Here is a 57,119-nt window from a genome sequence, read left to right on the forward strand (position 1 = left end):
CCGCCGGTGGCGGTTTCCCGGGCGAAGACGCGGCTCCTCGATGCGGTCGGTCTGATAGCGGCTGGCGTCCGGGCTCAGGGAAGCCAGGAAGTCCTGAGCCTCGTGGAAGGGTGGGGTGGACGGCCCGACGCGACGGTGCTGACCACCAGCCATCGCGTGCCGGCAATGAACGCCGCCTTCGCGAATGCTGTGCTCATGCGGTCGTACGACTTCGAGCCAGTGGGTGCTGATGGCGCCGACGGTAAGCAGATTCCCTCACACATCACGGGGACGACCGCCGCGGTTGCGCTCGCCGTGGCAGAAGCGTACGGAACGAGCGGCCGCGAGTTGCTTACGGCAATGGTGTACGGAGACGACCTGGCCGCGCGTCTGGGTCACGCCGCAGGTTTCGACGTTTATGGCGGTGGCGACAACACGGGCACCATCAACGTGCTCGGCGGCACGGCAACAGCCGGCATCCTCATGGGGCTCGACGGGCATGGGCTGCGCCGTGCGCTCGGCCTTGCCATCAATCAGCTCGGTGGCACCATCGACAACATCAACGACAAGACCCTCGCGTTCAAGCTGCCGATCGCCCTGTCGTCGAGAAACGCTGTCTTCTCCGCCGAGCTCGCGGCGACCGGATTCGGCGGACCGAGCGATCCGATCGGTGGGAGGTTCGGGTTCCTCTCTCAATGGGGTAACGGGCGCTCGGGCGATGGCATCACCGAAGGTCTCGGCTCGGCATTCTTCGCCGACGCCGTGATCAAGCCATGGCCGACGTGCCGGGCGAGTCAGGCATCCCTCGACGCGACAGTGCAACTCATCGAGCGACACGAAGTGCGGCCAGAGGATGTCGACCGTTGCGTCGTTCACGTGACGCCCAAGACCAAAGCGGGATTCGTCGGCCAGCCTTTCACGGTTGGTGAGAGCCCCGAGGTTTCCGGGGCCTTCAGTATCAGCTTCGCGGTCGCAACCGCCCTGCTTCACGGCACGGTGGAGCTGCAGCACATGGGAGAACCTCACATGAGCGACCCGCAGCTCGCGGCGATGCTCCAACGGGTCGAACTTGAGGCGTCTCTTCCTCCCGACGAGGTACGCACTGCAGAGGTCGAAGTATGGCTTCGTTCGGGAGCCCGCCACCGTGTGCGGGTCGAGCAGGTCCTCGGCGACATACATTTTGCACCGCTCAGTGACGAGCGCATCACACAGAAGTTCTACAGCAATATCGCCTGGAATGGTTTGATCGATGAGGCCGAAGCGCACCTGATTCGCGAGATGGTGCTCGGCATCGACGATGCTCACGACATCAGCGCACTGCCCGCTCGTCTCGCTGGCAGCGCTGTTGAGGCCGCTGGCGTCTGAAGCCGAAACCGCCACCCGCGTGGAGAACATCAAGCGAAAAGTGCGCTGTGTGGGGAGCCAGGATGGCTTCCCACACAGCGCTTTCCGCTAGTGGCGTTCTCCGAATCAGGCGTTCCGGAGATCCGCCGAGGTGTATCGTGCGAAGTCGCGGCGCGCAGTGGTCCGGAGGGTTTCGGTCACTTCTTCCGCCGCCGCCTGCAGAGCGCTGATCCACTCGTGAACCGTTGTGGCGTCAACGGCGCCGGGGATGTTGCCGAGGCGCAGGACCAGCCCGGAGTTCGCCTGCTCTGGAGCATTGGGGTCGAAGACGGGAACGACGACGCTCGCGAGGTCGATGGAACGCTCATCCACACCGATGGAGCCGCCGAAGCACGCCCGGCTGGCGGCTATCGTCTCTCGAACGGCCCGGTCGCGGGCAGGCGTCAGCTCGCCGAAAGCGTATTCCGCCAGGGCCTCGCTGAGCGCGGCGTAGGCCGACGGATCGGTGTCAAGACGCGAGATCGCATAGCCCTGTTCTCTGACCCGGGCGGCACCGTCGCGGTAGCCCGCGATGGCCTCCTCATCATTCCGAGGCAAGACCCGGGCGACCCACTGTTCGATTTGGTCTGCGCTCCAGGCGACGGCTGCTTCGCCGAGCGGGGGAATGAGCGGGATGCGCACGCCGATGCGCTCATCCACTTCGGTGTTCCGTCCGTAGGACGTCGCACCGATCGTCTGGTCGATTCCGCTCACCTGCACGAGCGCCGCAGCGGAACCTCCGAAGCGTGTTGCGAGTTTGTCGAGTTGTGGGCGAGCGGCCTCGGCTATGCGCACGGCTGAGATGAGCGACTCATCGACGTGTGCACTCATGCCCGTTGTGGAGAATCCGCCGTAACCGCCCTGGAAGTACAGGAGAGGCGTGATGGGTCTCGCGACGGCGAGTTCATCCACGGCCACCAGGGTGATGAAGTGGTCGCCCGCTTCAACTTCCTGAGTGATTCGTCCGTGGATGTGAGCGACCGCTCCGTCGATCTGTGGAACGCCGTACGGTGACAGGGTCCACGCGACCTTGTTGAACTTTTCCGGATCTTTCGATGCGAGTGTGCGGCAGGCCTGGATCTGATCGTGCGCAAAAACGCTGATGCAGATTGCGTCCGAGTTGCGCAGCTTCGCATAGGTAGCGGAGGACGTCATGGGCATGAACGACACAAGCGGGGGTTCGAGCGACACCGAACTGAATGTGCCGACGACCATGCCGACAGGTTGGTCGTCGATCATGGCGGCTACCATGACCACTCCGGTGGGGTAGTGGCCCATGACGTCACGGAAGGCGCGCGGGTCGATGGTGGGCAGGGCTGCTGCAGGGCTCTTGGTCATGGTTCCTCCTTGATTGGGCGACGTTGCCACCAGTAGGTGCCTGTTCCGCAATGATACTCCGACTTTGCACTTTTATGCGGAGAATATATTATTAGCTGCGCGCTGCCATCAATTTTCCTGACGAAGCACCACAGTTCTTTCGGGTGGCATGAAGGAACCCGGTGGCACACAATGGACAGTGCACCGCGCACGCGTCCCGGATCCCGGCCGCCGCCGCAACTGAAAGGCACCTGACATGGCAACGAAGCCCGCTCGCCGAATGGCATTGACCACGTTTGTTATTCCTGCTGGTCACCACAAAGATTCCTGGCGCCGGGAAGACAGTCGAATCGAGGAGGTGCCGGGTCTCGAATACGTCGCTGAGCTGACGCTGATGGCCGAGGCGGCCAAGATCGACGCCGTGTTCTTCGGCGACATCGCGAACGCCAACCCGACGTTGCGCGGCGATATCAAGACCAACGGCTACTTCGAGCCGATAACGACGCTCGCGGCGCTCGCGGCCCGCACGACGTCCATTGGGCTCATCGGCACAATGTCGACGTCGTTCGAGAGCCCGTACACCGTTGCCCGGCAGATAGCGGGACTCGACCACATGTCCGGGGGACGTGCGGGCTGGAACCTTGTGACGTCCTTCGACGGATTCCAGAATTACGGCTTTGAGTCCATTCCCGAGCCTGCGGAGCGATACCGACGAGCGACTGAGTTCGCCGAAGTGGTCATGCAACTCTGGGACTCGTGGGGCGATGATGCCGTCATCGCGGATCGCGACAGCGGAAACTTCATCGATCCATCGAAGGTTCGGAAGATCAACTATCGGGGTGAGTACTTCTCGGTCGAGGGCCCCATGCCCGGCCCGCGCTCGCCGCAGGGCCACCCTGTCATCGTGCAGGCGGGCTCGTCGGGCCCTGGACTGGAGCTCGGAAGTTCCGTGGCCGACGCCATCTACACTGCTCAGCCGGTCAAGGAACGGGCTGTCGAGTTCTATGCTCAACTCAAGCAGATGCTCGTCGCGAAGGGGCGGAATCCGGAGCACACGAAGGTGCTGCCGGGAATTCTGCCGATCATCGGTGAGACGATGAAGGAGGCTGAAGAGATCGCTGCTGAACTGGGATCGTATGTGAACCTCGAGCACGGGAGGCACCAGGTTTCGGCCGGCCTCGCTGGCGTCGATCTCTCGTCCCTGGATTACGACGAGATCATCCCGGTGAAATGGCTGAGTGAGGATCCGGGCCTGGGGAGCCGGTATCAGGTCTTCCGCCGCAAGGTTGTCGATCAGAAGATGACCTTGCGTGACCTGATCATCGATATGGCACGGTCGGCGGGGCACCAGTGGATCATCGGGACCCCGCAGATGATCGCGGACAACATGGTGGAATGGTTCGAAGCGGGTGCCTGCGACGGGTTCAACCTGAACTCGCCATACAACCCCGGGGGCATGAAGCAGATGTGCGAACTGCTCGTCCCTGAGTTGCAGAACAGGGGCTATGCGCGCACCGAATATGAGGGCACGACCCTGCGCGACCACCTGGGACTGCCGCGCCCCATTGCATAGCCGCGCTGAGCGATCCACGCTCACAAGCGTTCGCCGGTGGGCACCGGGGAGTCGGGTGTGGTAACCGGGCATCAGCGTTTGGCGTGGCGTCTCTCAGGGCGCATAATTCAGGCAGGCACCCCAAGCCTCCGGGTTGAGCCGCAAAATCATGCCTCCGCTGAGGCGGTTGTGCCTGTCTGAGACTCCACGCCATAAATGTTGCTTAATCTGTCGATTACACGTTATTGTTCATTTTATGCATTCTCGGGTTTCTGAGACTGCCCGTCCGTTCTCAACGAGGAGACAAAGTGACCATGAAGCACAACTCCCGCACATTCCGCATCACTGGCGTGATGAGCATCGCAACTATCGCGGCCATGAGCCTTGCAGCTTGCTCCAGTCCGGAAGCCCCACAGGCTGACGCGGCCGGTAACGAAACGGCTGAGCTCACTGTTCTGCACGCACCGATCAACTTCGAAGCGGTCTACATCGCCGAGCAGGAGGGCTTCTTCGACGCAGAGGGTCTCGACGTCACGATCGTGCCCGGTGGAACCGCCCAGGACAACCTGGGACAGCTGGCTGGTGGCTCCGCAGACATCAGCATCGTCTCGTGGGACGCTGCGGTGACCGCAACGGCCGAGAACCTGCCGATCAAGGTGATCTCCGGCAACGGCATCATCAGCACCGAAGTAGACACCTCTGGCGTTTTTGTACGCAAAGACAGCGGCATCGCCTCGGTGGCTGACCTGGCGGGCAAAACCATTGCTTTCAACTCCGTGGGCTCAGGCGGTAACGTGCCGGTGCTGCAGGCTTTGCGGAAAGCCGGCGTTGGTCCCGAACAGGTCACCCAGGTCGCGATTCCGTTTGCCAGCATGCAGACCGCGCTCGAAAACAGCCAGGTTGACGCGGTTTTCCCCTCCGACAGTTTCTACTCGCAGGTCAAAGCGGTCGATGGATTCGCCGAGATCTCGAACCCTTCACGCGAATACCGGGGCGGACTCGGCATCACACTCTGGGCAGTGACAGACCCGTGGCTTGCGGAGAACGCTGAGACCGCGCAGAAGTTCAACGACGCGATGAGCCAGGCCGTCGACTTCTACAATGATCCTGCCAACCTGAATGCCATCTACGAGGTGCGCGCCGAAGTAACCGGTCAGCCTGTGGACGACGTCAAGGGCCCGCTCGTGGAGTACTCGCTCGCGATCGACCCCAAGGTATCGCAAAAGACAACGGATGCACTCAAGGAGTTCGGATTCGTGGAGAACCCCAAGAGCGTCGACGAGATCCTGTGGACGGAGGCGCCGCGCACCTAAGCGCGGCGGTCAACATGACACTTGAAATGCAGGGCGCCATCCCAGCCGCTGTCAAGGTGAGACGCGGTGACAGCAATCCGAATTGGGGACTCACTCTCCAACGAGTCCTTGCTCTCATCATCATCCTCGCCCTGTGGCAGCTCGCGGTAGCCGTCGGAGTGCTGCCGTCGATCACACCTGGAGTCCTCGACGTCTTCCTCGCGATCGGAACAGCGCTGACGATGCCGGCGTTCTGGGCGGCACTCGGACAGACCCTCACCGCAGCCACGACGGGCTGGTTGATCTCGTGTGTTCTCGGTGTCGTGTTGGGGCTCCTCATCGGCACGTTCCGGCCGCTCGACCGCTCCACCTCAGTGGTTGTCGAGTTCGGCCGGGCGTTTCCGACCATCGCCCTCATGCCCGTCGTCATGCTGATGCTGGGCGCCACCATGACGATGGAGATCACCATGGTGGTCTTGGCGGCCGTGTGGCCCGTGCTCGTTCAATCCATTCTGGGTTCGCGTCGGCTGGACCCCTCGATCGTCGACACTGTGCAGATCTTCCGCATCCCGCGGAGCCTGTGGTTCCGGCGAGTACTGCTTCCCTCGGCGTTGCCGTTCATCGCCACCGGTGTTCGAATCTCCGCATCGATCTCGATCCTCGCTGCAGTGGGCGTTGAAGTGCTGACGCAGGTTCCGGGACTGGGGCGACTCATCACACTCGCGCAAGAGGCCCAGCGCTGGGATATGGCCTTCACCTATCTCTTCTTCGCTGGGCTTTTTGGGTGGGCTATAGCCACCCTCCTGGCCCGCGGCGAAAAATCGCTCCTCGCATGGAACAGGCAGAGCGATGACTGAGCGGCGCACGGCGAAATCTGCGACTCGCACTGGTGCCGAGCGGAACGGAGGGCTCGTCAACATGAAGACCGTGACCAATACTCTCTGGTGGCTCTGGCTGCCCGTGCTGCTCATCATCGTCTGGTGGTTCGCTTCGGCCAACAGCACCAACCTGTTCGTGCCGCCGCTTCAGAAGATCGTTCAGAGCATGATCCGTGACTTCGGCAACGGTCTCCTTCTGACGGCGATGATGACAAGCCTCGCGAACCTGGCCCTCGGCCTGCTGATTGCGATCGTTGTCGGGGTCGTGCACGGCCTCATTATCGGTGAGACAGCGCGACTTCGGCTCATTCTCGATCCCTTCATCCACTTCTTTCGCTCAGTGCCGCAGTCAGCACTTGTGCCACTCATCATCGGAGCATTCGGAATCGGGGCGGAACCCAAAATTTACGCCGTCGCTTTCGCGTGTGTCTGGCCGATCATGCTGAACACGATCGACGGCACACGGGGCGTCGAAGTGGGCGTCCGACAGGTCTCGCGGGTCTTCGGGATTCCACGGATGCTGTACTTCCGTCGAGTCGTGCTGCCGGGCGCAATGCCGCAGATCGTCGCCGGAGTACGTGTGGCGCTTCCCATCGGCATCGTGGTCATGGTGGTCAGCGAGCTGTTCGCCTCCAACATGGGCCTCGGGTTCTACATCCTGAACTCCTCAAGCACCTTCAAGATCCCGGAGACCTGGGGCGGGGCGCTCCTGGTCGGTGTCATCGGGTACTTCCTGGTGCTCGTGTTCGCGCTGTTCGAGAGGCGCCTGCTGTCTTGGTACTTCAAGTCGGCCGCCCGATAATCGCGAATTCGCACCGACTATTCCAACTGTAAGGAGTCAATCATGACGATCCCAGCAAGCATCCACACCGGTTCGCTCAAAATCTCCGGTGACGTACTCCTCAAGGTCAACAACATCGCGCTGGGGTACGGCGAGGGTACAGCCGAAAAGCGCATCGTCGATGCCCTGAGTTTCGACGTCGGCTACGGCGAGTTCGTCTCGATCGTAGGTCCATCCGGGGTAGGAAAGACGACGCTGCTGCGCGGCCTTTCCGGTCTTCTCAGGCCAAAGGCCGGCAACGTCGAGGTCGACGGGCACGCCGTCAACGGACCGCATCCCGACATCGCCGTGGTCTTCCAGGACTATTCGCGTTCGCTGATGCCGTGGATGAGCACCAAAGAAAACGTCGCATTCCCCCTGCAAGGTCGCGGAGCCGGAAAGGCCGAACGCAACAAGGCGGCGGAGGAAGCTCTCGAAGCTGTCGGGCTCGGCGGCCAGGGGGACAAATACCCCTGGGAGATGTCCGGCGGGATGCAGCAGCGCGTGGCGATCGCACGAGCGCTCGCCTACAACGCGAAAGTGCTGCTCATGGATGAGCCGTTCGCCTCGGTTGACGCGCAGACCAGGTTCGACCTTGAGGATCTCGTCATCGATCTGCGGGAAAAACTGGGTGTGACCATCATCCTCGTCACCCACGACGTTGATGAAGCGATCTACCTCGCCGACAAAGTCATCGTGATCGCCGAGTCGCCGGCCACCGTCGTCGATGTGATCGAGACGGGCTTCGGAACCCAGCGCGACCAGGTCGCGACCAAGGCAGACCCTCGCTTCCAGGACGCCCGTGGGCGCATCCTGACGCGGCTTCGCGACAAGCACTGACCCGTACGACAGAACGAGGCCACCCGGCGTGATCGGGTGGCCTCGTTCTGGTTGTGCTGCCGGGTGCTCAGTGGCCGCATTCAACAGCGAAGGAACCTGAGATCGGGTGTGAATCCGGACCCAGGCCCCCTGCCGTCGATTGTGGTGCTTATGTCGCGGCCACGGCCTCAGGCGCCGGGAACAGTCCGTGTGAGCGGAATTCGGTGAAGTCGTAGATCGACCACTTCGTCGCCCACGCGAGGTTGTCGCGCGGCCAGACGATCGGCGGACGCTCATCGTCATAGATGTGCTCGAGATCGGCATAGAGCTCGACGACAGCACCCGTGGGTTCGACGTAGTACGCGGCCATGTTGTGGCCGGCGCCGTGCCGGACCGGCCCCATGAGAAGCCGAAGGCCGCGCTCGTGGAGCCGATCGCCGACTTTGCCGAGCTCTGCGATCGACTGTACCTGCCACGCGTGGTGGTGCAACCAGCCTTTGCCCTTGATGAGCGCGATGCCATGGTGCTCCGCGTTGCAGCGGAGGAAGTATGCGAAGTCGTCGCCGATGACGTCGCTGATGCGGAAGTCGAGAGTGTCGACGAAGAAATTGAGCATCGCCTGAAGGTGCTGCGGGTGCAGGTTCACGTGTCCGAACCGATCGGGAGCGTGTCCGCTCGGCATGATGTTCGCGCTGTGCGGGCCGATGTAAATTTCGAAGATGAAGCCCTCTGGCCCGATGAAGGCAAAACCGTCTTCAACTCCAGCGTGGAGCGGCGAATCGGAGACGACGGGATAACCGGCATCTCGAATCCTTCGACGGGCCAGGTCGAGCCCCGATCTTCCCGCCGCGATGAGGCCGATTTGCCCGACGCCGTGCTGCGGGGCATCGATGTAGACCAGCTCATGGTGCTTCCTGGCGGCGGACGACATATATACCGCGTTGCCGCTCCGAGCCGTCTCGACGAGGCCGAGGATGTCTTTCGCGTGCGCCGTTGACGCCTCGATATCGCTGGTGTGGAGGGAGATGTAGCCGATCTCGCTGATTACGCCGAATGCCATGGTGCTCCTGTCGCCGGTGACGGTGAGGCGCATCACTGGACCTCAGATTGTGCAAAGTTTAGCAATAATGCACTAAAAGGGCCAGCGGTCGAGTTTGAGCTCCGAAGCCCGCTACTTCGACGAACCGTTGGTGGCTTCGGGGAGAAGGCCGGCTTTCATAATGAGCTCCATGGTGGCGCTGTAGTGCTGTCGGAGCAGTTTTCCCGCAAGATCCGCATCGCGGTCGGTCGCGGCCTTCAGGATCTCCCGGTGCTCCTCTTCGATGTCGCGGCTCAGGAGCTCCTTGGTGGGTACGGCCCAGCGGCGATACAGCGAGTTGCCGTCGGCAAGGGTGGCAGCGAGTTCCACGAGGACGGGCAGGCCGCATGAGGACAGGAGCTTCGCATGGAAGTTGTCGTGGGCGAGGAGCCATTCCTCGGTGACGCGCCCTGTGCCATCCTCGGCGTGGCGCGGGGTGCGCTCGAGGGTGTGGTGCGCCGCGTGGGCTTCCGACTCCCACTGGAGATTCCCGCGTTCGATCGCAAGCTTGATTCCAAACTCCTCGGCCCGGCACCGGAGCTCATTGAAATCCCGCAGCTCATCGAGCGAGAGCGTCGGCACGAAGAAGCCCCGATTCGGCTTGAGCTCGATCAGTCTTGCGCCGGTCAGTCGGGTCAGCGCCTCACGCACGACGGTGCTACTCGTCTCGTAGTGCGCCGAGAGCGCAGCGAGCTGGAGTTTTTCGCCCGGGTGCCACAGCCCCACGAGGATGTCTCTTCGGAGTCGTTCGCGCACCTGGGTGCTCAGAGTATCGGAGTCGCCGCGTCGTGCCATATATGCAATATAGGGCTATTAGATCTTATTTGTTCGATAAAATAATGCATTACCTTCTGTGAATGCACAATCGAGGGTATAGTGAGCGCATGTCCGTGTTCCGGGCGCAAGCAAACAGTCGGTGTCAGAGAGGACATTATGCGATACGTCAGCTACAAAACGACCAGTGGTCAAGCGACCTGGGGCATCGAAGAGGGCGGCAACCTCTTCGATCTTGGGCCGAGCGGTCTTCAGGTAGCTGACACCCTGCGCGACGCCATCATTGGCGGCCTCCTCGGAGCCACGCCCTCCTACGCCGATGCTCCGACCCAGGCCGAGGAAGGCACCGAGTTCGTTCCCGTGGTTGGTGGAGCGCCGAAGGTGATCTGCATCGGCGTGAACTACAAGACGCACAAGGAAGAAACGGGCCGCCCCGACGTGCAGTTCCCGACCGTCTTCTCGCGCTTCTCGGACACACTGTGGCCACACGGTGCAGACGTGACGATTCCCGCCGAAAGTGAGCGGTATGACTACGAAGGAGAAGTTGCCCTCGTGATCGGAAAGTCTGCCTTCAAGGTCTCTCGCGAGGACGCCTTCGACTACGTCGCGGGCTACGCGGCCTTCAACGATTTCTCCGCCCGTGACTGGCAGCGGCACACAGGACAGTGGATTCCTGGAAAGAACTTCCCCGAGTCCGGCACATTCGGACCGTACTACGTGCCCGCTTCCGATATCGAAGACATCGAAGCGCTCGAAATCACGACGCGCGTCAACGGCGAAGTGCGCCAGCAGGCAAAACTCGCCGATCTCATCTTCGACATCCCGGCACAGATTGAATACGTCACGACGTTCACCAAGCTCGAGCCAGGCGACATCATCGTCACGGGCACCCCGGGCGGCGTAGGCATGTTCATGGACCCACCAACCTTTCTGGCCGACGGCGACCTTGTGGAAGTTGAAGTCACCGGTCTCGGCACGCTGACGAACCGGATGGTTCAGGGCTGATTTCAACTGACCGATGACATCGGTCGATCGGTTGGCGTTCATGCAAGGAGGCATGGTGGAGAAACGAGATTCCGAGCAGGCACAGGTCATTGTGATCGGCGCCGGCCCTATTGGATTGGTCACAGCACTACTCCTTGCTGACGCCGGCGTGCGGACGACTGTCGTCGAGCGGGCGGAGGCGCCCGGGGACCTTCCCCGCGCGATCAGCCTGCAGGACGAATCGTTCCGGGTGTTCGAGCAGCTGGGAATCGCGGATGCGCTCAAGGTCGAATCGTTGCTTGACACAGGAAGTCGGTACATCGGGCTCCAAGGGCGACTTCTTGCGGAGGCGAAACCCGCACCCTCGCGGATCGGGCACCCGGCGAAGACGCAGTTTGACCAGCCGATTCTTGAGCAGTTGTTGTTTGACCGCGCGGTCGAGCATCCCGGCCTCGAGCTTCTCCTCGGAGCAGAAGCGACGGCACTCACGCACGACATCGACGGCGTCATCGTGCACATCAACGAGCGTGGGGTGCCCCGGCGACTCGCCGCTGACTGGCTTGTCGGTGCAGACGGTGGTCGGAGTTTCACCCGATCTGAGCTCGGCATCAGGCTTGCGGGCACCACGCAGACTCAGCGGTGGATCGTCGTGGACCTCTTGAACGAACAGAAGAAACACGAGCCGTTTGCCGAGTTCCACTGTGACGGCAAACGCCCCTATGTCCTGGTTCCGGGAGTGGACGGTCGCTTGCGGATCGAATTTATGCTCTTTGACTACGAAGACGCCGACAAGATGACATCGCCGGATTCCATCCGCGAACTCATCGTGCCGGCGTTTCGCAGTGAGCTGGCCCCCGAAGATGTGCGTCGTGCCGCGGTGTACGTCGCACACCAGCGAGTGGCGCTCACGTACCGCTCGGGACGGACGTTCCTCGCCGGCGACGCTGCACACCTCATGCCCCCCTTCGCCGGCCAGGGCCTCAACGCCGGGGTCCGCGACGCAGCCAACCTCGCCTGGAAACTCATCGAAACGGTCAAGGGCGGCGCCACCGAGCGGCTACTTGACAGCTACGAGATTGAGCGGCGCACCCACGGCGCCAGGATGGTGAAGATATCCCGTCGAATCGGTGCAGTCGTCATGGCTACCAACCCGGTGGCCACCCGGACTCGCGATGCGGTCGTCCGGCTGGTCAATCTCGTACCCCGTGCTCGCCACTACCTGGCCAATATGAGGTTCATCACGCCGCCCGACTACTCTCTCGGCGTCGCCGTCTCGCTGCCCGCAGCCGGGTCACCCTTGCCGGGAGCTGAGATCGGGCGAGCTCTCAGCCAGCCGACGGTAAGAGATGCCGACGGCAACTCCGCGGGTCTCGACGCCTACCTCGGTCGAGGCTGGGCGCTGATCGGCATCGGAGTCGACCCCACGACGGCCGGCCCGTATTGGAGCGGAATCGAGGCGGCACGCATCCAGCTGCTTCCCCCTGGTGCCGCGCTACGGAAAGCCCACGAGGGCGCCCTCCAGGTCTCGGAAACCGTGCCCGCTCTGACCGCGACGAGTCCGGAGGAAGCGGTGTTCATCGCCGTAAGACCGGACCGCTACGTCGCCGCCGTGTTCACGGCGAGCGATGAGCAACGCGTGGTTGCGGAGCTGCGCACATTCATCGACGATCGAGTCCGCTCGGCTCGTCGTCCCACAGCTGAACTCATCTGAGCGACCCTACGTCTCAGAAGCACGATCCATGAGGAGCAAGAGATGACCGCGAGCCTGACACCAGTGCCGACGTCCGCAAGTGACGAGCAAGACCGCTTCGGCGACCTTTTTTGGGTGGACGAGTACCCGGAGATTACCGAGACCGACGACGAGCTTCGTGCGTTCGTCGCGAAAGCGGAACTCCCCGTGCTCCTCGCTTCGCTCGCGGCGGCACTTCGCGACACGAGCATTCTCGAACCGGGGCTGGTGCCACCTCTCCCGCCGATGGGGCCGTACCTCGAGATGCATGGTGGCATGACGCCCGAGCAGCAGGAACGGGCTCGCGAGGTCGGGCTCGCCGGCCTGAAGCGGCTTCGTGACGAAGGCATCCGCCACGTGGACGTGTTGCCGCAGGACATTGCCGACGCGATCCTCGAATGGTTCACCGACGGACGCACACGTGACGCGGGTTTCGCCGGGCAGCTCAAGCACGAGCTCGACCTGGCCCCGGATAAGAACGGGCGCCCCGACTGGAACTTCGGTGACCTCGCTGGGAAGCGCGAATTCGAGGTGCTGATCGTCGGCGCCGGCATCTCGGGCATCGCCGCGGCCTGGCGCCTCGAGGAGGCGGGTATTCCTTTCACCTGGATCGAGGGCGCACACAGGGTCGGTGGCACCTGGTGGAAGAACGACTACCCGGGCGTCAGACTCGACACGCCGACCTACGGTTACAGCTTCTCCTTCGCGCAGAAGACCGACTGGCCCCACCAGTTCGCGCAGGGCAGTGAGGTCCTGGACTACCTCGAGGACGTCTTCACGCGCGCCGGCTGGGATGAGACCACAGTTGAATTCGAGACCAAGCTCCTCAGAGCTGTCTTCGACGAAGCGTCTGGGACCTGGCTTGCCACGACACGGACCAACGACGGCGACGAAACGACTCGCCGCTTCCACGCCATCATGACCGGGGTCGGCCAGCTGGATCACCCATTGATCCCCGAGTGGCCAGGTCAGGAAACCTTCCGGGGCGCTCAGATGCACTCCCAGGAGTGGAATCACGGCGTCGACCTCGTCGGCAAGCGAGTCGCCGTGATCGGCACAGGCGCGAGTGCCTACCAGATCGTGCCGGCGATCGCCGACGACGTCTCTGAGCTGTACGTCTTCCAGCGAAGTGCTCCCTGGATGCTCCCTGCACCGACCTACCACGAACTGATGGGCGAGGCGGCGGAATGGCTGCACGCCACGGTCCCGCACTACGGCCACTGGTTCCGGCTCTGGGTCACCGCTGGCGGGATCGACGGCCGGCTGCACATCGCCAAGGCGGAGGAAGGCTGGGAGGGAGCTCCCCACAGCGTGTCCCGGGCGAACGAAGAGTTCCGCCAGACAGTTGTCGAACGCTATGAGCAGCAGTACGAGGGGCGCCCTGACCTGCTCGGGGTGGCTGTGCCGCACTACCCGCCGTCCGCGAAACGGATGCTGCGCGACAACGGTGTCTGGGCTGCCGCACTGCACAAGCCGCACACGCGAGTCATCTCAAGCGGCCTCGTCGAGTTCGAACCCGATGGACTTGTCACCGGAGACGGCGAGAAACTCGACGTTGATGTGGTGATCTACGCGACAGGATTCCGCCCATCGGACTACCTCGACCCGATCGAGATCGTCGGCCGGGGCGGCCTCGAGATTCACGATTACTGGGGCGGCGATGCGAAAGCCTTCGCCGGCATCACCGTGCCGAACTTCCCCAATCTGTTCATGCTGCTCGGCCCCAATACGGGCGGTGTGGTCGCTGGTGGGCTCCACTTCATGATCGAGCGCGCCGCCGAGTACGCGGTCAAAGCGATCCGGGAACTCGTCGAGCGGGACGCGAAGGCTCTCGATCTCAAACAGGAGGCGCTCGACCGCCACATTGCCTGGGTCGACGAGGGCAACTACTCGATGACCTGGGGCCAGCCCTATGTGAAGACCTGGTACAAGAACCGGTTCAACCGCGTTTCGCAGGTGTGGCCGTTCCGCACGAGTGAGTACTGGCTCATCCCCGAGCAGGTTAACGCCGAGGACTACGAGTTTATCAAGTGACTGAGGCTGATGGTGCGCGGGGTCGCGTAGACCTCTGTCTGCGGTACGGCGAGCGAACGAACATGTCCGATCGCTTCTCGGAGATCAGGTTGCTCGGGCTCGATCTCGATCCGGAGGAGCCCCTCGCTTTTCCGCAGAGACCGGGTTCGCTCAACGCATTACTCGGGGGAGCAAACGGGGAGATCCGTCAGAGCGAGGACGCCTTTCAGGTGCGCGTGCAAGCTCCGGAGGAAGCGAAGGGCGCACCGGTGGTCGTCTTCATCCCCGGGGGAGGATTCCTGACCGGCACCGGGAACGCGCGCTGGTTCACATCGCCCGAACTGGCCGACCGTGCCGGCGTCGTGCTGGTCACCGTCAACTACCGGATCGGTGCGCTCGGTCACCTGGGGCCAACGACACGACTCGCCGACTCCCAACGCGGCCTGCGGGACATCGTCGTCGCGCTACGGTGGGTGAAGGAACACATAGCCGCTTTCGGGGGAGACCCCGCCTCGGTCACCTTGAGCGGTGATTCGGCGGGCGCCTGGTACGCTTTCGCGCTGTCGACCTTCGAGGAGACACGAGGGCTGTTCGGCCGTGCTGCGCTTCTCAGCCTGCCGTGGGAACCGCCACTGGAGGCCGGCGCCTACACCGAGCGCCGTGACCTGATGAGCGGCGAACTGGCGGAGGTCGGGGGACTCCGCGACGCCGCCTGTGAAGCGGTCCTGACCGCCCAGTCCTCGCTGGCAAGGGCGTACGCCGGCCGAGGGATGGCTCTGATGCCGGCGGTAGCAGACGGTATCCAACGAGACCTGCACGACTACGCGTCTGCAGCCAAGCGCCTCCACATTTCTGAGCTTGCCCTTCTCAGCTCGAGCGAAGAGGCCGCCGCCTTCCTGTTTCAGGCACCCGACCAAGCCTTCTCTCCTGAGAGCGTGCACGGCTTCATCGGTGCAAAATTCCGGGACCCGGAGGCGGTTTCGGCCTGGATCACCAACAAAAGACCAGACGCGACGCCGAAGCAGCGCATGATCGAAGCGATGACCCTGCACCAGTTCCGCCTGGCGAACCTCGAACTGGCGGCTGCTGCAACCGCGGAGGGAGTGACGACGTACGTCGCGAGCTTCTCTGTTCAGAGCCGACTGACCGGAGCCTTCAGCCCGCACTGTTTCGTGTTGCCCTTCCTCTTCGGCGAGCGAAGCGGCTGGAATGATGCCCCGATGCTCGACGGGCTCGATGATGACGTCTTCTCGGGAACATCCCGTTCCCTGCGTGAGTGGTTCCTCGGGTTCGTCCGTGAGGGCATCCCACGCGTGAACGGCGAGCGGGTCGCATCCTTTGATCCGGGGCGTCCAGCCAGGCTGGAATTCGATGGTGGCGCCGTACGCTCGGAGCCCCCCAGCGAACTCGGACTCATAGTACTTCGTTAGCCACACCCGGCCGCCGCCCTGTGAAAGGGACTCGATCTTTCGCAGATGGTCGATTGCGCTTGGACTGTCATCCCATTGAGCGCAGACCGATCGTCGGAGTCTCAGCCGGCAGGGTGTCGCCCACGTTCCGCCGGCGTGTGCCCGGCTGCTGTTCCATCAGGAGCTCGGCGGCGCGTTCCGCGACGGCAATCACCGCGATGTTGATGTTCGCGCTCGCGATGCTGGGGAAGATCGACGCGTCGACGACGCGCAGCCCGGAGAGCCCTCTGACCCGGCAGAACGGATCGACAACGGCCGCCGGATCATGCTCGGCGCCCATCCGCGCGGTCGAAGACAGGTGCATGACGTCCTTGACCTGACCGAGTAGCTCGCTGCGGGTGCGCGGCACGACGGGGTCTCCCTCGCGCAGCGCCACGAATTCGGGACGCTGCAAGAGATCTTCGGCGCGCGCGAGCCCGTCCAGCATCCGCACGTAGTCCGTCGGGTCGCTGAGAAGCCGCTGCTCAATGATGGGTTGGGTTGCAGGGTCGGCATCCGGCAGCCACAACGACCCCCGAGAGAGCGACTGGTTCAGCTGCACGGCGAGCCCGGCGGTGTCGTTGCCGAACCAGTAGTTATGGTTCGTGGCGAGGATGACGACGTCGTTGCGGCCCGTGCCCGGCAGCTCGCTCGAGAACCGGATGGAAACGTGCGTCGGCCGCATCCCCGGCGGAACGACTCTGTCTTCTCGCGGGTGGAACTGAGCGAAAACGATGGCGTGGTCTTGTGCACCTTCGCCGACGGGGAGGTCCGCCAGTACCGGGATGCCCAAGCGAGAGAGCTGGGCGGCGGGTGCGATGCCGCTGCGCATCAGGATCGCGGGAGAATGAACCGCGCCTGCAGAGAGGATGACCTCGCCGCCCGGCGCCAGGCGCACGCTGCTGCCACCGAGCAACCGGACAGAGCGTGCAGTCGACCCCTCGAACTCCACCCGGTCGACCTGCGACCCCCCACGAACCTCAAGGTTGGGCCTGCCGCGTGCAGGGTCGAGGTACGCGTGGTTCGTCGAAATACGCCGAAGGTCGCGCGTGTGGTTGGCCGGGTACCTGCTTCGTCCTGTCGTGTTCGGGCCGTTGTAGTCGTCATTCCAGCCGTAGCCCAGGGATTCGCCAGCCTGGTCGAGTGCGACATCTACGTCCCCCCACCCGGAGCGAGCTTCGCGGTAGATAGGAATGGGGCCGTCGGACCCGTGGAAAGGTGCATCCGGGTAGTCGAGGTCCGTTTCCAGACGGTTGAGCACTTGCAGCATCGCCTGGTAGCCCCACCCGTCAGCACCGCTTTGCTCCCACCGCTGCCAGTCTCCTGGCTCCGGTCGAGCGGCGATGAGACCGTTGACGCTCGAGCTGCCTCCCATCCCCTTCCCTCGGGCGTACAGCATGGCCGCGCGCTCGGGCCGGCGCCTGGCACGCACGTCGGTCCAGTAATAGTCCGGTTCCATCTCATGGGACGGCGCCATCGAGAGGCCGGTGCGGAGGGTACGGTGACGGAGAAACTCCGGGATGTCCTCTCCCCGGTAGTCGAGTCCAGCCTCGAGCAGGAGGACGCGGCGAGACACGTCGGCGCTGAGCCGATTGGCGAGGACCGCTCCCGCTGTCCCTCCGCCGACGATGATGACATCCCATTCCTCGTTCATGTGTCCTCCTTGACATTTCTGCTGAACAATCTTGCTTGCACCTGTAAGTTACTGTAGCTTACACATGAAAGGAAGGTGGCTGCCGTGACCGATGTCGATCCCCGAATCACCCGCACGCGTACCGCGCTCATCGCTGCCGCTCTGGGGCTGCTGGAAGACGTTGATGTCACCGACCTCACTGTGGCGGCGGTAAGCGCCCGAGCAGGAGTGAGCCGCGTTGCCTTCTACGATCGCTTCGGCACCATGGACGCCCTGCTCATCGCGGCCATGGAAGGGGAGCTGGACAGGGTGCGTGAAGCTGCTGCGGCTCTGGCAGCGAGTGTTGGCCCCGCAGGCTCTGAGCCTCCCGCGGACCTCGTCGAGGTCTTCCGTGTGATCGGGCAGCGCTCGGCGCTCTATCGCGCGATGCTGGATGAGACGGGCAGCATCGCCTTCCTTCACCGCATGCGTGAGGTGCTTCGCAGCGCGGTCGCCGCGTCAATGCATCGGATACCCGGTGCGGACGAGTGGCCCGTGGATAACGAGGCCTACTACGACTTCATTGCCGGCGCCACGCTTTCGGTTGTCATCGGCTGGCTTCGCCGTACCCCGGCCCCGGACGGAACTGAGATGGCGAGACAACTCTGGTGGCTCATCTCTCGCCGGACAGAAGCAATCGCCGCATTCCACTGACCCCGACAGCAAGGAGACGATGATGTACCTGGAAACAACCACGCCGACGATGTCGAACGCCGAGATTCTCGCCCGGCCGATCAGGTTGCTCATCGACGGTGCCTGGGTCGAGGGCTCCGACGAAGCAATCGACGTTCACGATCCATCGACCGGGCAGGTAATCAACACTTTTCACGGTGCGTCTCAAAACGACGTGGATCGGGCGGTCCGAGCGGCACGTCGTGCCCTGGACGGGAAGTGGGCCAGCATGACGCCGTCGGTGCGTGCTCGGATGCTGTGGCGCCTGGCCGACGCGCTCGAGGAGCGCCTAGATGAATTCGCACTCCTGGAGACGCTCAACACGGGCAAGCCGCTTCGGCTCACACGCAATTTCGAGATTCCCCAGGCGATCGACATCCTCCGGTACAACGCGGGCTGGGCCACGAAGCTCAACGGCGAGACACGCGACGTGTCACTGCCCGGTGAATGGCACACCTACACGATGCGCCGACCGCTCGGGGTTGCCGGACTGATCGTGCCGTGGAACAACCCGCTCATCATGGCCGTGGCGAAACTCGCACCAGCGCTCGCCGCCGGTTGCGCGGTGGTCCTGAAACCCGCGGAACTGACACCGGTGACTGCGGCGAGACTCGGTGAGCTCGTGTGCGACCTCGGGTTCCCCCCGGGAGTCGTGAACATTGTGCCTGGACTTGGCTCCGTAACCGGGGAGGCCATCGCGACGCATCCTCTAGTCGACAAGATCTCGTTCACCGGATCGACCGCAGTCGGTCAACATCTGCAGCGCACGACTGCTGCGAGCCTGAAACGGCTCTCGTTGGAGCTCGGCGGCAAGTCGCCCGTGCTCATCTTCGCGGATGCCGATCTCGATCGGGCGATTGAAAGTGCAGCGCTCAGCATCTTCAACAACTCCGGCCAGGTCTGCGCCGCCGGGTCGCGACTGTACGTGCAGAGTTCGGTGGCGGATCGGGTCATCGAAGGGATCGCGGAACGGGCGAAAGCGCTCCCGCTCGGTGGCGGACTCGAAGAGGGTTCGATGATGGGGCCGCTCATCTCCGCCCGTCAGCGCGAACGGGTTCTGGGTTACATCGAACAGGGCCGGGAACAGGGTGTCGACGTGGCAGCAGGCGGTTCCGCCCCCGATCGCCCCGGGTTCTTCGTGCAACCGACCGTGCTTACCGGAGCCACGTCTGAGATGTCCGTCGTCACGGAGGAGATTTTTGGTCCCGTGCTCGTCACGCAGACTTTCGAAGCCTCCGACGACCTCGACGCGATCGTCGGTCGAGCCAATGATTCCGTCTACGGGCTTTCCTCATACGTGTGGACACGTGACCTGGCGCGCGCGCATCGAATCGCCCGACGGTTGGCGGCAGGCAATGTCCGTGTCAACACCTACTCGGGCATGGATCCGAACATGCCGTTCGGAGGTTTCAAGGCTTCGGGTTACGGCAAGGAAAACGGGCGTGAGGGCGTTGAGGCGTACACCGACCTGACGTCGGTGGCGATGTACATCGGCGGTTGAAGATCCGTCTCCACACTGCCATGTCAACAGTATTGCGGGCCCAATGGAGGGCACGCACGATGAGAAAAGGACACACAAGTGAGACGACAGAAAACCACAGCAGCAGGAGTGCTCGCCATTGCGAGTGTTGCAATGCTCGTCACCGGATGCGCCGGAGGTTCGGCGCCGGCCGCGGAGGTGAAAGAAGAGGGTGGCGGAAAGGACGCAATAACGATCATCCACGCCCCCGTCAACTACGAACTACCGTACATCGCCGAGAAGCAGGGCTATTTCGAGGAGGTAGGGCTCGACGTCACGATCAAACCCGGAGGAACCCCGCAGGACAATCTGGCCCAGATCATGGGTGGCTCAGCAGATCTCACGATCGTCGCCTGGGACACCATCGTCACGGCGACGGCAGAAGGTATGCCGGTGCTCGCGGTCGCGGGCCAGGGTGTCGTGAGCGACACGATTGATACGAGCGGCATCATCGTCCGAGACGACAGTGGTATCGAGTCAGTCAGCGACCTCTCGGGCAAGACCATCGCCTTCAACGACCTCGGTGGCGGACCGCACATCGTGACGATGCAATCTTTCGAAGCGGCGGGACTGGCGACCGACGACTTCGAAGCGATTCGGATCCCATTCGCGAGCATGCAGGCGGCCCTCGAAAACGGACAGGTCGACGCGGTCTACCCCTCTGACAGCTTCTACGAGCAGATTTCTGCCGTCGAGGCGAACGCCGTCATCGCCAACCCGACGCGGGAATTCCGTGCCGGCCTTCCGATCACGCTGTGGGCCGGCACCGAACAGTGGCTGGACGAGAATCCCGGCACTGCAGACCGGTTCATCCAGGCCATGGAGAAGGCGGTCGCGTTTTATGAGGACGAAGCCAACTCCGACGCTGTCATCAAGATTCGCCAGGAGGTGGGTGGAATCTCGGCAGAGCAGGCCGCTGCCATGAAGACCGAGTTCGGAATTGCCATTCCCTTCGAAGTCACCCAGTCCGTCACCGACGCGCTCGTACAATTTGGAGTGGTACAGAACGCGGAGGGCGTCAAAACGTCGAAAGAAGTTGTCTGGAGTGGAGCGCAAACCGCCGACTGACGGCGTCGCCTGATATCGCCAGAGCAGGCAAACTGAACGGCCGGGCACACTGCCCGGCCGTTCAGTTTGTGCGGGATGCAGCGCACCGCGGAAGCGCGAGGGAGTCAGCACTTGCGGAGCCGGGCGGGCCATACGCCCTGTTTGCCCGGCGAGAGGATGCCGTTCGGGTCGAGTGCGTCCTTGAGCTTCTCCTGGAACCGGAGCACAGCGTTGTCGTTGAACGAGAACTCCGCGGCGATGTCATCCATGTTGTCGATGTGCCCCCGGTACGGTGTGTAACCGCGTCGTGCTGCCGCCTGGCGCACGGCCTCGTAGAGGGCGCGAGCCCGGCCCAGCTGCTCTTCGTTTCCGTTCTCGAAGAAGATCATGGTGACGTGCACGAGGTGACGGGCGTAAACGTGATAACCGATGTAGAGATCGAAGCCGTACTCGGTATAGAGCGCCTTGACCTCGCCGTAGAAGTCGAGGACCTCTTCGCCGCGGGCAGGGACCAGCGGGGCAATGTCGATGTGCCCGCCGTCCTCGGCGTACCAGCCGATGGTGTCGAGCGGCTTCAGCGTCGGTACGCCCGCCATCGTGGTCTGGTCGGCGATCGCGATGTCTTCGTACGAAACAGAAGCGCCATCCTGGCCTTCGTAGACGCGAATATTGAGCGTGAATCCCGGCAGGTCGAAGGCCTCCTCGATGATCCGGATGCGCTCTCGGATCATTCCGGGTTCGCCGTACAGGGCGAATCGGGCGTTCCAGTGACCGATCCCCATCTTTTCCTTCATCTCCTCGACGACATCGTCGGGGATGGACCCTTCGCCGGTGTACCAGCGCGAGCGCGGGCCGTTCATCGTGCCGGCACGAACCACGTTGCCGACGAGGCAGTTGTTCTGGAAGACTTCGCGGCGCCGAAGATCGGCGATGCGATCGAGGAGCAGCGGGAGATCTTCGACGCGGTCGACCTTGATGTCCCCAGAGACGAACACCTCGGGCCAGGGCATGAGCCAGATTCCGGCGCGGACGACGATACCGAGCCCCGACTGGGTGAAGAGCTGGTCGATGTTCGGGCCGAAGCCGCCCTTGAAGACGTTGGCCAGGGGGCTGTCTCCAAGCGCCCACATGCCGGTGCGAAGGAGCGACCCGTCGGGCAGGACGACCTCGAGGCCGCACAACTGCTGCACGTGGTCACCGTACGGTGACATCCCGTAGCCGCGATCGAGCGCGTTGCCGAGGACGGAACCCCAGCCGAGGGCAGGGACCGAGACGAAAAGCGGGAGTTTGTTCTTCTGGATGTGGTCGAACAGATTGAAGAAGGTGACGCCCGGTTGAATCACGGCGTACGCGAGCTCGGGGTCGACCTTTTCGATGGCGTCCATCCGGCTCAGATCCAGCACGACCTGATCGCCGGTGCGCGGCGCGGCGCCTCCGTAGCCCAGGTTCTTGCCACGGGAGACTGTCCACAGTGCGGTTCCCGTCTCGTTCGCGAGCCGCACAAGTGCCTGCACGTCGTCGACGCTGGCGGGTCGGACGCCTCCCGCGCTGGCACGGCCGGTGTGCAACGGATACGGGTCGGCGTAACCCGCTTTGGTCTCCGGCAGGATGACGTTGTCTGCACCGACAATGTCGGCGGCCCGGCTGAGGAAAGTGTTGATATCGGACATGGTTCTCTCGACTCGGCATGGCCTCACTGAGGCGCAATGGCTGCGGATCCTGAAGGACCCGCTTCTCCATTCATGCTCGAGCATCGTCACGCTCATGTAAATCGTCGAATACAGGCTAGGTTCGTCAAGAGAATTGATGATGATTGGAGTGGGCGTGGACATACGCGGGAATCCCAATGTCACTCTGCGGCAGCTGTGGCATTTTGTGACGGCCGCCGAAGCGGGGACGATCAGCGAAGCCGCGCGGAGGCTCCACATGGCGCCCTCCGCGATCTCGATGTCGCTGTCGGAACTAGAACGACTCACGGGCTCACAACTCTGCGTCAAACGAAAGGCACACGGCCTGACATTGACCTCAGCCGGCCAGGTGGCCTTCGCGCAGGCGCGCCAGATCCTCGACCTGGTCGACGAAATCGTTCACTTCTCCGGGGACGAGCGATCCCAGGTGAGAGGGCCGCTGACGGTCGGCTGTTACATGCCTCTTGCACCCGCTGTCATCCCGCACATGCTGCGCGCATTCGCGGAAGAGTGCCCGGGGGTCGACGTGAATTTCGTCGAGGGGTACCACGACGATCTCCAGGAGCAACTCCTCGCTGGCGCGATCGATGTGGCATTCCTTTACGATGCGGGTCTGGACCCTGATATCCGCACAGTGTCCCTGCTGTCAGTGCGGCCGTACCTGTTCCTGGCTGACGATCATCCGCTGGCTGCGCGTGATGACGTCCGGCTTGCGGACGTGGCGGAGGACCCGCTCATCCTTTTCGACGCAGCCCCCATCTCAGCCAGAGTGCTCGATCTGTTTCGCGACGCCGGTCTGACCCCCGAGGTGCGCCACCGATCACGCAGCTACGCGACCGTTCGCTCTCTCGTCGGTGCCGGAATGGGCATTTCAGTCCTCTTCCAGCGGCCGAAGCTCGATCTTTCGTATGCGGGGCTCCGCGTCGTGTCGAAACCTCTCGATGTGGGCGCTGATGTGGCTGCGCCATTCGTCGCGCTTGCCTGGTCTCGCGGAATGCGTCCGAACGCGCGAACCCGCGCGTGGCTCGAGGTTGCCGTTGACAGTTTCCGTGATGAGGACGCGGACTGGTGAGTCGGTGCTTCGCCGCGGGTTCAGGGCGTCCACCACGGGCGCAGCGGCAGGTCGCCGGTGTCACCACGCTCGCCCGGACGGACCGCCAGCACCTGGTGGAGTTGGATGCCGTTGGTCTCGAAAGCGAGCCGTGATCCCGCCATGTAGAGACCCCACACCTTCGCGGTGGCAAGCCCCACCTCGGCGACGGCTTCGTCCCAGTGTTCGACGAGGTTGGCGCACCAGTCGCGCAGGGTCAACGCATAGTGGGGCCGCAGGTTCTCCTCGTGCAGCACTTCCAGGCCCACATCCTGCGCTGCCCGGATGATGCGGCCGGAGCCGGTGAGTTCCCCGTCCGGGAACACATAGCGGTCGATGAAACCGCGGGCGGACGGTTCGGATCGGTTGTCCGGCCGGGTGATGCAGTGGTTGAGCAGGAGCCCGCCGGAGCGCAACCGGGACTGCAGGAATCGGAAGTACGACGGGTAGTTGCGCACTCCGATGTGCTCGAGCAGGCCGATCGACGAAACCGCGTCGAAGCCGGTCTCGGTGATGTCGCGGTAGTCGCCGTGGCGGACCTCGGCGAGGTCGTTCAGGCCGTCTTCGGCGATGGCCTGCTGGGCCCAGGAGGCCTGCTCGGTCGACAGCGTCACGCCGGTGGCGTGAACGCCGCGCCGTGCTGCGAAACGCACCATGCCGCCCCATCCGCATCCGACGTCGAGCAGTCGGTCGCCCGGTTTCAGCCGCAGCTTCTCGAACACCAGCCGGTATTTGTTCTCCTGTGCCTCGTCGAGTGATGCATCCTGGCGTGGGTAGTACGCGCAGGTGTACGTCATCGATGGCCCGAGCACCCACCCGTAGAAGGTGTTCGAGACGTCGTAGTGGTGATGGATGGCCTCCGCGTCGCGGCTCTTGCTGTGCCGGAGACCCTCGGCGACCCGGCGCCAGCGCGGCGGTGCTTCCTGTGGCGGCGGCGCGATCGGGCGCAGGTGCTCGAGGCCGATGGAACGGACCACCTGCGTCATCACGTGTGGCGGCGGGAGCCGGAAGACCAGACCGTCCGCGAGCGTCTTGAGGAGTTCGTACGGGTCACCGGGGTGCACCCCGTGCACATCGAGGTCACCGGCGATCCACGCCCGGGCGAGGCCCAGGTCGCCCCGACCTGTCGCCAGGTAGGTCAGACCGCGCGGTGTTTTGAGCTCCACCCCGAAGGTGGCATCCGGTGGGCCGGCCGCACTTCCGTCATAGGCGGTGAATCTCAGCGGGAGCCGACTCCCCGCGAAGATTTCGAGGATCTCGGCGACGGTGAGTTTCGGTTCCTTCGCCGTTCCGGCCGCACGTTGCTTGACTGTCATCGCCGTCGCACCGCCTTCGCATAGAGGTCCAGGAGACGGCGGTCGGGATCGTATCGTTCCTTCGCCCGGGAATACACGTCGCCGCCGTAAAGCTTCTCGAATTCCGCCGGCGAATAGTAGGCGTCCGAATACAGCGACTTGTGCCCACCGAACTCGCTGACTTTCCGTTCGATCAGCCGGTTCGTCTCGCCCTCGGTCGACCCGACCGGCACGGTCGACCAGAACCCGACGTTGACGTAGGTCCGGTGCGGCCGGAGGGGATAGAGCGGCCATTCGTCGTCGTCTCGCAACCGCAGCGGGCACAGCCAGATCGGCTGGATCGGCACGGTCCCCAGGAACCAGTCAAGGAATTCCGCGGACCGTTCGATCGGCACCTCGACATCCTGCACGACACGTTCGCGCGGCGGGCGGCCGTGAAGTTTCTCGATGCGGTTCCCGATGTGCAGTCGCTGTTCGTACGTCATCAACGTCCAGTAGACGCTGCTGCGTCGAAAGCGCCGCGGCCAGAACCGGCGGATGCGCGGATTCTGTACGCCGAATGCCTCGGAGCACCAGAACCAGTCGGTGTCCCACCGCCACAGATAGTCCGAGATGGTGAGCCGGTCGAGCGTGACACCGTTCTCGTGGCGGATGGAGCGGTAGTAGATCTGCTGACCGGTGTAATCGCTGACCGGCCCGGGGGTGCTGGTCTGCTCTCCCAGGCACAGATAGCTTTCGTCGGCGCTGAACACCACCCCGTCGAGGTAGTGGACGGGAACCCCGTCCAGCGCGCCCGTCTCACGGATGCGATCCATCGCCGCGAACAGCTCGGGAAGGGAATGGAATCGCACGTGCCGGAGCGCGACGAAGGGTGAAACGGCCTCCAGCTCGATGCGGAGGCGCACGGCATAGCCGAGAGTCCCATACGAATTGGGAAAGGAGCGGTACAGATCGGGGTGCTCGCCGGGCGATGCGGTGAGTATCTCTCCGGCGCCGGTGAGGATGTCCATCTCCAGGACCGACTCGTGCGGCAGTCCGTTTCGGAACGACGTCGATTCAATGCCGAGGCCGGAGACGGCGCCGCCGAGGGTGATGGTCTTCAGTTGCGGTACGACGAGCGGCGCGAGACCGTGGGGCAGGGTTGCGGCGACGAGGTCCTCGTAGGTGCACATGCCGGCGACGTCCGCCGTGCGTGCCTCCGGATCGACGGCGAGAACGCCGGTCAATCCAGAGGTGTCCAGTCCTTTGGCGCTCGACGTGACTCGTGTCCGGAACAGATTCGAGGTGGGCTTGGCAAGCCTGACCGTAGCGGCCGCCGGCACCTCCCGATAGCTCTGGAGAAGGCGCCGCACGCCCTCGGCGTGAGCGACCTGTGTATCAGCCGCACGTACAGACACGCGCCAACGCTACTCCGCTGCGCGATGCGACGGCAGCCCCGGATGCGGCTGTGGAAAACGCCGCGATCACGCTCGAGACGGCGAGCTAGGCCGAGACCGCCACAGCGTGTTCGAAAATCTCCCGCTGGTACGGCGCCACGACACTCGTCGAGATCCGGCAGTCGAGCAGGTAGACACCGCCGGCGTCGGAGGCCAGCCAGGTTTCGACGCCCGACAGATCGTCGAGAGAACGGATGACGTCGCCGCGTCCGCCGAGCGATTGCGCGAGTCCGGCGAAGTTGGCCTCGTCGATGAGCATCGGCCCCGTGTCGAGCCCCATCAGGCCATACATGTGAATTTCCGCGCCGTACGCGGCGTCGTTCCAGACCACGATGATTCCCCGTTTTGCGGTGCGGATGACCGAGTCGAGGTCTGCGAGGGCCATCAGAGCGCCGCCGTCACCGGTCGTGACGACGAGGGTCGAGTCCGGCATCGCGGCGGCGGCTCCCACCGCGCTGGGGAATCCGAGACCGATGGACTGGAACGCGGTGCCGACCATCATGGTCCGGTTCGGCGCGGCGACGTCCCAGTGGGTGTTCGACCAGCCGAGGAAGTGGCCGCCATCCGACACCGTCACGCGATTCTCCGGAAGGATCTCCTGGAGGCGGGTGGCAAGGCTGCGCGGGTCGAGCCGGCCATCCTCGCACAGCCCGGAACCGGCATCCCGGATTCGGAACGGTGTCGGATCGGCCATCGCCTCACGCCAGCCCGCCGCTTCACCCTTCCGGGCTGGGATCCGCGCCAGGAGTGCCTCCGCCACCAGGCGGACGTCACCGAGGAGGGTCTTCGTGACGGCAGGGTTGTCGCTCTGGGGCCGGTCGTCGACACGGATCACCGTTGTCCCCGGCGCGAACAGGGTGCCGAACCGGGTGGTGAACTGGTTCAGCCCGGCACCGACCACGAGCACGACGTCGGCCCGGCCGACAAGGTCCATCGCCTCGTCCTGTCCGAAACCGCCGACGACGCCCAGGTCGAACTCTGGCCGTCGGAACAGGTTGCGCCCGAGTGCTGTCGTCGCGGTGAGCGCCCCGATTCTGTCGGCGAGGGAGCTGAGCGGTTCGCCGGCATCCGCCAGCCAGGCCCCGCGGCCGGCGAGCAGGAGCGGTCGGTCCGCCCGGGCGAGGGCCATGGCGGCCGCCTCGATGTCTGCGGGCCGCGGGACGACGGGGGCAGGAACAGCGGGGGAGGGCAGTATGCCTTCGTCGTCGGCCGGCGCGAGTGCCAGACCCTGCGGTACGGCCAGCACGACGGCGGTGCGGTGGGTGAGCGCGTGGCTGATCGCGGCGACCGTGACCCGACCGGCATCCGCGGTTCCCACCGTGAAGGTTCTCGCGCCGACGGCGGCGGCGACGCCGCACTGGTCGATGTCCCACGGGCGTGCACCGGTCGGGGGCGCGTCGCCGACGATCAGGACCAGGGGCGTGTGCGCCTGCACGGCCTCGGCGAGGGCGGTGATGGTGTTCGTGAAACCCGCGCCATAGGTTGCCGTCGCAAGGGCCAGGTTGCCGCTGGCGCGGTAGAACCCGTCGGCGGCGGCGACCGCTGCGGTCTCATGCCGGACGGCGACGTAGGTCACGGGAGTTCCGCGGAGCGCGTCGATGACGTGCGCGTTTCCGTTGCCCATCACCCCGAACGCGTGAGAGATGGACGGTGCGAGGGCGTCGGCGATGCGGGTGGCGACGGTTGTCATGGGAATCCTTCGAGTTCATATAGCGGGATGTGATGTCCGTATATGTCTCGCAACCCGATGTGCCGGATCGTCCAACGCCCCTTTTCCGAGCGCACCGGCCGCTGTGCCGTTGACGTGGGCAGTCTATCGGGATGCCACATGCCCCGCGAGCTCCGCAGTGCGGCGAATCGACTCACTCTCTCGCATTAAACTCGCGGGATGCCCGTTCTCGAGATTTCCGACCTCAGCGACCCGCGTCTCGTGGACTACGCCCACGCCACCGACGTCGCGTTGAAGAAGGCTCGGGGCACCGAACGCGGCTTGTACCTGGCCGAGTCACTCCTCGTCTTCGAACGGGCCCTCCGGGCGGGCCACCGGCCCCGGTCGGTGCTCGCACTCGGCGGAACCGTCGACGCCGCACTCGAGCTGCTCGGCGACCTCGACGTTCCGGTTTTCGTCGGCCCCGGGGAACTCCTCGCCGAACTCACCGGTTACGTCCTGCACCGCGGACTGATCGCCTCGATGCATCGGCCGGCCCTGCCGGACCCGGACGAGCTCCTGGCAGGCGCTCGCCGCGTCGTGATCCTCGAGGACGTCGCCGACCCCACGAACGTCGGCGCCATCTTCCGCTCGGCAGGTGCGATCGGCGCGGATGCCATCCTGGTCACCCCCCGGTGCTCCGACCCGTTCTACCGCCGGTCGATCCGCGTGTCGATGGGCACCGTGTTACAGGTCCCGTGGACGCGGGTGGGCGATTGGGACGACACCCGGGCGCTGCTCACCCGGCACGGATTCCACGTGGCCGCGCTCGCCCTCACCCCGGATGCCGTCAGCCTGCGCGACATGGACAGCGCCAACCATGAACGGCTGGCTCTCGTGCTGGGAGCCGAAGGGGACGGGCTGACGGATGCGGCGATCGCGGCATCCGACACCGTCGTGAGGATCCCGATGAAACACGGCATCGACTCACTCAACGTGGCCGCGGCAAGCGCTGTCGCGATGTGGGCGCTGGGGTAGGGAGCCGGCGCTCAGTTCGTCGGGTCGCTCGGCCGCACAGGGGCGTCGTCGGCGATGTCGATGCGGGTCGCCCCGCTCTCGCCCTCGCTGACCTCGATCCGCGGAGCGGCGTCAGCCTCGGTCGACTCCGGGGCGCTCGTCAGCTGGTCGTGCCGGTTCTCTTCGTGCGACGGTTCCTGAGCTTCGTCGAAGGGGGGTTCCTGGGTGTTGTGTGGCATGCCGCGACCCTAGCACCGGCGGGCGTCACCGGTTGCAGGCAGGCAGCCCGTTGCGCCCGATGTCAGGCGTCGGCTCCGCTGTGGCGCTCCAGGAAGTCGTACACCTCGCTGTCGTCGACACCGGGGAAGGTGCCGCTCGGCAGCGGGGAGAGGACGTGGGCGTGCAGCCGGGCACTCGGCCAGGCCTTGCCAAGCCAGCGCTCGGCGAGGTTGTTCGGCGGGCGACGGCAACACGAGGGGTCCGGGCAGGACGACACGGCTCGCGTCGTCGTCTCCCGTCCGCGGAACCATTTGGCCTGGTTGAACGGCACTCCGACCGAGATCGAGAACTCCCCGGCGCTGGTGGTTCCCGTCTGGGTCGCGCACCAGTAGGTGCCGACCGGGGTGTCGGTGTACTGGTACAGCTCGGTCGTGCGGTTGGTGCGTTCGAAGGCGCTGCGAGCGCTCCACTTGCGGCAGACGAGCTGCCCTTCGATCCCTCCGGTGACGTCTGCGGGGAGGGGAAGGCCGTCGTTCTCGTAACCCTTGGCGAGGGATCCGTCCTCAGACACCCGCAGGAAGTGAAGCGGCATGTCCAGATGGTGGGTCGCCAGGTTCGTGAAGCGAAGCGCGGCCGCCTCGTGGGTGACCCCGAAGGCATCCCGGAAGTCTTCGACGGCGAGGTTCCGATCCCGTTTGGCCTGGCTGAGGAAGGCCACCGCTGCCTCCTGCGGCATGAGGCAGCACGCGGCGAAGTAGTTGATTTCGAGCCGCTGGCGGAGGAAGGCCGCATAGCTCGTCGGCTGGGAGTGGTTGAGCAGTCGGTGTGCCATCGCCTGCAATGCCATCGACCGCAAACCGTGGCCGCCGGGGATCGACGCGGGCGGAAGGTAGATGCGCCCGTTGGCAAGGTCCGTCACACTCCGTGCCGAGTGCGGCAGATCGTTGACGTAGATGAGGCTGAAACCCAGCTGCTCGGCCATGATGCTCACCGTGCGGTGGGTGACGGCGCCGCGGACGTGCCCGGCAGCCCGGATTCGAGCCTCGGCGAGGTCCTCGATCTCGGGCAGGTAGTTGTCGCGTTCGCGCATCCATTCCCGAAGTTCGGTGTTCGCCCGGCGGGCCTCCTCGGGGGTGGCGATGGCTTCGGTCGCCTTGCGTTGGAGTTCCCGGTGCAGACCGACGAGCGCGAGAAGTGCCTCGTCGCTCATGCCCTTGTTCGGCTTCACAGCAGGAAGTCCGAGTTCGGTGTAAAGCGCCCGCTGCTGGGCCTGGCGCAACTCGATCTCGAGCGCGGCACGCGGGTTCGGCGGTTCAGCGGCGAGAAGATCGGTCAACTCGACGTCGAGTGCGGCGGCGATCGATTGCAATGTGGAAAGCTTCGGCTCGCGTTTGCCGTTCTCAATGAGCGAAAGCTGGCTGCCGGCTAGCGCGACCCGTTCGCCGAGTTCATCGAGGGTGAGGGTGCGCTGCGTCCGGAAATGGCGGATGCGATGCCCCAGCGTCGTGAGATCAGAGCCGGTTCGATTCATTCCTTCACAATATCGCAAAAACAGCGATTCTTAATGCGGTGGATCACGATATCTCTGCCCATTTCTGCGGCATCGTGGAATCACGCCAGAGGACAGAGGAGCCCAGAAGACATGAGCATCGCCGAGATCAGCCGCGAGACCGAGACCACGACCGGGCACGTCGACGCCATCACGCCGCGAGAGACGCTCCTTCCCGATGGAACGCCCGCCGCGGCAGCCACCCCCCTCCAGGCCCTGCGCGACTGGGTCGACTCGATCGCGGCGCTCACCCAGCCAGACGCCGTCGTCTGGTGCAACGGATCGCGCCGGGAGAGTGACCTGCTGACCAAGCAGATGGTCGCCGAAGGCAAGTTCATCAAGCTCAATCCGGAGTGGCGCCCCAACAGCTACCTGGCCCGCAGCGCCCCGAGCGACGTCGCCCGGGTCGAAGCGCGCACCTTCATCTGCTCAGAGAACGAAGAGGATGCCGGCCCCACGAACAACTGGCAGGCACCGGACTCCATGCGTGAGGAGCTCGACGGCGTCTTCGCCGGCAGCATGCGCGGCCGCACGATGTACGTCGTGCCGTTCTCCATGGGGCGCGTCGGCGGTCCGCTGTCACAGCTCGGCGTGCAGATCACCGACTCCGTCTACGCAGTGCTCTCCATGGGCATCATGACTCGCACCTCCGACGCCGTTCTCGATCTGATCGCCGATGGCGCGGCGTGGGTCAAAGCGGTGCACTCGGTCGGCGCGCCTCTCGCCGCCGGCGACACCGACGTCCCGTGGCCATGCAACGACACCAAGTACATCGTCCAGTTTCCCGAGTCCCGCGAGGTCTGGTCTTACGGTTCCGGTTACGGCGGGAACGCCCTCCTGGCCAAGAAGTGCTTCGCGCTGCGGATCGCCAGCGTGATCGGGCGCGACGAGGGCTGGCTCGCCGAGCACATGCTGCTCGTGCGGGTCATTTCGCCGGAGGGCAAGAAGTACCACGTCGCCGCCGCGTTCCCCTCGGCCTGCGGCAAGACGAACCTCGCCATGCTCCGCCCGACGGTTCCCGGCTGGCGCGTCGAGACCCTCGGTGACGACATCGTCTGGCTGCGCCCCGGCGAGGACGGCCGGATGTGGGCCATCAACCCGGAGGCCGGGTTCTTCGGCGTCGCCCCCGGCACCGGCGAAACAACCAACGTCACCGCTGTCGAAACCCTGTGGGGCAACACCATCTTCACCAACGTCGCCCTGCGCGATGACGGTGACGTCTGGTGGGAGGGCCTCACCGAGAAGGCCCCCGCGCACCTGACCGACTGGCAGGGCAACGACTGGACGCCGGACTCGGGCCGCCCAGCCGCCCACCCCAACTCCCGCTTCACCGTCGCAGCAGCCCAGTGCCCCCAGATCGCCGAGGACTGGGAGGAAGCCGTTCCTCTCGACGCCATCCTGTTCGGAGGCCGCCGCGCCACCAACGTGCCCCTCGTCGTCGAGGCGACGGACTGGAGCCACGGTGTCTTCATGGGCGCAACGATCTCAAGCGAAAAGACGGCGGCGGCGGAAGGGACGGTCGGCGAACTTCGCCGCGATCCGTTCGCCATGCTCCCGTTCTGCGGTTACAACATGGCCGACTACTGGGGTCACTGGCTCACCGTCGGCGCGAAGCTGCGCTTCGACCGTGCGCCTCGGATCTTCCAGGTGAACTGGTTCCGCAAGGACGATGACGGCAGCTTCCTCTGGCCCGGCTTCGGCGACAACTCCCGTGTGCTGGAGTGGATCGTACGCCGCATCGAGGGTCAGGTAGCCGCGACGGAGACCCCGGTCGGTCGCATCCCGGTCGCCGGAGACCTGAACATCGACGGCACGGATGTCACCGAGGAGGCCCTTGAGAAGCTCTTCGCCATCGACCCCGAGTCCTGGCTGGCCGAGGCCGACCTGACCGAGAAGTTCTTCGCGCAGTTCGGCACGAAGGTCCCGCCGGCGCTGAACGCGGAGCTCGCGTCGCTGCGGTACCGGCTTCGTAACTCCTGAGCGCACCGCGAGGTGCCCGGAAGTGGTTCGAGATACCTTGGCGGGATGTCTCGAAGCACTTCCGGGCACCTCGCGGTGTCGGTGGTGGACGATCGCGACGCTCGAGGGGCTGTTGCACCGCTCAACAGGAACGGCGGCCGCCGGGCGAAGACGTCCACCGCCGTCTCGGCGCTACCGGCGGGTGATGCCGCTCAGACGAGCAACTGGTGCTTGGCGAGGTCGCGGTAGAGCGGTACGGCTGCCACCAGTTCGGAATGGGTGCCGGTTCCGACCACACGGCCGTGGTCGAGCACGACGATCGAGTCGCTGTCGACCACCGTTGACAGCCGGTGGGCGATCACGATCAGTGTCCGGTCCTCGGCGACCGCATCGATGGCGAGGCGCATCTTCTGCTCGTTGACCCCGTCGAGCGACGACGTCGACTCGTCGAGGAGGAGGATCGGCGGTGCCGCCAGCAGCGCCCGCGCGATCGCGAGTCGCTGGCGTTCCCCGCCGGAGAGCATGATGCCGTCTTCGCCGACGGCTGCGTCGAGTCCCTGCGGGTTGCGGTCGAGCACTTCGGTGAGGTTCACGGCGTGGAGCACCCGGACGCAGTCCTCGTCCGTCGCATTGGGGGAGGCGAGCAACAGGTTGTCGCGCAGCGACCCGGCAAGCACCGGGGCATCCTGTTCGACATAGCCGATCTGTGAGCGTAAGGTCGTCCGCGGCATCGTGCGGATGTCGACGCCGCCGAAGCGGATGGTACCGGCCTCCGGGTCGTAGAACCGTTCGATCAGGCCGAGGATGGTGGACTTGCCCGCCCCGGACGGACCGACGAGCGCCGTACGCTGGCCGCGGGCAGCGCTGAAGCTCACCCCGCGGAGCACCGGTTCGCCCGGGGTGGCCGTCTGCGCTGTCTCCTCGCCGCTCGCCCCGTCTTCGGCGTCCGCTTTCACCGCGCCGGACGGGTACGCGAACACGACGTCGTCGAACTCGATCGCGGGGGCGCCGGCGGATGCGATTCCCGGGGTCGACACGGACGCGGCGATCTCGGCATCCGACGAATTCTCGAGCGGGAGGTTGATGATCTCCTGGATCCGGCCGAGGGCCCCGAGTGCCTGGTTCGTGGCCGAGATCGCGCCGAACGCCTGGCCGAGCGGCATGATCATCATGAACAGGAAGAGGATGAACGCGACGAGGCTCGCGATCGTGATCGCGCCGCTCGCGACGCGGAAGCCGCCGACGCCGAGGACGACGAGGAACGACACCTGCATGGCGATGCCCGCGACCGGGACGACGAGGGCGGAGATCCGGGCGACCTGGATCCCCATGTCCCAGGCGCCGGTGGCGTCGGCGTCGATGGTGGCGATCTCCCGATCGGTGGCGTTGGATGCCCGCACCGTGCGGACGGCGCTGATCGCTCGCTCGACGCTCGCGGCGAGGTCGCCGACCTTCGCCTGGGCGCGCTGGCTGGCCACGCGGATCCGGGTGGAGAGCAGTGTGACGGTGACGATCGAGACGGCGATGACGAGCGAGGTGAGGCCGAGCAGCACCGGGTCGATGATGAGCATGGCGATGAGGGCGCCGACGAAGGTGATGGTGCCGCCGACGGCCTCGACCAGCCCCTGGGTGAGGACCGCCCGGAGCAGGGTCGTGTCACTTCCGACGCGCGAGACGAGGTCGCCGGTGCGGCGGGTGTCGAATTCGGAGATCGGGAGGTGGAGCATCCGCGCCACGAGTCGTCGCCTGCTCGAGAGCACCACCCCCTCGCCGGTGCGCTGGAGCAGGTAGTGCTGGTAGCCGGCGATTAGTCCGGAGAGAATCACGAGGGCGATCAGTCCCCAGACGAGTCCACCGAGTGATGCGCCCCGCTCCACGACCCCGATCACCTGGCTGACAAGCAGCGGCTGGGCCAGTGAAGCGGCTGAGCCGAGGACGCTGAGGCCGATGACGAACCAGAGCACCCGCTTGTGTTCGAAGAGGTAGGGGAGCAGTTCGCTGAACCGTGCCCTCGGTCCGTCCTCGGGGAGTGCTTTCGCGAACGGCGAGCGACGGGGGGCACGCGTGGTGGTTGGGGATGACATCCGGGTCCTCACGGGAGAAGAGTGGGTTACTTTCGGCCGTACTTCTTGTGGACGGCCTGGCGGCTCACGCCGAGCGCCAGGGCGATCAATTGCCAGGAGGCGTTGGCGTTGCGCGCGCGGCGCACGGCGACGGCCTCGGCGCGATCGAGCTCCTGATGAAGTTTAGCGATTGCCCGCAACGCCGTGTACGGGTCATCCGACCCGGCTTCCGCGGCGAGGGTTCCGATCGTTTCGGTACTCATGGCGTCAACCATAGTTGACGCTCTTCGCGCTGTCAACAGAGGTTGACAGGCGGTGGGGCGGCTCTGCCCTGCCGGAGGCGCACGATTATGCTGGCTCTATCCCTTTCGAAGGAGAACAACATGGGTTCGATCATCGGCGACATTCTCGCGAGTGCGCTCGGTATCGCTCTCAGTCCGATTCCCCTCCTCGCGGCCATCACCCTGGTGCTCTCGCCTCGCGGCAACGCCGCAGGCCTGGGGTTCCTCGGCGGATGGCTGCTCGGTGTGATCGTGCCAGTGCTGGTCGTCACCACCCTCGCGGGTCTTCTTCCCGAGAGCACGGGGGATGCCTCCCGCCCGGTCGGCGGGACGATCCTCCTTCTGCTCGGTGGACTCCTCGTCTACCTCGCCCTCGGTGAATGGCGGCTGCGCCCGCAACCGGGCAAGGCCCCTGTGCTGCCCCCATGGGTGGCAGCGCTCGAGTCGATGACGGTTCCCCAGGGCCTGGCGCTGGGGTTCGGGCTCGCCGCCCTGGCGCCGAAGAACCTCGCGCTCGGTGTCGGAGCGGGGCTCACCGTCGGCGGCGCGGACTTCCAGCTGCGTGAGGTCATGCTCGTGCTGCTTGTCTTCGTGCTGCTCGCCGCGTCGAGCATGCTTGTCGTTGTCGTCGGCGGAATGGCCGCGGTAGAAGCGTGGCGTCGATCGCTCGTCCAACTGCGGGACTGGCTCGGCAGGAACAGCGCGACGGTGCTCACCGTCCTCTACCTCGTGCTCGGCGTCACCCTCGTCGGGGCAGGCATCAGCGCGTACTGACGCTTCGCCCTTCCCCGTGTCGGAGGGCTGGTCTAGGGTGAGAAACTGTGCCGGCAGCAGTCATCACAGCAGAGAATCTCGTCAAAACGTACAAGGACGTCACGGCGGTCGACGACATCTCGTTCGAGGTGCAGCCGGGGGAAGCGTTCGGCCTGCTCGGGCCGAACGGTGCCGGCAAATCGACCACGATGCGGATGGTCGGCGCGGTGTCGACCCGCACGAGCGGCGCCCTGAGCGTTCTCGGGCTGGATCCCGACCGGTACGGCCCCGAAATCCGCGCCCAGCTCGGCGTTGTGCCGCAGGCCGACAACCTCGACATGGAATTGCGTGCCCGCGAGAACCTCATCGTCTACGGGCGGTACTTCGGGCTCCCCAGCCGGCAGGTCGCAGCCCGCGCCGATGAACTGATGGCGTTCGCGCAACTCGAGGACAAGGTGAAGGCCAAGGTCGACGACCTGTCCGGCGGCATGAAGCGCCGGCTCACGATCGCCCGCGCGCTGATCAACGACCCGCGGCTGCTGCTCCTCGACGAACCGACCACCGGATTGGATCCACAGGCACGCCACATTCTCTGGGACCGGTTGTTCCGGCTCAAGGAGCAGGGCACGACCCTGCTCCTCACGACGCATTACATGGACGAAGCGGAGCAGCTCTGCGACCGTCTCGTCGTCATCGACAAGGGCGCAATCATGGCCGAGGGCTCGCCGGCGTCCCTCATTCGCCGGTACTCGTCGCGGGAGGTGCTCGAGGTGCGATTCGGGTCCGACCGCAACGCCGAAGCATCCGCTCGACTGGACGGGATCGGCGATCGTGTCGACGTGCTCCCGGACCGGATCCTGATCTACTCCGACAACGGAGAGGCGGCGCTCAGCCGCATCGCCGGCCTGGGGCTGCACCCGATCACGAGCCTCGTGCGCCGGTCGAGCCTCGAGGACGTGTTCCTGCGTCTCACCGGCCGGAGCCTGATCGAATGACCGAGCTGGCCACACAGTCCGATCTCGAGCGCGGCGTGGCGCTCGCCGCCCGGGCGCGCAAATGGGGCGCCTGGTACGTCGCCGAGCACCGGTTCCGGGTCATGCGCTCCTACCTGCAGACGGTGCTGCTCACCGGGATCGGCAACCCGCTCGTCTACCTGTTCGCGATGGGCGTCGGGCTCGCCAGCCTCGTCGACGCCAACCTCGGGCAGGGGGCGATCGACGGCGTCGGATACCTGGTTTTCGTCGCGCCGGCGCTGCTGTGTGCGGCGGCGATCACCGTGGCAACAGAGGAATTCACCTACCCGATCATGCTCGGCTACAAGTGGAACCCGGTGTTCTTCGGCATGAACGCCAGCCCCCTGCGGCCCGGGCAGATCATCGACGGCATCGTGATCAGCGTTCTCGTGCGGATGCTCCTTACCTGCGTTCTCTACTACGTGTTCATGATGCTGTTCGGCGCGGTTCCGGATGCCGCCGGCTGGGTGGCGGTGCCCGTCGCGGTCCTCACCGGGCTCGCGTTCGGCGCCGTCGTCATGGGGTACACCTCGACGTTGACCGAGGACACCGGCCAGCTCGCGATGGTGATGCGGTTCGTCGTGCTTCCGATGACGTTGTTCTCCGGAACCTTCTTCCCGCTGGCACAGTTGCCGCTCTCCCTGCAGTGGATCGGCTGGATCTCGCCGCTCTGGCACGGCACCGAGCTCGCGCGGGTGTTCAGCTACGGGTACGCGGAACCGATCTGGCTCACCGTGCTGCACGTCGCCTACCTGTGTGCGTTGTTCGCCTTCGGCTGGGTCTGGGCGCGTCGTATCGCCGCGCGGAGGCTGGCGAGATGACCGGGACGCTGGTGGCGGCATCCGCTCGTCGTGATCGTCCGCTCGGCGCGTTGTATGCGGGCAACGCACGCTCGGTGATGCTGCGCGGCTGGCGGGCGACCCGGTCGACGAACTGGCTCGTGGTCGTGTCAGGGCTGTTCGAGCCGGTGTTCTTCCTGCTGTCGATGGGGCTCGGTCTGGGTGCGCTCGTCGGCACGGTCGAGGGGCCGCGCGGCACGGAAATCTCCTACGCGGCGTTCATCGCACCGGCACTTCTCGCGGTCGCGGCGATGAACGGTGCGATCTACGACTCCACCTGGAACGTGTTCTTCAAGATGCGGTTCTCGAAGCTGTACGACGGGATGCTCGCAACGTCGCTCGGCCCGCTCGACGTCGCGCTCGGCGAGATCTCGCTCGCGCTGCTTCGGGGAGCACTGTACGCCACCGGCTTCATGCTCGTGATGCAGGTGCTCGGCCTCAACCTCTCCTGGTGGGCGCTGCTCGCGTTTCCCGCGGTCGTGCTCATCGCGTTCGGCTTCGCGAGCTTCGGCATGGCGGTGACGAGCTACATGAAGACGTTCCAGCAGATGGACTGGATCAACTTCCTGCTGCTGCCGATGTTCCTCTTCTCGGCGACGTTCTACCCGCTCAGCGTCTACCCGCCGGCCATCCAGACCGTGATCCAGTGCCTGCCGCTCTGGCACGGGGTCGAACTCGTGCGCTCGCTGACCACCGGCGCGGTCGACGTCGGCCTGCTCTGGCACGTGCTCTACTACCTCGTCATGGTGGCGGTCGGGCTCGTCTTCACGACGCGGCGGCTGCGAGCCCTGTTCCTCGACTGAGCGCAGCGCCGCCCGGTCCGCGCACGAATTCACTCAGTGCGGACGGGGTCCTGCGGCGCGCCGGGTGCTGCGGTCCGGAACGGGTGAAGGCGTGGCGGTCAACGACGGATGCCGTCCCTCGCGTGGCGAGGAACGGCATCCGTTCTGTGAAGAAAAGACCTAGCGGTCGATGTCGATGTCCTTCGTTTCCTTGCCGAGGATCAGCGCGATCAGGGTGATGACACCCATGGCGGAGAGGTAGACGCCGACGAGGAACGGGCTTCCGTCTGCCATCGCCCACAGCCAGACCGCGATGAACGGAGCCACAGCGGCACCGAGGATCGACGACACGTTGTAGGAGATTCCCGAGCCGGTGTAGCGCACGTTGGTCGGGAACAGCTCGGGCAGCAGGGCACCCATCGGTCCGAAGGTCATACCCATCAGGCTGAAGCCGACGATGAGCCACAGCATCACTCCGGCGAAGCCGGCGCCGAGCAGCGGAACCCAGAGCAGACCGAAGACGATGATGCCCAGCGTGACGAGGATGAGCGTCTTGCGACGGCCGAACTTGTCGGCCAGCGGGCCTGACACGAGCGTGAAGATCCCGAAGAAGACCACGCCGGCGATGAGCATCAGCACGAAGGTGTTGTAGCTGAAGCCGAGGCCGGGCTGCTGGCCCGCGGCGGGGTCGACCGGTGCGCGGCCGTAGCTGAGCGAGAACGTGGTCATCAGGTAGAACAGCACGTAGGTGGCGAGCATGAAGAAGGTGCCGAGGATGAGCTCACGCCAGTGGCTCTTGAAGACCAGTCCGAGCGGAAGCTTGACGACCTTGCCGGACTTCACGGTGTTGGTGAAGGCGTCGCTCTCGACAAGCTTGAGCCGCACCCAGAGGCCGACGATGACCATGACGGCGGAGAACAGGAACGGGATGCGCCAGCCCCAGTCGAGGAACGCGTCCGACGGGCGCGACGGGTCGTTCGACGGCAGCAGGAAGGCGATGAAGAGGAACAGGCCGTTGGCGATGATGAAGCCGATCGGTGCTCCGAGCTGCGGGAACGTGCCGTACCAGGCGCGCTTGCCCTCTGGAGCGTTCTCGGTGGCGACGAGCGCGGCACCGCTCCACTCGCCGCCGAGCGCGAAGCCCTGGGCGAGGCGCAGGATCACGAGCAGCAGCGGGGCGAACCAGCCGATGACGAGGTAGGTCGGAAGCAGCCCGATGAGGAACGTCGCGATTCCCATGGTGAGCAGCGCCGCGACGAGTGTCGTCTTGCGGCCGACCTTGTCGCCGAGGTGCCCGAAGAAGATGGCGCCGAGCGGGCGGGCGACCATCGCGGCACCAAAGATGGCGAACGACGACAGCAGGGCTGTGGTCTCGTTGCCTGCGGGGAAGAAGAGGTGGGGGAAGACGAGGACCGCCGCTGTGGCGTAGACGTAGAAGTCGTAGAACTCGATTGTCGTGCCGATGAGGGACGCGAGGATGACCCGGGATTTCGGATTGGCGGGAGCAGTTGGAGTGACGGTGGCTGAGACTGACATGGTGCTTTCTCGTCGAGGAGCTGGGCCGTTGGAGGCGCGGGCCGGTCGCGTCTGCCACCCCAAAAGGCTGAATGATAGTGAGTCGTCGAGCTTGTGGCGCAACTTTCCCAGCCTAGACGCAGAAATCTTGAGGGCAAAAATCGGGGCGCGTGCGCAGGGCGCTGTGCCCGCCGGTCGTGCGCCCCGTGCCGGCCGGCAGCGAGGCGCACGAACGGCGCGGGAATCAGGCGGAGAGGCGGATGCTTGCCGCTAGGAGCCGTCGAATTCGAGCAGCACCTTGCAACTGGCCTCGCCGTTGGTGGCGACGCCGAAGGCTGTCGATACCTCATCGAGTCCGAAGGCGTGAGTGATGAGCTCGTCGGCAGCGGGCGTCTCGGCCAGCACGGCGAGAGCACGGTCCATCTCGTCGTGGAAGCGGAACGAGCCGCGCAGGTCGAGTTCACGACTCACCAGCGAGCTGAGCGGCATCGAGATCGGATCGAGCGGAAGATTGCCGACCTGCACGATGGTGCCGCCGACGGCGACCGTCCGGATCAGGTGGGCGAGCGACGCGCCGGCGCCAGACGCTTCGAACGCGACCGGATACTCGCTAGGAACCGGCTGCCCGACGTTGAGCACCTCGTCGGCGCCGACTTTGAGCGCCCGTTCCCGGGCTGACGCGGCCGGGTCGATCGCCGTGATCCGGGCTGCGCCGGCGGCTCGGAGTGCCAGGATGGTGAGTGCGCCGACGGGACCGCATCCGCTGACCAGGACGCTCTGGCCGGTGATGTCGCCGGCGCGGGCGACGGCGTGCAGCGCCACGGCGAGGGGTTCCGCGAGCGCGGCCCTGCGTTTGCTCAAGCCGGCGGGGATCAGCCGGATCTGGCTGGCGTGAACCGCGAGTTCTTCGGCGAATGCCCCATCGCGGTGCGGCGACACGGCGGCAGATCCCAGGTAGGACAGCTGCGGGTGCAGGTTGGAGCGCCCAGCCAGTCGATCGGGCAGCGGCCCGATCGTCGACGCCGGGTGTACGGTCACTGCCGTGCCGACGCTGACCGTGCTGACGGACTCGCCGACCGCGATCACCGTGCCGGAGAGCTCGTGACCGAGCACGAACGGATGCTCCTGCACCGCGCTGCCGGACCGGCCGGACTTCCAGTACGAGGTGTCAGAGCCGCAGATTCCCGCCCAAGCTACCTGGACCAGGACCTGCTCGGGGTCGAGAGTGGGGGAGGGGCGGGTGGAGAGCCGCAGGTCTCCTGCCGCATGAAGTTCGAGGACGCGCATAGGGAGCCTTCCAGCAAGGGTGTCGGGGCCGAGAGGTCGTCGTCGGCACCTGGCCAGAATAGCAGACCTATCTGCCTATATGACAGGTTGGGGTTCCGGTGTCGCAATCTCCGCCTCGATCGCGCGAACCAGAAGTGCCGTCGTCTCCATGTGCAGGCGCATCGCCGCTGAGGCGGCTTCGGATTCGCCTGCCGCGATGGCTTCGATGATCCGGGCATGTTCGGCGTGTTCGCTTCCGACCAGACCCATAACCTCGCGGTGGGAACGCAGCCGGGTCATGGCTTCGAAGACGTGACTGCGAACGGCATCCGTCACCCCGAGCAACGCCGGGTTACCGCTCGACTCAGCGATTCGCCGATGCAATTCGAGGTCGAGTTCGACGTAGAGCCTCGCGTCGCCGACGGCTTCGCGCATCTCAGCCTCGAGTGCCACCAGGGACTCGCGCTGAGCGATCGTCGACCGGGTCGCGGCAAGCTGAGCCGCTTCGATCTCGAGCGGTGCCCGCAACTCCATGAGCGTCGTCAGCGGTTCGGGAGAGGTGCGGATGGCTCGCGACAGGAACAGGGCGACCAGATGCGAATCGAGCTGTCGAACGACCGCAGTGCGGCCGTTCGACAACTCGATGAGTCCGAGCGCTGCCAGCGCGCTCAACGCTTCGCGAATGACCGGGCGCGAGACGCCGAAGCGTTCGCTGAGCGCCGCGGTCGACGGCAGCGCATCGCCCGGTGCGAGCCGCGCCTCATCGATGTACTCGATGAGGGCGCGGTGCACCTGGGCGGTCAGGGGCTCGCGGATGAGATCGGTTGACACGGTTGCAAGCGTAGGCATAAGAGCACCGTGAAACCAATCCGCCGCGAGCGCAGCCCTAGAACGTGTTGATCAATCCCATGACACCGACGAAGGTGATGGACAACGCCGAGATGAGAAGCATCACCGTTGTCGGCTTGCCGTCCTTCACGCGCGGGTCCGTCTGGGTGCGTGACAGGTAGATCGTGGCGATCGCAACGCCGATGAGGAAGATCGCGTTGAGCACGCCGGCCAGGAGCACGAGGGGCAGAGGCGAGGAGACGATGGTGCCGAACAGTCCCCAGACGAGCGGAAGGATGATCATGATCCATCGCATCCAGCGGTCCCGCTGGTCCTGGTTGAACCAGTCGAAGGCGCCGAAGAGGGAGAGCGTGTTGCCGATCTGACGTCCGAGGCTCGGAACGTTCGCGATGATGGTCTTGAACAACGCCAGGCCGGCGCCGAGCAGGAAGATCGTCGCACCCCATGCGCCGATTCCCGCTTCGAAGGTGCCGGAGAGAGTCGTCATCACTTCGGTGCCAGCAGGAACAATGCCCTGCGGGTGCAGAACAGCAGCACCGAGCATGTAGAAGGCAGCCGTGCTGACGGTGTAGATGACCCAGGAGACCCAGGCGTCCACCTTCATCACCGAGATCCAACCGCGGGCGCGGCGCTCCCAGGCCTCAGTTGCGTCCTTCGGGCCTGTCCATGCTGCGTATCCCTTTTCGACACACCAGTACGTGTATGCCGTCATCTCGCCAGCGCCGACTCCGGTGAGTCCGAACATGGCCAGGGCGATGCCGACGGCGCCGATCGCGATATTGAACTGGAAGCCTTCGGCGAGATCTGCGCCGGACCAGGCGAACTCGGTGCCCTGGATGAGGAACACCATGGTGACAGCGAATGCCGTCACAGCGAAGACGAGGACAGTGGACACCCGCTCGACGATGGCGTACTTGTTCGCCAGGTGGATGAGGATGGCGAGGCCGGCGAGGATCGCGACCCAGGTGCCGATCGAGAGCAGCGAGTATGGCTCGCCACCGATCGGGAACAGGGTGCTGAAGGCGAACGCCGCCGCGCTGATGACTCCGGCCTGGCTGGTGAGGAACTGGACGAACATGAGCAGGACGAGCCAGGCCATCCAGCCGCGCTTACCGATTCGCGGTGGGACGTCGTCGTAGCCGGCGAGAGCGACACGGCCGGTCGAGATCGTCCACCTGGCCAGTTCGATCTGCACCCAGACCTTGACGAAGGTCGAGACGAAGACGAGCCAGAACAGCATGAAGCCGGCTTGTGCGCCGAGGGCGGTCGCCGTCAGGAGCTCGCCGGAGCCGACGACGGCTGCCGAGGTGATCATCCCCGGGCCGAGGAAGCGGAAGCGGCCGAGCAGGTTCTTCGGCGGTTCTTTGATCTGCGTTCCGTCAACGATGTAGGGGTCGGAACGTCGGATCGACGTCGTCGCATCCGTTGTGGTGGGTGTCGTCATAATGGCCTCCTTGCCAGCCGGCGTTGGCGACCTCCGCCTTACGCGGAAGCCAACCTATCAGCTAGTACGATAGGTCCCAAATCGAGGCGGCCCATCAGCGGATGCCGTGTGGTGCGGCGTTTTCACGCGGTGCGGACGGGTTCATTCGGTGTGCCGGGTGTTCCGGTCCGGAGTGCGTGAAGTGGTGCTCACAGCCAGCGTCCGGTCCGAGCCCGCGCACGGGTCGGAGCGGACGCCCGGCGTGCTCAGGCCCGAAGATCCCGCAGAAGCCGAGCGGTCGCGACGGCCGCTTCAGCAGCCTCGCGTCCCTTGTCTTCCTTCGAGCCCGGCAGTCCGGCACGGTCGAGGCCCTGCTGTTCATCGTCGAGGGTGAGCACCCCGAATCCGACCGGTTTGCCGGTCTGGATCGAGACGTTCGTGAGGCCGGATGTCGCGGCATCCGACACGTACTCGAAGTGCGGGGTTCCACCACGGATGATCACGCCGAGGGCGACGACCGCGTCGGCGCCGGCCTCGAGCGCCGCCTTGGCAGCGACCGGGAGCTCGAAACTGCCCGGAACGCGCACGAGGCGGTGCGATGCCCCGCTCTCGTCGAGTGCGCTCCTCGCGCCGGCGATCAGCCCGTTGGTGATCTCCTCATGCCAGTGCCCGGCGATGACGACGATGTCGAGGCCGGTGCCGTCGACGTTCAGTTCGGGGGATCCTTCACCGCTCATGATGTTGTCCTGCTTTCCTGGCCTGCGGCCGTAATTGCTGTCGGTGTGAATTCGTGGCCCATTCGGTCACGTTTGGTTTCGAGATAGGTCTCGTTGAAAGCGCCGACGCCGACGACGAGCGGAACCCGTTCGGTCACCGTGACGCCGTACTCCTCGAGCTGACGCACCTTCTCCGGGTTGTTGGTGAGGAGCCGGATGCTCGTGATTCCCAGGTCGTGGAGGATCGACGTGGCTGCCGCGTAGTCCCTGGCGTCGGCCGGGAGGCCGAGCGCGAGGTTGGCGTCGAGGGTGTCGAGACCGTCCTCCTGCAGCTGGTACGCCCGCAGCTTGTTGATCAGGCCGATGCCTCTGCCTTCGTGGCCGCGCAGGTACACCACGATGCCGCCGTGGCGCTGGATGGCGTCGAGGGCGGTGTCGAGCTGGGGGCCGCATTCGCACTTGAGCGAGCCGAACGCCTCACCCGTCAGGCACTCCGAGTGCACCCGGACGACGGCGCCTGGCGCGGTGTGGTCGCCGGCGAGGATGGCGACATGGTCGGCGCCGGTGTTGCGGTCACGGTAGGCGCGCATGCGGAAGGTGCCGTGCGTTGTCGGCACGTTCGTCTCGACCTCGAACAGCACGGCGGATGCCCGGGTGACGGGTTCGCGGTCGTCGATCGCGAAGTCGGCAGAAGGAATCGGTCCGGCGGATGCCGCCGGGGCCGACTCGCGGGTGTTCAGGTAGTCGATGAGCGCGGCGATGGTGATCACCGGCAGGCCGTCACGTTCGCCGAGGGCGATGAGCCCAGGCAGTCGCATCATGTTGCCGTCGTCATCGACGACCTCGCAGATCGCGCCGACGGGGGTCAGCCCGGCGAGGGTCATCAGGTCGACGGCGGCCTCGGTGTGGCCGGCGCGCGTCCTCACGCCTCCGTCGACGGCGCGCAACGGAACGATGTGCCCTGGTCGGATGAGGTCGGTCGGCACAGCGTCCGGGTTGCCGAGGGCGCGCAGCGTGTGTGCCCGATCGGCGGCGCTGATGCCTGTGGTGATCCGGTCGGCGGCGTCGACGGTGATCGTGTAGGCGGTGTGCCGGGAATCCTGGCTCTCGGAGACCATGATCGGCAGTTCGAGCCGGTCGGCGATTTCGTTCGTCATCGGAGCGCAGATGTAACCACTCGTGTTCCGCACCGTCCAGGCGACCCAGTCGCGGGTCGCGAGTTCGGCGGAGAGGATGACGTCTCCTTCGTTCTCGCGGCCTTCGTCATCGGCGACCAGCACCGGCTTGCCCTGACGGAGCGCCGCAAGCGCTTCGGGGATCGTGGCGAGGCTCATGCGTCGCTCCTTTCGCCGGCCGGCTGTGCCGTCGGCATCCGTTCCTGGGCGAACTGGAGTGCGAGCATGCGCTCCACGTGCCGCGCCAGGATGTCTGTTTCGATGTTGACCTTCTCGCCGACGACGCGAGCGCCGAGGGTCGTCGCCGTCAGGGTCTCCGGGATGAGCGACACTTCGAACCACTGCTCGGCCAGGGTGGCGGGGGAAACTGCGCTGACGGTGAGCGAGATGCCGTCGATCGCGATCGACCCCTTGTCGGTGACGAGCCTCGCAAGGTCGTCCGCGAGGCTGAACCGCACAACCCGCCAGGCGCTTCCGTCGCTGATCGAGAGAATCGTCGCCGTGCCGTCGATGTGCCCCTGAACGATGTGGCCGCCCAGGCGGTCGCCGACTTCGGCGGCACGTTCCAGGTTGACTCTGCGGCCGGGCTCGACTCCGTCGAGCGTCGACATGGCGAGGGTCTGGGCCATCACGTCGACGGTGAAGGAGTCCGAACTCTGGTCGACGACGGTGAGGCAGACGCCGGACACAGAGATCGAGTCGCCGTGCTTCGCCCCGGTGACGGCGAGCGGTCCGCGGACCGTGATCCGCGCAGCATCCGCGGTGCGGTCCACGTCGGTGACCTCGCCGATCTCTTCGATGATTCCGGTGAACATGGTCAGGAGTGTCCTTTCGGGCGGGCGATGATCAGCAGATCGTCACCGAGGGTGTGCACGCTGTCGACGGCGAGCCGTCTGGCGTCTGAGATCGAGCCGACCCCGATGTCGGTGACGGCCGTGCGGCTGCCGCCGAGCAACGCGGGGGCGAGGTAGATGAGGTATTCGTCGACGAGCCCAGCGGCGATGAACGCGCTGATCAGCGTCGGCCCACCCTCGAGGAACAGAGAGCGGATGCCGCGCGCGTGCAGCTTGGCGAGATCGGCGGCGAGGTCCTGCCCGTCGAAGCGGACCGGGCGCCGCGGGTGCGCGTGCAGAGCGGCGGATTCGGGAAGATCGCGACGGCCGAAGACCACCGGTGTCGGCTGCGACGGGTACAGCGTGCCGGACGCCGTGCGCGCGGTCAACGCCGGATTGTCGGCCAGGACGGTGCCGGTTCCGACGCCGATGGCGTCGGCTGCGGCGCGGCGGGAGTGCACGTCGGCGCGAGCCTCAGGTCCGGTCACCCACTGGCTGCTGCCGTCGTTCGCTGCGGCGCGGCCATCGAGGCTCTGCGCCCACTTGGCGATGACGAAGGGGCGGCCCAGGCGAGCGGCGACGAGCCAGCTGCCGAGCAGTGCCTCGCCTGCGGCGTGGAGCACACCAGGGACGACCTCGACGCCCGCGGCGCGAAGCCGCTCGGCGCCGCTCCTCGAGTGTTCGCCCGGGTCGTCGACCGAATACACGACGCGAGCGACGCCCGCGTCGATCAGCGCCTGGGCACAGGGGCCGGTGCGGCCCGTGTGGTTGCAGGGTTCGAGTGTCACCACGGCGGTTGCGCCGCGAGCGCCGCCCGGGGCGAGGTGCGACAGGGCGTCGGTTTCGGCGTGGGCGGTGCCGGCTCCGCGGTGCCACCCTTCGGCGATCACCGTGCCTGCCTCATCCAGCAGCACGCAACCGACCTGGGGGTTCACCCCCCGTGCCGGTCCGCGGCGCGCGAGTTCGAACGCCCGGCGCATGGCATCGGCCAGCGCGGGCGCAACGAGCCCGGCACCAGTGTGCTCGTTGCTCTCGGTCGTGTGGCGGGGCGCCATCGGATTCCTTCTCGTTGTGGAACGAGCCCCGGGGTGCCGCGACCAGCGCAAACGCCGTCGACGACCGCGGTGCAGGGAATCCTGCGACGCGCGTGCTGCCTCCCATCCGGACTCGAGCCTGGCCGCTTTCGCCACCTGACCCATAACCGTCGGTACCGGAATTTCACCAGTTCAATTCCGCACACTGCTGTGTGGAACTCGCGGACTATCACCGCCGGTTCGGACTCTCACCGACCCCGGAGCACGTTATTCGTTATGTCTATCGTATGGTCAACGCGCTCGGGCCCGCAGTATTCCCCGCGTATGTGACGGAGTTCGGAGATCAGCCGTGTTCAGGCGGCCAGGATCTGCCGAGCCGTTCCCGAATCGACGATGAGGTCGGTGACCAGCCCGGCGGCGAGGGCGCCACGGAGGGTCTGCAGTTTGCTCTCACCCGAGACGACGCACACCCGCCTGGCGATGCCGCGGAGGACGTCGAGGCTCGGGCCGCTTGACCTGTTGTTGAGATCGATGCCGTCGCTCGAGCCGTCCTCACGGTAGAAGACGGTGGCGATGTCGCCGACCACCCCTGTCGCGCGCAACTGGGCGAAGTCATCCTCGTCGAGGTACCCGCCGATGTAGACGTGGCTCGGCACCCCGGCGAACGGAGAGCCAAGCCCGAACACGATGATGTCGAGCGTCTTCTGCATGTCGACGACCCGGCTGATGCTGCGCTCACGCCAGAGCGCTGCTTTCGTGGCCGGGTCGTCGAAGACGGCGGGCACCGGGAACTGCTGCACGCTCGCCCCGAACGCCGAACCGAATCGCTGAAGAATCTCGCTGGCGTAGAGGATGCCTGTCGTGCGCGGGTTCGCGGCACCGTTGAGTTGTACGACGGTGGAGTTGTGGGTCGCCTTCGCGAGCAGGTGCCGGGACAACGCACTCATCGTCGACCCCCATGCCACTCCGAGGGACATGTTGGAGTCGACGAATCCGCCGAGAATCCGTGCAGCGGAGAGCGCCACCCGGTCGAGTCGTTCGACGTCGCTGGACTGGTCAGGAACCGGGACGACGTGCGCGGTGACCCCGAATCGCGCGCGGATGTCACCCTCGAGCTGGCGCGGCATGTCGAGGGGAGATCGCACCTGGATTTCGACCAGGCCGGTTTCTCGCGCGTGCCCGAGGAGCCGGGAAACCGACGACCGGGAGGTGTGGAGTTCGTGCGCGATGGCATCCATCGTCAGATCCTGCAGGTAGTACAACTGCGCTGCAGTGAGAGCGTCCCTCGTCTTCGGACTCAATTGCGCGGCTTTGGACGGACTCATCTCGAACTCCTTGCACGTTTGTGCATCGGGTTTGCACGTTGGTGAATATACCCGAACAATCGATTGGACACGAGAGAAGCACGCGACACGGATGCCGTCGGCCAACGCCGGAGCTCCAGGTTCCGTCGCCGAAGGAGAGCAGAAGCAATGAAGCAGACAGCAACGCAGCCAGGCAATCGGCGGGCCTCCGTCAACACCCTGCTGAACCGTCCACGTGCCCGCGTGCTTGTCATCGGCGGTGGAATCAACGGGCTGGCCGCCTTCCGCGACCTGGCCCTTCAGGGTGTCGACGTGGCGCTCGTCGAACGCGGGGACTACTGCTCCGGCGCGTCTGCCGCGTCCAGCCATATGATCCACGGGGGCATCCGCTACCTGGAGAACGGTGAGTTCCGGCTCGTTCAGGAGTCGGTCACCGAACGCAACGGCCTGCTCAAGATCGCCCCGCACTACGTGAAGCCGCTCGAAACCACCGTGCCGATCTTTTCCACCTTCTCCGGAATCGTCTCGGCCCCGCTGCGTTTCCTCACCCACAAGTCGGGTAAGCCCGAGGAACGCGGCGCGCTGCTGATCAAGGTCGGCCTCGTGCTCTACGACTCCTTCTCGCGTGACGGCGGCTCGGTGCCGCGGCATCGGTTCTTCGGGAGGAAGAAAGCGCTCGCCGCCCTGCCGCAGCTCAACCCCGACCTGAAATACACGGCGACCTACTTCGACGCGTCCGTGCACGACCCGGAGCGGCTCGCCCTCGACGTGCTCCGCGACGGGCTCGACACCGGACCGCACGCCCGCGCCGCCAACTACGTCGAGGCAGTCGGCTTCGACGACGACGCCGTGGTGTTGCGCGACGGTGTCAGTGGTGAGGAGTTCTCCTTCCGCGCAGACGTCGTGATCAACGCATCCGGGCCGTGGACCGACCTGACGAACACCGCCCTGGGCCAGTCGAGTGCGCTGATGGGCGGCACGAAAGGGTCGCACATCGTCCTCGACAACCCCGAGCTGCTCGCCGCGACCGGCGGCCGCGAAATCTTCTTCGAGCACGAGGACGGCCGGATCGTCCTGATCTACCCGCTCAAGGGCAAGGTTCTGGTCGGCACCACAGACATCGATGCGGACCCGACCCAGCCGGCCGTCTGCACCGAAGAAGAAGTCGACTACTTCTTCGACCTCGTGAAGCACGTCTTCCCGGCCATTTCCGTCGACCGGGATGACATCGTCTACCGGTTCAGCGGCATCCGCCCTCTTCCCGGTCACGGCGACCTCGAACCCGGGTTCGTCTCCCGTGACTACCGCATCGTCGCCACATCGCTCGGTGCCGGCACCATGCTGAGCCTCGTCGGCGGCAAGTGGACGACGTTCCGCGCGCTCGCAGAACACCTGTCCACCGAGGCGCTGCACCTGCTCGGGATGCCGAGGACCGTATCGACGGCGGGGCTGCCGATCGGCGGAGGAGCGGGCTTCCCGGCTACGGATGCCGCGATGCAGGTCTGGCTCGCAGACAATTCCCGTGAGCTCGGCCGGGCGCGGGCGCTCCAGCTGTTGGAACGGTACGGCACGCACGCGACTGCCCTCATCGAAGAACTCGCCGAGGCCGGGGACGACCGGCTCCGGAACGCGCCTGACTACAGCATTCAGGAGATCACCCGACTGATCCGCACGGAGCACGTGGTGCACCTGCTCGACCTGCTGCAGCGACGCACGAGCATCGCGTTCACCGGGGGAGCGACAGAGGGCCTCCTGGCTGAGCTCGCCTCGCTGCTCGCCGACGCCCGCGGCTTGACGCCCGAGCAGGTCGATGCGGAGATCCACGCGGCGGCCCACACCCTTCGGACGGTGCACGGCGTGCACCTGAACGCACGCCACGTCACCTCCGGCGCCTGAGAAGACAGGTGAACGGGCGAATACCTGCACGCATTCTCACCCGAACCCTCTTGTCCCGCGGAGTCAAAGCTCGATAGCTTGCACAGAGGATCGAAAACCATTACCGGCCGGGCCGTGGGCCCGGGGCGGAATAAGTAAGGAAGGTCAACGTGGACGTTACTTTAGGCTCTATCTTTCTCTCGGAGGTCGTCGGTACGGCGCTTCTCATCCTGCTCGGTGCTGGGGTGGTCGCCAACGTGGTACTCGCTAAGACCAAAGGGTTCAACGGCGGCTGGCTCCTGATCAACTTCGGGTGGGGCTTCGCTGTCTACATCGGTGTTCTCGCTGCTTATCTGTCCGGTGCACACCTGAACCCGGCCGTCACCGTTGGCCTCATCACATCCGGTCTCCAGGAATACCAGGAGGGCATCCCGGTGGACTTCGCCTCGACGTTCACCTACTTCGGTGGCGAATTCCTCGGAGCGTTCATCGGTGCCGTCCTCGCCTGGGTGACATACAAGCAGCACTTCGACGCCTCAGACGACGCCGGCGCCAAGCTCGCCGTCTTCTCGACCGGCCCCGCCATCCGCAGCTACGCCTGGAACCTCGTGACCGAGATCATCGGTACCTTCGTGCTGGTCTTCGCTGTGCTGTCGTTCAGCCGCCAGGGAGAGACGCCGGGACTCGCTGCACTCGGCGCGTTGCCTGTCGCAATCGTCGTTGTGGCCATCGGTATCTCCCTCGGTGGGCCGACGGGTTACGCGATCAACCCTGCGCGTGACCTCGCACCCCGCATCGCCCACGCGATCCTCCCGATTCGCGACAAGGGGCCGAGCGACTGGAGCTACGCCTGGGTGCCCGTCGTCGGACCCCTGCTCGGTGGAGCGATCGCGGGCTGGGCCTCGCTGGTCCTTCTTCCGACCGTCGGCGCAGTTTGATCCCTGCCGGCGGCGGCCCGCCGTCGCCGGCATCCCCTGGAAAACCACGCATTGCCAACAAAGGAGTTACCCATCATGGCGGACTACGTCCTCGCAATCGACCAGGGAACGACCAGTTCCCGAGCCATCGTCTTCGACAAATCCGGTTCGATCATCTCGACCGGGCAGCTGGAGCACGAACAGATCTTCCCGAAGGCCGGCTGGGTCGAGCACGACCCGGCAGAGATCTGGAACAACACGCGTGAGGTCATCGGCCAGGCGCTGTCCAAGGCCAGCCTCACCCGGCACGACATCGCCGCCATCGGTATCACCAACCAGCGCGAAACCGCCGTGGTGTGGGATAAGACCACCGGCAAGCCGGTCTACAACGCGATCGTCTGGCAGGACACCCGCACCCAGTCGATCGTCGACCGGTTCGCGGCCGACGGCGGCGTCGAGCGGTTCAAGCAGAAGGTCGGCCTTCCGCTCGCGACCTACTTCTCCGGCACGAAGATCGTCTGGATCCTCGAAAACGTCGACGGCGCCCGCGAGAAAGCGGATGCCGGGGACCTGCTGTTCGGCACGACCGACAGCTGGGTGCTCTGGAACCTCACCGGCGGCACCGACGGCGGCGTCCACGTCACCGACGTGACCAACGCCAGCCGGACCCTGTTCATGGATCTTGAGACTCTGCAGTGGGACGACGAGATCCTCTCGGTGTTCAACGTGCCCAGGTCGATGCTGCCCGAGATCAAGTCCTCGAGCGAGGTCTACGGTCACGGACACAGCTCGAGCCTGCTCCGTGAGACGCCGATCGCCGGCATCCTCGGCGACCAGCAGGCGGCCACCTTCGGCCAGGCAGCGTTCGACACCGGCGAGTCGAAGAACACCTACGGCACCGGCAACTTCCTCATCTTCAACACGGGCGAAGAGATTGTCCACTCGAAGAACGGCCTGCTCACCACGCTCGGCTACAAGCTCGGCGACGCCAAGCCGCACTACGCGCTCGAAGGATCGATCGCGGTGACCGGTTCGCTGATCCAATGGCTGCGCGACAACCTCGGCATCATCAGCACGTCTGCTGAGGTCGAGACGCTCGCCACCACGGTCGACGACAACGGCGGGGTCTACATCGTCCCGGCGTTCTCCGGACTGTTCGCCCCGTACTGGAAGCCCGAGGCTCGCGGTGTCATCGTCGGACTCACCCGGTTCGTGAACAAGGGACACATCGCCCGCGCTGCGCTCGAGGCGACGGCGTTCCAGACCCGCGAGGTGCTCGACGCTGTCAACGCCGACTCCGGTGTCGACCTGACCGAGCTCAAGGTCGACGGCGGCATGGTCGCCAACGACGCTCTCATGCAGTTCCAGGCCGACATCCTCAACGTGCCGGTCGTCCGTCCGGTCGTTGCGGAGACCACCGCGCTCGGCGCGGCCTACGCGGCCGGTCTCGCGGTGGGCTTCTGGGCCAACCTCGACGACCTGCGCGCGAACTGGCAGGAAGACAAGCGCTGGGAACCGTCGATGGACGCCGCAGATCGTGACCGCTTCCTCCGCCTCTGGAGGAAGGCCGTCACCCGGTCCTTCGACTGGGTCGACGAAGACGTGCAGTAGTCCTGTGAACTCGGGCCCGTCCTCCCCACGGAGGGCGGGCCCGTTTCCACGCCCGCTGGGCGGCCGAACGCATGCTCGACAGGACATTTTGCCAGCGCCGCACGTTCAGCAGCAGAAAACGGCGGTTTCTGACGGCCATTCCCTGTCCGACGGCGCGCTACAGCTCGTCGAGCGTCGCGATCGTCCGCACGCCTGCAGCCTTCGCCAGCTCGACCGGGTCCTCGGAGGTCTCGCCGTGGCCGATCGCCCCGACGACGACGTCCTCGCCGAATCGGTTCAGCCACACGCCCTCGAGGCCAGCGGATTCCGCGCCGACGGCATCCGTCAGCAGCCGGTCCCCGACGTACAGGGCGTCGTTCGGGGCGATGTCGAAGAGGGCACACGCGTGTTCGAAGATTCGCGGGTCCGGCTTCGCCACCCCGACGTCACCGGAGGCGATGAGGTGTTCGAATCGGTCGCTGAGTCCCGTGCGCTCGAGTTTGACCCGCTGATAGTCCGCCTCACCGTTGGTGATCACGCCAACCCGCACACCGGCATCCGCCAACCGGTCCAGGCAGGGAAGAGCGTCGTCGAAGAGTTCCCAGGCACCCCGGTAACTGTCGAAATAGCTGTCGAACCAGGCATCCGCCTCGACTGCGGAGAGGGTGAGGCCGTGCGCCGCCGCGAAGTCGAGTGCCCGCGCGCGCCGCTGCCCGGCGAAGGTCAGCTCCTTGGAGAGGTACCGGTGGTAGTGCCGGTCTTCGAGCTCATGCCAGAGGGCAACTGAGCGTTCCCGGTCGGGAAGCGGAAACGCGGCCGTCCGGTCGACGTGACGGAGGATTCCGAGCGAGACGGCGCCGCGGTGGTCCAGCAGCGTGTCATCGAGGTCGAACAGGGCCAGCTTCGTCATCGCAGGAAAGCCTCGGCGGGCCAGCCGTGCGCAGGGCCGGGCAGGTCGGCCGGGCTCAGCTCTGCGCGGTGACTCGGCGGGAACTCGCCGAATCGTTCGACCTCGCCGCGCCCGGTTCCGAGATAGCGAAACCCGGTTCGCTGGGCGACGAGAGCTGAGCTGGCGTTCCCAACCATGGCTTCCCACCGGATGGATTTGTTCGACATGCGGCCGGGGATGTCCCATTGGCCGGAGAAGACCCAGCCGGCAACGGCGCGGACCGCTTCGGGCATGTACCCGGAACCGCGCCAGGGGGCGCCCAGCCAGAAACCGACCATCGCCTGGGTGTCGTTCCAGTCCCGCAGCGAGACGACGCCGAGCAGCGTGCGCTCGTTCTTACGCCGAAGGGCCCAGGTCAGTTCGGTGCCGCTCGACCACCCCGGGTTCACCACTCGCGAGAGGAAGTTCTCGGCGTCGGACAGCGCGTACGGCTGGGGCACTGTGGTGAACTGCTGGATCAGCGGGTCCTGGCAGTAGGCGTAGATGAACGGGATGTCGCGTTCGTTCGGCGCGTCAAGGATCAAACGGTCTGTTTCGAGTCGCACGACATCCATGCCCCCCAGCTTACCGACGGGATGTCACGAGCTACCGGCGCAGAAGACCGACCCGCTCATAAGCGACCGCGAGCGTCTTCTCGGCCGCGTCGTTCGCCTTCGCGGCGTTGACCGCGAGCAGGCGGTCGAGCTCAGCCGGGTCGTCGAGCAGTTCGAGCGTGCGGGCGCGCACCGGCTCGAACACCGCGTTCACGGCCTCGACGACACCCTTTTTGAGGTCGCCATAGCCGCGGCCCGCGTACTCGTCGACGATGGCGTCGATCGTCCACCCCGACATGGCCGAGAAAATGGTCAGCAGGTTGGACACACCGGGTTTCGCGTCCCGGTCGAAACGGATGCTCGCGTCGTCATCGGTGACCGCACGCATGATCTTCTTCGCGTTGACCTTCGGGTCGTCGAGAAGCTTGATCAGGCCGGCCTCGCTCTCGGCCGACTTCGACATCTTCGCATCCGGGTGCTGAAGATCGTAAATTTTCGCCGTCTCCTTGAGGATGACCGGCTCCGGCACGACGAAGGTGTCCCCGAACCGGCTGTTGAACCGGCCGGCGAGGTCCCTGGTCAGCTCCAGGTGCTGGCGCTGGTCCTCACCGACCGGCACCACATTGGTCTGGTACAGCAGGATGTCCGCCGCCATGAGCACCGGGTAGGTGAACAGCCCGACCGTGGTCGAGTCGGCCCCGAACCGCGCGGATTTGTCCTTGAACTGGGTCATCCGACCGGCCTCACCGAACCCGGTGATGTTGTTGAGCACCCAGGACAGCTGGGCGTGTGCCGGTACGTGCGACTGCACATACAGCGTGCTCTTCGACGGGTCGATTCCGGCCGCGATGTACTGTGCCGCAGTCGATCGTGTGCGGGCCCGCAGTTCCTCGGGGTTCGGTGAGCTGGTCAGGGCGTGCAGGTCGACGACGCAGTAATACGCGTCGTAGTCCTCCTGCAACGAGACCCACTGCTGGAGCGCGCCGACGAAATTTCCGAGGTGAAGCGAATCGTTCGAGGGCTGCATTCCCGAGAACAGGACAGGTTTGGTCATGGAGGAGATCCTTTGATCATTGCCGCGCTCGGCGACAGAGGAAAGCGAGAGGGGTGGCGGCGATGCGCCGTCGGACGTTCAGATCGCGTAGTCGACGACAACCGGAGCGTGGTCCGACCATCGCTCGGCGTGGGTCGCCGCCCGGTCGACGCGATAGTCCACGACGGCGGCGGCGAGGGCCGGAGTTGCGACGTGGTAATCGAGTCGCCACCCGGTGTCGGTGTCGAACGCCCGCCCGCGCTGCGACCACCAGGTGTACGGCCCGTCGACCTCACCCGCCCACTTCCGGCCGACGTCGACCCAGCCGAGGCCCTGGCCGACCGAACCGTCCACACCGGTGACCGATTCGTCCCTCGGGCCGAAGAAACGGTCGAAGTACGCGCGTTCCTGCGGCAGGAACCCGGCGTTCTTGACGTTGCCCTTCCAATTCCTGATGTCGAACTCCCGGTGGCCGACGTTGAGGTCGCCGAGCACGACAGCGTAGGGGGAGTGCTCCGCGAGTTGCGGCATCCGCTCGGTCATGGCTTCGAGGAACGTGTATTTCTCCACCTGCTTGGGGGTGTCGACGGCACCCGAGTGCACATAGGTGGACACGACGGTGATGATCGATCCGTTGACCTCATAGTCGGCCTCGAGCCAGCGCCCGGCACTGTCGAATTCCGCCGCGCCGAGTTCCACCCGGTGGATCGATGCTTTGGCCCTCGAGAGCAGGGCGACACCGGCGCGGCCTTTCGCCGTGGCCGGGTCGTGGAGAATGTCCCATTCCGGGCCGAAGAGCGCCTCGAGGTCGCTGGTGGCTGCCCGTACCTCCTGCAACGCGAGAATGTCGATGTTCGCGGCCTCCAGCCAGTCGCCCATCCCCTTGCGGAACGCGGCGCGAACCCCGTTCGTGTTGACACTGGCGATGCGGACGGTGGTGGGGGACGACATGAATCCAGCTTAGATCAGGGCACTGACGGTGAACGCAGGGCCGCAAACGTCAAGCGGTGGCCCAAACCGAGGGCAGGGGGCAGAATAGGACCACAGGTTCGTGCGCCCGCTCGCCCGGGGAGTCGCCTGCACCTTTTCTCAAGGGGGACCGTGAACACAGCAGAACGCGAACAACCGTCGTATCGCTACGCGATGACCAATACGGGGACGCCCTGGATCTACATCGTCGGAGAGAAACTCCTGGTGGCGCTCCGGACTCCGTCTGAGCCGGCGATTGTGGAACGGCTGTGGTCGCTGGTCTGCTCCTCGTCGACGACATTCGAGGATGCTCTGCGCGTCATCCCCAACACCTCAGGCGGCAAGCCTGCCTCGTTCGTCGCTCTCGAACGGCCGCGCGGAAACGGCAGCATCGTGAAACTCCTCGTCCACGGCGATGCCGTCGTCGACGCGCATACCGGCGGGCGATGGACGCGCATCACGTCCGGCGACGACCCGTGGCGGCGCGACGAACTGAGCGGCGTCGAAGCCGTCGCGGCGGGAGGGCTGAC

At 65.4% G+C, this 57,119-nt stretch carries 49 protein-coding genes (1 of these 49 running past the window's edge); 24 read left to right on the plus strand and 25 right to left on the minus strand.

Annotated elements, in window-relative coordinates; all coding sequences use genetic code 11:
- Positions 1-1,344, plus strand: a 1,344-nt coding sequence (locus ACLQ62_RS11755) for an MmgE/PrpD family protein (protein ID WP_411721820.1), incomplete at its 5' end; no start/stop codon positions are given.
- A 105-nt stretch (positions 1,345-1,449) separates the two neighbouring features.
- On the opposite strand, the gene ACLQ62_RS11760 is transcribed toward ACLQ62_RS11755, so the two are convergent.
- A complete protein-coding gene (locus ACLQ62_RS11760) occupies positions 1,450-2,700 on the minus strand; it encodes a flavin reductase (RefSeq protein WP_411721821.1) in 1,251 nt (416 codons plus the stop codon).
- Between the two features lie 259 nt (positions 2,701-2,959).
- On the opposite strand from ACLQ62_RS11760, the gene ACLQ62_RS11765 reads away from it, so the two are divergent.
- From ACLQ62_RS11765 to ACLQ62_RS11785, 5 genes are all read left to right on the plus strand, one after another.
- On the plus strand, positions 2,960-4,252 hold the full coding sequence (locus ACLQ62_RS11765) for an NtaA/DmoA family FMN-dependent monooxygenase (RefSeq protein WP_411721902.1): 1,293 nt from the start codon (positions 2,960-2,962) through the stop codon (positions 4,250-4,252).
- A 293-nt stretch (positions 4,253-4,545) separates the two neighbouring features.
- Positions 4,546-5,544 carry an ABC transporter substrate-binding protein gene (locus tag ACLQ62_RS11770; protein WP_411721903.1) on the plus strand — a complete coding sequence of 333 codons (999 nt, stop codon included), beginning with the start codon at positions 4,546-4,548 and terminating at the stop codon, positions 5,542-5,544.
- A 14-nt stretch (positions 5,545-5,558) separates the two neighbouring features.
- Entirely contained in the window at positions 5,559-6,380 is an 822-nt protein-coding gene (locus ACLQ62_RS11775; protein ID WP_411721822.1) for an ABC transporter permease, read from the plus strand.
- 70 nt (positions 6,381-6,450) lie between these two features.
- Positions 6,451-7,203, plus strand: coding sequence for an ABC transporter permease (locus tag ACLQ62_RS11780; protein ID WP_411721823.1), 753 nt, complete (start codon positions 6,451-6,453; stop codon positions 7,201-7,203).
- Positions 7,204-7,245: 42 nt separating this feature from the next.
- Positions 7,246-8,061 (plus strand): ABC transporter ATP-binding protein, encoded by an 816-nt coding sequence (locus ACLQ62_RS11785; RefSeq protein ID WP_411721824.1) that lies wholly within the window; start codon positions 7,246-7,248, stop codon positions 8,059-8,061.
- Between the two features lie 148 nt (positions 8,062-8,209).
- Here ACLQ62_RS11785 and ACLQ62_RS11790 read toward each other — a convergent pair whose 3' ends face one another.
- Positions 8,210-9,100: a VOC family protein gene (locus ACLQ62_RS11790; protein WP_411721825.1), complete on the minus strand. Its 891-nt coding sequence runs from the start codon at positions 9,098-9,100 to the stop codon at positions 8,210-8,212.
- Between the two features lie 111 nt (positions 9,101-9,211).
- Positions 9,212-9,913: a GntR family transcriptional regulator gene (locus ACLQ62_RS11795; protein ID WP_411721826.1), complete on the minus strand. Its 702-nt coding sequence runs from the start codon at positions 9,911-9,913 to the stop codon at positions 9,212-9,214.
- 138 nt (positions 9,914-10,051) lie between these two features.
- On the opposite strand from ACLQ62_RS11795, the gene ACLQ62_RS11800 reads away from it, so the two are divergent.
- From ACLQ62_RS11800 to ACLQ62_RS11815, 4 genes are all read left to right on the plus strand, one after another.
- Positions 10,052-10,897, plus strand: coding sequence for a fumarylacetoacetate hydrolase family protein (locus ACLQ62_RS11800; RefSeq protein ID WP_411721827.1), 846 nt, complete (start codon positions 10,052-10,054; stop codon positions 10,895-10,897).
- 52 nt (positions 10,898-10,949) lie between these two features.
- The gene (locus ACLQ62_RS11805; RefSeq protein ID WP_411721828.1) at positions 10,950-12,587 is read left to right on the plus strand and encodes an FAD-dependent monooxygenase; all 1,638 of its coding nucleotides are present in this window, start codon (positions 10,950-10,952) and stop codon (positions 12,585-12,587) included.
- Between the two features lie 42 nt (positions 12,588-12,629).
- Positions 12,630-14,639, plus strand: coding sequence for a flavin-containing monooxygenase (locus ACLQ62_RS11810; protein ID WP_411721829.1), 2,010 nt, complete (start codon positions 12,630-12,632; stop codon positions 14,637-14,639).
- A 62-nt stretch (positions 14,640-14,701) separates the two neighbouring features.
- On the plus strand, positions 14,702-16,048 hold the full coding sequence (locus ACLQ62_RS11815) for a carboxylesterase family protein (protein ID WP_411721830.1): 1,347 nt from the start codon (positions 14,702-14,704) through the stop codon (positions 16,046-16,048).
- A gap of 67 nt (positions 16,049-16,115) precedes the next feature.
- Here ACLQ62_RS11815 and ACLQ62_RS11820 read toward each other — a convergent pair whose 3' ends face one another.
- A complete protein-coding gene (locus ACLQ62_RS11820) occupies positions 16,116-17,720 on the minus strand; it encodes a GMC family oxidoreductase (protein ID WP_411721831.1) in 1,605 nt (534 codons plus the stop codon).
- 84 nt (positions 17,721-17,804) lie between these two features.
- Here ACLQ62_RS11820 and ACLQ62_RS11825 point away from each other — a divergent pair, with 84 nt between their 5' ends.
- The 3 genes from ACLQ62_RS11825 (at position 17,805) to ACLQ62_RS11835 (ending at position 20,997) form a co-directional block, all read left to right on the plus strand.
- Complete coding sequence (locus ACLQ62_RS11825; protein ID WP_411721832.1) at positions 17,805-18,392, plus strand: TetR/AcrR family transcriptional regulator; 588 nt, start codon at positions 17,805-17,807, stop codon at positions 18,390-18,392.
- A gap of 19 nt (positions 18,393-18,411) precedes the next feature.
- On the plus strand, positions 18,412-19,911 hold the full coding sequence (locus tag ACLQ62_RS11830) for an aldehyde dehydrogenase family protein (RefSeq protein ID WP_411721833.1): 1,500 nt from the start codon (positions 18,412-18,414) through the stop codon (positions 19,909-19,911).
- A gap of 78 nt (positions 19,912-19,989) precedes the next feature.
- Positions 19,990-20,997, plus strand: a complete 1,008-nt coding sequence (locus ACLQ62_RS11835; RefSeq protein WP_411721834.1) for an ABC transporter substrate-binding protein — start codon at positions 19,990-19,992, stop codon at positions 20,995-20,997.
- 104 nt (positions 20,998-21,101) lie between these two features.
- Here ACLQ62_RS11835 and ACLQ62_RS11840 read toward each other — a convergent pair whose 3' ends face one another.
- A complete protein-coding gene (locus ACLQ62_RS11840; protein WP_411721835.1) occupies positions 21,102-22,646 on the minus strand; it encodes an FAD-binding oxidoreductase in 1,545 nt (514 codons plus the stop codon).
- 139 nt (positions 22,647-22,785) lie between these two features.
- Between ACLQ62_RS11840 and ACLQ62_RS11845 the strand changes: the two genes are divergently transcribed.
- Positions 22,786-23,736 (plus strand): LysR family transcriptional regulator, encoded by a 951-nt coding sequence (locus ACLQ62_RS11845; protein ID WP_411721904.1) that lies wholly within the window; start codon positions 22,786-22,788, stop codon positions 23,734-23,736.
- Positions 23,737-23,756: 20 nt separating this feature from the next.
- Here ACLQ62_RS11845 and ACLQ62_RS11850 read toward each other — a convergent pair whose 3' ends face one another.
- From ACLQ62_RS11850 to ACLQ62_RS11860, 3 genes are all read right to left on the minus strand, one after another.
- Entirely contained in the window at positions 23,757-25,070 is a 1,314-nt protein-coding gene (locus tag ACLQ62_RS11850; RefSeq protein WP_411721836.1) for a class I SAM-dependent methyltransferase, read from the minus strand.
- Positions 25,067-26,446, minus strand: coding sequence for an FAD-binding oxidoreductase (locus ACLQ62_RS11855; RefSeq protein ID WP_411721837.1), 1,380 nt, complete (start codon positions 26,444-26,446; stop codon positions 25,067-25,069). Before ACLQ62_RS11855 ends, ACLQ62_RS11850 begins: the two co-directional genes overlap by 4 nt.
- Before the next feature lie 85 nt (positions 26,447-26,531).
- On the minus strand, positions 26,532-28,175 hold the full coding sequence (locus ACLQ62_RS11860; RefSeq protein ID WP_411721838.1) for a thiamine pyrophosphate-binding protein: 1,644 nt from the start codon (positions 28,173-28,175) through the stop codon (positions 26,532-26,534).
- 198 nt (positions 28,176-28,373) lie between these two features.
- On the opposite strand from ACLQ62_RS11860, the gene ACLQ62_RS11865 reads away from it, so the two are divergent.
- The gene (locus ACLQ62_RS11865) at positions 28,374-29,171 is read left to right on the plus strand and encodes a TrmH family RNA methyltransferase (protein ID WP_411721839.1); all 798 of its coding nucleotides are present in this window, start codon (positions 28,374-28,376) and stop codon (positions 29,169-29,171) included.
- A gap of 11 nt (positions 29,172-29,182) precedes the next feature.
- On the opposite strand, the gene ACLQ62_RS11870 is transcribed toward ACLQ62_RS11865, so the two are convergent.
- The gene (locus ACLQ62_RS11870; RefSeq protein ID WP_411721840.1) at positions 29,183-29,389 is read right to left on the minus strand and encodes a multidrug transporter; all 207 of its coding nucleotides are present in this window, start codon (positions 29,387-29,389) and stop codon (positions 29,183-29,185) included.
- 62 nt (positions 29,390-29,451) lie between these two features.
- Positions 29,452-30,900: a helix-turn-helix domain-containing protein gene (locus ACLQ62_RS11875; protein ID WP_411721841.1), complete on the minus strand. Its 1,449-nt coding sequence runs from the start codon at positions 30,898-30,900 to the stop codon at positions 29,452-29,454.
- 111 nt (positions 30,901-31,011) lie between these two features.
- Here ACLQ62_RS11875 and ACLQ62_RS11880 point away from each other — a divergent pair, with 111 nt between their 5' ends.
- A complete protein-coding gene (locus tag ACLQ62_RS11880) occupies positions 31,012-32,898 on the plus strand; it encodes a phosphoenolpyruvate carboxykinase (GTP) (RefSeq protein ID WP_411721842.1) in 1,887 nt (628 codons plus the stop codon).
- A gap of 191 nt (positions 32,899-33,089) precedes the next feature.
- Here the strand turns inward: ACLQ62_RS11880 and ACLQ62_RS11885 are convergent, their stop codons facing one another.
- Both ACLQ62_RS11885 and ACLQ62_RS11890 read right to left on the minus strand, forming a co-directional pair.
- Entirely contained in the window at positions 33,090-34,961 is a 1,872-nt protein-coding gene (locus ACLQ62_RS11885; RefSeq protein ID WP_411721843.1) for an ABC transporter ATP-binding protein, read from the minus strand.
- Between the two features lie 26 nt (positions 34,962-34,987).
- Positions 34,988-35,203 (minus strand): hypothetical protein, encoded by a 216-nt coding sequence (locus tag ACLQ62_RS11890; RefSeq protein WP_411721844.1) that lies wholly within the window; start codon positions 35,201-35,203, stop codon positions 34,988-34,990.
- Between the two features lie 120 nt (positions 35,204-35,323).
- On the opposite strand from ACLQ62_RS11890, the gene ACLQ62_RS11895 reads away from it, so the two are divergent.
- The 4 genes from ACLQ62_RS11895 to ACLQ62_RS11910 are packed head-to-tail and all read left to right on the plus strand — an operon-like array spanning position 35,324 to position 38,629.
- Positions 35,324-35,995, plus strand: a complete 672-nt coding sequence (locus ACLQ62_RS11895; RefSeq protein WP_411721845.1) for a GAP family protein — start codon at positions 35,324-35,326, stop codon at positions 35,993-35,995.
- Positions 35,996-36,042: 47 nt separating this feature from the next.
- The gene (locus ACLQ62_RS11900) at positions 36,043-36,969 is read left to right on the plus strand and encodes an ABC transporter ATP-binding protein (RefSeq protein ID WP_411721846.1); all 927 of its coding nucleotides are present in this window, start codon (positions 36,043-36,045) and stop codon (positions 36,967-36,969) included.
- Entirely contained in the window at positions 36,966-37,808 is an 843-nt protein-coding gene (locus ACLQ62_RS11905; protein ID WP_411721847.1) for an ABC transporter permease, read from the plus strand. The genes ACLQ62_RS11900 and ACLQ62_RS11905 overlap by 4 nt, the downstream gene beginning before the upstream one ends.
- Positions 37,805-38,629, plus strand: a complete 825-nt coding sequence (locus tag ACLQ62_RS11910; RefSeq protein WP_411721848.1) for an ABC transporter permease — start codon at positions 37,805-37,807, stop codon at positions 38,627-38,629. Before ACLQ62_RS11905 ends, ACLQ62_RS11910 begins: the two co-directional genes overlap by 4 nt.
- A 159-nt stretch (positions 38,630-38,788) precedes the next feature.
- Here ACLQ62_RS11910 and ACLQ62_RS11915 read toward each other — a convergent pair whose 3' ends face one another.
- The 9 genes from ACLQ62_RS11915 to ACLQ62_RS11955 form a co-directional block, all read right to left on the minus strand.
- The gene (locus tag ACLQ62_RS11915; RefSeq protein ID WP_411721849.1) at positions 38,789-40,144 is read right to left on the minus strand and encodes an MFS transporter; all 1,356 of its coding nucleotides are present in this window, start codon (positions 40,142-40,144) and stop codon (positions 38,789-38,791) included.
- 249 nt (positions 40,145-40,393) lie between these two features.
- Positions 40,394-41,410 (minus strand): alcohol dehydrogenase catalytic domain-containing protein, encoded by a 1,017-nt coding sequence (locus ACLQ62_RS11920; protein WP_411721850.1) that lies wholly within the window; start codon positions 41,408-41,410, stop codon positions 40,394-40,396.
- A gap of 75 nt (positions 41,411-41,485) precedes the next feature.
- Positions 41,486-42,220: a FadR/GntR family transcriptional regulator gene (locus ACLQ62_RS11925; RefSeq protein WP_411721851.1), complete on the minus strand. Its 735-nt coding sequence runs from the start codon at positions 42,218-42,220 to the stop codon at positions 41,486-41,488.
- A gap of 55 nt (positions 42,221-42,275) precedes the next feature.
- The gene (locus ACLQ62_RS11930; RefSeq protein WP_411721852.1) at positions 42,276-43,682 is read right to left on the minus strand and encodes an Nramp family divalent metal transporter; all 1,407 of its coding nucleotides are present in this window, start codon (positions 43,680-43,682) and stop codon (positions 42,276-42,278) included.
- 245 nt (positions 43,683-43,927) lie between these two features.
- Positions 43,928-44,398, minus strand: a complete 471-nt coding sequence (gene ribH, locus ACLQ62_RS11935) for a 6,7-dimethyl-8-ribityllumazine synthase (protein ID WP_411721853.1) — start codon at positions 44,396-44,398, stop codon at positions 43,928-43,930.
- Positions 44,395-45,711 (minus strand): GTP cyclohydrolase II, encoded by a 1,317-nt coding sequence (gene ribA / locus ACLQ62_RS11940; RefSeq protein WP_411721854.1) that lies wholly within the window; start codon positions 45,709-45,711, stop codon positions 44,395-44,397. Before ribA ends, ribH begins: the two co-directional genes overlap by 4 nt.
- Complete coding sequence (locus ACLQ62_RS11945; protein WP_411721855.1) at positions 45,708-46,367, minus strand: riboflavin synthase; 660 nt, start codon at positions 46,365-46,367, stop codon at positions 45,708-45,710. Before ACLQ62_RS11945 ends, ribA begins: the two co-directional genes overlap by 4 nt.
- A gap of 2 nt (positions 46,368-46,369) precedes the next feature.
- Positions 46,370-47,440 (minus strand): bifunctional diaminohydroxyphosphoribosylaminopyrimidine deaminase/5-amino-6-(5-phosphoribosylamino)uracil reductase RibD, encoded by a 1,071-nt coding sequence (gene ribD / locus ACLQ62_RS11950; protein ID WP_411721856.1) that lies wholly within the window; start codon positions 47,438-47,440, stop codon positions 46,370-46,372.
- A gap of 332 nt (positions 47,441-47,772) precedes the next feature.
- Positions 47,773-48,744 carry a sugar-binding transcriptional regulator gene (locus tag ACLQ62_RS11955; RefSeq protein ID WP_411721857.1) on the minus strand — a complete coding sequence of 324 codons (972 nt, stop codon included), beginning with the start codon at positions 48,742-48,744 and terminating at the stop codon, positions 47,773-47,775.
- 147 nt (positions 48,745-48,891) lie between these two features.
- Between ACLQ62_RS11955 and ACLQ62_RS11960 the strand changes: the two genes are divergently transcribed.
- The 3 genes from ACLQ62_RS11960 (at position 48,892) to glpK (ending at position 53,126) form a co-directional block, all read left to right on the plus strand.
- Complete coding sequence (locus ACLQ62_RS11960; protein ID WP_411721858.1) at positions 48,892-50,619, plus strand: FAD-dependent oxidoreductase; 1,728 nt, start codon at positions 48,892-48,894, stop codon at positions 50,617-50,619.
- Positions 50,620-50,768: 149 nt separating this feature from the next.
- Positions 50,769-51,536 (plus strand): MIP/aquaporin family protein, encoded by a 768-nt coding sequence (locus tag ACLQ62_RS11965; RefSeq protein ID WP_411721859.1) that lies wholly within the window; start codon positions 50,769-50,771, stop codon positions 51,534-51,536.
- A 75-nt stretch (positions 51,537-51,611) separates the two neighbouring features.
- Positions 51,612-53,126, plus strand: coding sequence for a glycerol kinase GlpK (gene glpK / locus ACLQ62_RS11970; protein ID WP_411721860.1), 1,515 nt, complete (start codon positions 51,612-51,614; stop codon positions 53,124-53,126).
- A 157-nt stretch (positions 53,127-53,283) separates the two neighbouring features.
- Here glpK and ACLQ62_RS11975 read toward each other — a convergent pair whose 3' ends face one another.
- The 4 genes from ACLQ62_RS11975 to ACLQ62_RS11990 form a co-directional block, all read right to left on the minus strand.
- Positions 53,284-54,015 (minus strand): HAD family hydrolase, encoded by a 732-nt coding sequence (locus ACLQ62_RS11975; RefSeq protein WP_411721861.1) that lies wholly within the window; start codon positions 54,013-54,015, stop codon positions 53,284-53,286.
- Positions 54,012-54,608, minus strand: a complete 597-nt coding sequence (locus ACLQ62_RS11980; protein ID WP_411721862.1) for a GNAT family N-acetyltransferase — start codon at positions 54,606-54,608, stop codon at positions 54,012-54,014. Before ACLQ62_RS11980 ends, ACLQ62_RS11975 begins: the two co-directional genes overlap by 4 nt.
- A gap of 31 nt (positions 54,609-54,639) precedes the next feature.
- Complete coding sequence (gene trpS, locus ACLQ62_RS11985; RefSeq protein ID WP_411721863.1) at positions 54,640-55,641, minus strand: tryptophan--tRNA ligase; 1,002 nt, start codon at positions 55,639-55,641, stop codon at positions 54,640-54,642.
- Positions 55,642-55,719: 78 nt separating this feature from the next.
- A complete protein-coding gene (locus ACLQ62_RS11990) occupies positions 55,720-56,571 on the minus strand; it encodes an exodeoxyribonuclease III (RefSeq protein ID WP_411721864.1) in 852 nt (283 codons plus the stop codon).
- Between the two features lie 150 nt (positions 56,572-56,721).
- Between ACLQ62_RS11990 and ACLQ62_RS11995 the strand changes: the two genes are divergently transcribed.
- A protein-coding gene (locus ACLQ62_RS11995; RefSeq protein WP_411721865.1) for an FHA domain-containing protein crosses the window boundary here: on the plus strand, positions 56,722-57,119 show its 5' end (the start). The gene runs 706 nt beyond the window's last position; the window shows 398 of its 1,104 coding nt (coding positions 1-398); the start codon lies at positions 56,722-56,724; its stop codon lies off the right edge, out of view.

The organism is Mycetocola sp. (genome assembly GCF_046716805.1).
Classification (GTDB): Bacteria; Actinomycetota; Actinomycetes; order Actinomycetales; family Microbacteriaceae; genus Mycetocola_A.

What these genes read in the sequence shown, in the direction of transcription:
- ACLQ62_RS11875 (WP_411721841.1), bottom strand. Translation starts at nt 30,900, where the DNA reads ATGAATCGAACCGGCTCTGATCTCACGACGCTGGGGCATCGCATCCGC.
- ACLQ62_RS11785 (WP_411721824.1), top strand. Translation starts at nt 7,246, where the DNA reads ATGACGATCCCAGCAAGCATCCACACCGGTTCGCTCAAAATCTCCGGT.
- ACLQ62_RS11760 (WP_411721821.1), bottom strand. Translation starts at nt 2,700, where the DNA reads ATGACCAAGAGCCCTGCAGCAGCCCTGCCCACCATCGACCCGCGCGCC.
- trpS (WP_411721863.1), bottom strand. Translation starts at nt 55,641, where the DNA reads ATGACCAAACCTGTCCTGTTCTCGGGAATGCAGCCCTCGAACGATTCG.
- ACLQ62_RS11845 (WP_411721904.1), top strand. Translation starts at nt 22,786, where the DNA reads ATGATTGGAGTGGGCGTGGACATACGCGGGAATCCCAATGTCACTCTG.
- ACLQ62_RS11775 (WP_411721822.1), top strand. Translation starts at nt 5,559, where the DNA reads ATGACACTTGAAATGCAGGGCGCCATCCCAGCCGCTGTCAAGGTGAGA.
- ACLQ62_RS11910 (WP_411721848.1), top strand. Translation starts at nt 37,805, where the DNA reads ATGACCGGGACGCTGGTGGCGGCATCCGCTCGTCGTGATCGTCCGCTC.
- ACLQ62_RS11795 (WP_411721826.1), bottom strand. Translation starts at nt 9,913, where the DNA reads ATGGCACGACGCGGCGACTCCGATACTCTGAGCACCCAGGTGCGCGAA.
- ACLQ62_RS11770 (WP_411721903.1), top strand. Translation starts at nt 4,546, where the DNA reads ATGAAGCACAACTCCCGCACATTCCGCATCACTGGCGTGATGAGCATC.
- ACLQ62_RS11990 (WP_411721864.1), bottom strand. Translation starts at nt 56,571, where the DNA reads ATGTCGTCCCCCACCACCGTCCGCATCGCCAGTGTCAACACGAACGGG.
- ACLQ62_RS11865 (WP_411721839.1), top strand. Translation starts at nt 28,374, where the DNA reads ATGCCCGTTCTCGAGATTTCCGACCTCAGCGACCCGCGTCTCGTGGAC.
- ACLQ62_RS11790 (WP_411721825.1), bottom strand. Translation starts at nt 9,100, where the DNA reads ATGGCATTCGGCGTAATCAGCGAGATCGGCTACATCTCCCTCCACACC.
- ribA (WP_411721854.1), bottom strand. Translation starts at nt 45,711, where the DNA reads ATGAGCCTCGCCACGATCCCCGAAGCGCTTGCGGCGCTCCGTCAGGGC.
- ACLQ62_RS11820 (WP_411721831.1), bottom strand. Translation starts at nt 17,720, where the DNA reads ATGAACGAGGAATGGGATGTCATCATCGTCGGCGGAGGGACAGCGGGA.
- ACLQ62_RS11920 (WP_411721850.1), bottom strand. Translation starts at nt 41,410, where the DNA reads ATGCGCGTCCTCGAACTTCATGCGGCAGGAGACCTGCGGCTCTCCACC.
- ACLQ62_RS11890 (WP_411721844.1), bottom strand. Translation starts at nt 35,203, where the DNA reads ATGAGTACCGAAACGATCGGAACCCTCGCCGCGGAAGCCGGGTCGGAT.
- ACLQ62_RS11800 (WP_411721827.1), top strand. Translation starts at nt 10,052, where the DNA reads ATGCGATACGTCAGCTACAAAACGACCAGTGGTCAAGCGACCTGGGGC.
- ACLQ62_RS11955 (WP_411721857.1), bottom strand. Translation starts at nt 48,744, where the DNA reads ATGAGTCCGTCCAAAGCCGCGCAATTGAGTCCGAAGACGAGGGACGCT.
- ACLQ62_RS11870 (WP_411721840.1), bottom strand. Translation starts at nt 29,389, where the DNA reads ATGCCACACAACACCCAGGAACCCCCCTTCGACGAAGCTCAGGAACCG.
- ACLQ62_RS11895 (WP_411721845.1), top strand. Translation starts at nt 35,324, where the DNA reads ATGGGTTCGATCATCGGCGACATTCTCGCGAGTGCGCTCGGTATCGCT.
- ACLQ62_RS11765 (WP_411721902.1), top strand. Translation starts at nt 2,960, where the DNA reads ATGGCATTGACCACGTTTGTTATTCCTGCTGGTCACCACAAAGATTCC.
- ACLQ62_RS11980 (WP_411721862.1), bottom strand. Translation starts at nt 54,608, where the DNA reads ATGGATGTCGTGCGACTCGAAACAGACCGTTTGATCCTTGACGCGCCG.
- ACLQ62_RS11905 (WP_411721847.1), top strand. Translation starts at nt 36,966, where the DNA reads ATGACCGAGCTGGCCACACAGTCCGATCTCGAGCGCGGCGTGGCGCTC.
- glpK (WP_411721860.1), top strand. Translation starts at nt 51,612, where the DNA reads ATGGCGGACTACGTCCTCGCAATCGACCAGGGAACGACCAGTTCCCGA.
- ACLQ62_RS11945 (WP_411721855.1), bottom strand. Translation starts at nt 46,367, where the DNA reads ATGTTCACCGGAATCATCGAAGAGATCGGCGAGGTCACCGACGTGGAC.
- ACLQ62_RS11915 (WP_411721849.1), bottom strand. Translation starts at nt 40,144, where the DNA reads ATGTCAGTCTCAGCCACCGTCACTCCAACTGCTCCCGCCAATCCGAAA.
- ACLQ62_RS11880 (WP_411721842.1), top strand. Translation starts at nt 31,012, where the DNA reads ATGAGCATCGCCGAGATCAGCCGCGAGACCGAGACCACGACCGGGCAC.
- ribD (WP_411721856.1), bottom strand. Translation starts at nt 47,440, where the DNA reads ATGGCGCCCCGCCACACGACCGAGAGCAACGAGCACACTGGTGCCGGG.
- ACLQ62_RS11860 (WP_411721838.1), bottom strand. Translation starts at nt 28,175, where the DNA reads ATGACAACCGTCGCCACCCGCATCGCCGACGCCCTCGCACCGTCCATC.
- ACLQ62_RS11850 (WP_411721836.1), bottom strand. Translation starts at nt 25,070, where the DNA reads ATGACAGTCAAGCAACGTGCGGCCGGAACGGCGAAGGAACCGAAACTC.
- ACLQ62_RS11810 (WP_411721829.1), top strand. Translation starts at nt 12,630, where the DNA reads ATGACCGCGAGCCTGACACCAGTGCCGACGTCCGCAAGTGACGAGCAA.
- ACLQ62_RS11805 (WP_411721828.1), top strand. Translation starts at nt 10,950, where the DNA reads ATGGTGGAGAAACGAGATTCCGAGCAGGCACAGGTCATTGTGATCGGC.
- ACLQ62_RS11815 (WP_411721830.1), top strand. Translation starts at nt 14,702, where the DNA reads ATGTCCGATCGCTTCTCGGAGATCAGGTTGCTCGGGCTCGATCTCGAT.
- ACLQ62_RS11975 (WP_411721861.1), bottom strand. Translation starts at nt 54,015, where the DNA reads ATGACGAAGCTGGCCCTGTTCGACCTCGATGACACGCTGCTGGACCAC.
- ACLQ62_RS11885 (WP_411721843.1), bottom strand. Translation starts at nt 34,961, where the DNA reads ATGTCATCCCCAACCACCACGCGTGCCCCCCGTCGCTCGCCGTTCGCG.
- ACLQ62_RS11830 (WP_411721833.1), top strand. Translation starts at nt 18,412, where the DNA reads ATGATGTACCTGGAAACAACCACGCCGACGATGTCGAACGCCGAGATT.
- ribH (WP_411721853.1), bottom strand. Translation starts at nt 44,398, where the DNA reads ATGAGCGGTGAAGGATCCCCCGAACTGAACGTCGACGGCACCGGCCTC.
- ACLQ62_RS11930 (WP_411721852.1), bottom strand. Translation starts at nt 43,682, where the DNA reads ATGACGACACCCACCACAACGGATGCGACGACGTCGATCCGACGTTCC.
- ACLQ62_RS11960 (WP_411721858.1), top strand. Translation starts at nt 48,892, where the DNA reads ATGAAGCAGACAGCAACGCAGCCAGGCAATCGGCGGGCCTCCGTCAAC.
- ACLQ62_RS11840 (WP_411721835.1), bottom strand. Translation starts at nt 22,646, where the DNA reads ATGTCCGATATCAACACTTTCCTCAGCCGGGCCGCCGACATTGTCGGT.